Annotated in this window: 47 protein-coding genes (1 of these 47 only partly in view); 23 read left to right on the forward strand and 24 right to left on the reverse strand. The window is 63.7% G+C overall.

The genetic code is table 11. The features are described 5' to 3' along the window. Positions 1–175: 175 nt before the first annotated feature. The gene (locus CN933_RS05905; protein WP_026168525.1) at positions 176–685 is read right to left on the reverse strand and encodes a winged helix-turn-helix transcriptional regulator; all 510 of its coding nucleotides are present in this window, start codon (positions 683–685) and stop codon (positions 176–178) included. Between the two features lie 123 nt (positions 686–808). Between CN933_RS05905 and CN933_RS05910 the strand changes: the two genes are divergently transcribed. Next, positions 809–1,282, forward strand: a complete 474-nt coding sequence (locus CN933_RS05910) for an SRPBCC family protein (RefSeq protein ID WP_018094120.1) — start codon at positions 809–811, stop codon at positions 1,280–1,282. Between the two features lie 85 nt (positions 1,283–1,367). Here CN933_RS05910 and CN933_RS05915 read toward each other — a convergent pair whose 3' ends face one another. From CN933_RS05915 to CN933_RS05925, 3 genes are all read right to left on the reverse strand, one after another. After that, positions 1,368–3,581 carry a 3-hydroxyacyl-CoA dehydrogenase NAD-binding domain-containing protein gene (locus CN933_RS05915; RefSeq protein ID WP_018094121.1) on the reverse strand — a complete coding sequence of 738 codons (2,214 nt, stop codon included), beginning with the start codon at positions 3,579–3,581 and terminating at the stop codon, positions 1,368–1,370. A 21-nt stretch (positions 3,582–3,602) separates the two neighbouring features. Beyond that, complete coding sequence (locus tag CN933_RS05920) at positions 3,603–4,811, reverse strand: acetyl-CoA C-acetyltransferase (RefSeq protein WP_018094122.1); 1,209 nt, start codon at positions 4,809–4,811, stop codon at positions 3,603–3,605. Positions 4,812–4,919: 108 nt separating this feature from the next. Then, positions 4,920–6,716, reverse strand: a complete 1,797-nt coding sequence (locus CN933_RS05925; protein WP_018094123.1) for an acyl-CoA dehydrogenase C-terminal domain-containing protein — start codon at positions 6,714–6,716, stop codon at positions 4,920–4,922. Positions 6,717–7,164: 448 nt separating this feature from the next. On the opposite strand from CN933_RS05925, the gene CN933_RS05930 reads away from it, so the two are divergent. The 4 genes from CN933_RS05930 (at position 7,165) to CN933_RS05945 (ending at position 13,222) form a co-directional block, all read left to right on the forward strand. Next, positions 7,165–10,818 carry a peptidoglycan-binding protein gene (locus tag CN933_RS05930; RefSeq protein WP_018094124.1) on the forward strand — a complete coding sequence of 1,218 codons (3,654 nt, stop codon included), beginning with the start codon at positions 7,165–7,167 and terminating at the stop codon, positions 10,816–10,818. 338 nt (positions 10,819–11,156) lie between these two features. After that, positions 11,157–12,083: a sulfite exporter TauE/SafE family protein gene (locus tag CN933_RS05935; protein WP_018094125.1), complete on the forward strand. Its 927-nt coding sequence runs from the start codon at positions 11,157–11,159 to the stop codon at positions 12,081–12,083. Continuing rightward, a complete protein-coding gene (locus CN933_RS05940) occupies positions 12,083–12,886 on the forward strand; it encodes a TIGR02186 family protein (protein WP_018094126.1) in 804 nt (267 codons plus the stop codon). Before CN933_RS05935 ends, CN933_RS05940 begins: the two co-directional genes overlap by 1 nt. A gap of 99 nt (positions 12,887–12,985) precedes the next feature. Further along, a complete protein-coding gene (locus CN933_RS05945) occupies positions 12,986–13,222 on the forward strand; it encodes an Lrp/AsnC ligand binding domain-containing protein (RefSeq protein ID WP_018094127.1) in 237 nt (78 codons plus the stop codon). Positions 13,223–13,287: 65 nt separating this feature from the next. Here the strand turns inward: CN933_RS05945 and pdeM are convergent, their stop codons facing one another. After that, positions 13,288–14,016, reverse strand: a complete 729-nt coding sequence (gene pdeM, locus CN933_RS05950) for a ligase-associated DNA damage response endonuclease PdeM (RefSeq protein WP_018094128.1) — start codon at positions 14,014–14,016, stop codon at positions 13,288–13,290. A gap of 240 nt (positions 14,017–14,256) precedes the next feature. After that, entirely contained in the window at positions 14,257–16,806 is a 2,550-nt protein-coding gene (locus CN933_RS05960; RefSeq protein ID WP_018094129.1) for a ligase-associated DNA damage response DEXH box helicase, read from the reverse strand. 106 nt (positions 16,807–16,912) lie between these two features. On the opposite strand from CN933_RS05960, the gene CN933_RS05965 reads away from it, so the two are divergent. Both CN933_RS05965 and CN933_RS05970 read left to right on the forward strand, forming a co-directional pair. Next, a complete protein-coding gene (locus CN933_RS05965) occupies positions 16,913–17,419 on the forward strand; it encodes an Rrf2 family transcriptional regulator (RefSeq protein WP_026168526.1) in 507 nt (168 codons plus the stop codon). Between the two features lie 38 nt (positions 17,420–17,457). Next, positions 17,458–17,919 (forward strand): carboxymuconolactone decarboxylase family protein, encoded by a 462-nt coding sequence (locus CN933_RS05970; protein ID WP_018094131.1) that lies wholly within the window; start codon positions 17,458–17,460, stop codon positions 17,917–17,919. An 89-nt stretch (positions 17,920–18,008) separates the two neighbouring features. Here the strand turns inward: CN933_RS05970 and CN933_RS05975 are convergent, their stop codons facing one another. Then, a complete protein-coding gene (locus tag CN933_RS05975; RefSeq protein ID WP_018094132.1) occupies positions 18,009–18,644 on the reverse strand; it encodes a YitT family protein in 636 nt (211 codons plus the stop codon). A 111-nt stretch (positions 18,645–18,755) separates the two neighbouring features. Further along, complete coding sequence (locus CN933_RS05980; protein WP_018094133.1) at positions 18,756–19,694, reverse strand: class I SAM-dependent methyltransferase; 939 nt, start codon at positions 19,692–19,694, stop codon at positions 18,756–18,758. Between the two features lie 147 nt (positions 19,695–19,841). On the opposite strand from CN933_RS05980, the gene CN933_RS05985 reads away from it, so the two are divergent. Genes CN933_RS05985 through CN933_RS05995 form a run of 3 tightly spaced genes read left to right on the forward strand, consistent with a single transcriptional unit; the run spans position 19,842 to position 22,028 of the window. Continuing rightward, on the forward strand, positions 19,842–20,108 hold the full coding sequence (locus tag CN933_RS05985; protein WP_003530117.1) for a DUF6460 domain-containing protein: 267 nt from the start codon (positions 19,842–19,844) through the stop codon (positions 20,106–20,108). Positions 20,109–20,110: 2 nt separating this feature from the next. Then, a complete protein-coding gene (locus tag CN933_RS05990) occupies positions 20,111–20,614 on the forward strand; it encodes a CAP domain-containing protein (RefSeq protein ID WP_018094134.1) in 504 nt (167 codons plus the stop codon). 46 nt (positions 20,615–20,660) lie between these two features. Continuing rightward, positions 20,661–22,028 carry an MATE family efflux transporter gene (locus tag CN933_RS05995; protein ID WP_018094135.1) on the forward strand — a complete coding sequence of 456 codons (1,368 nt, stop codon included), beginning with the start codon at positions 20,661–20,663 and terminating at the stop codon, positions 22,026–22,028. Here the strand turns inward: CN933_RS05995 and CN933_RS06000 are convergent. Together CN933_RS06000 and CN933_RS06005 are read right to left on the reverse strand one after the other, a co-directional pair. Next, complete coding sequence (locus tag CN933_RS06000; protein WP_018094136.1) at positions 22,004–23,092, reverse strand: quinone-dependent dihydroorotate dehydrogenase; 1,089 nt, start codon at positions 23,090–23,092, stop codon at positions 22,004–22,006. The two genes, CN933_RS05995 and CN933_RS06000, sit on opposite strands and share 25 nt — an antisense overlap. After that, positions 23,089–23,436: a DUF952 domain-containing protein gene (locus CN933_RS06005; RefSeq protein ID WP_026168527.1), complete on the reverse strand. Its 348-nt coding sequence runs from the start codon at positions 23,434–23,436 to the stop codon at positions 23,089–23,091. The genes CN933_RS06000 and CN933_RS06005 overlap by 4 nt, the downstream gene beginning before the upstream one ends. A 120-nt stretch (positions 23,437–23,556) precedes the next feature. On the opposite strand from CN933_RS06005, the gene CN933_RS06010 reads away from it, so the two are divergent. Both CN933_RS06010 and CN933_RS06015 read left to right on the forward strand, forming a co-directional pair. Continuing rightward, the gene (locus CN933_RS06010; protein ID WP_018094138.1) at positions 23,557–23,994 is read left to right on the forward strand and encodes a hypothetical protein; all 438 of its coding nucleotides are present in this window, start codon (positions 23,557–23,559) and stop codon (positions 23,992–23,994) included. A 141-nt stretch (positions 23,995–24,135) separates the two neighbouring features. Further along, positions 24,136–24,783: a response regulator gene (locus CN933_RS06015; protein WP_018094139.1), complete on the forward strand. Its 648-nt coding sequence runs from the start codon at positions 24,136–24,138 to the stop codon at positions 24,781–24,783. Positions 24,784–24,951: 168 nt separating this feature from the next. Here CN933_RS06015 and CN933_RS06020 read toward each other — a convergent pair whose 3' ends face one another. Next, positions 24,952–28,458, reverse strand: coding sequence for a hybrid sensor histidine kinase/response regulator (locus CN933_RS06020; RefSeq protein WP_018094140.1), 3,507 nt, complete (start codon positions 28,456–28,458; stop codon positions 24,952–24,954). 218 nt (positions 28,459–28,676) lie between these two features. Here CN933_RS06020 and mscL point away from each other — a divergent pair, with 218 nt between their 5' ends. From mscL to galE, 3 genes are all read left to right on the forward strand, one after another. Further along, positions 28,677–29,105, forward strand: coding sequence for a large conductance mechanosensitive channel protein MscL (gene mscL / locus CN933_RS06025; RefSeq protein ID WP_018094141.1), 429 nt, complete (start codon positions 28,677–28,679; stop codon positions 29,103–29,105). Between the two features lie 133 nt (positions 29,106–29,238). Next, a complete protein-coding gene (locus tag CN933_RS06030; protein WP_018094142.1) occupies positions 29,239–30,405 on the forward strand; it encodes a pyridoxal phosphate-dependent aminotransferase in 1,167 nt (388 codons plus the stop codon). A gap of 181 nt (positions 30,406–30,586) precedes the next feature. Continuing rightward, positions 30,587–31,615 (forward strand): UDP-glucose 4-epimerase GalE, encoded by a 1,029-nt coding sequence (galE, locus tag CN933_RS06035; protein WP_018094143.1) that lies wholly within the window; start codon positions 30,587–30,589, stop codon positions 31,613–31,615. An 18-nt stretch (positions 31,616–31,633) separates the two neighbouring features. Here galE and CN933_RS06040 read toward each other — a convergent pair whose 3' ends face one another. The 8 genes from CN933_RS06040 to CN933_RS06075 form a co-directional block, all read right to left on the reverse strand. Beyond that, positions 31,634–31,939 (reverse strand): chorismate mutase family protein, encoded by a 306-nt coding sequence (locus CN933_RS06040; protein WP_018094144.1) that lies wholly within the window; start codon positions 31,937–31,939, stop codon positions 31,634–31,636. Between the two features lie 232 nt (positions 31,940–32,171). Then, positions 32,172–33,176, reverse strand: a complete 1,005-nt coding sequence (cydB, locus tag CN933_RS06045) for a cytochrome d ubiquinol oxidase subunit II (protein WP_018094145.1) — start codon at positions 33,174–33,176, stop codon at positions 32,172–32,174. Next, positions 33,166–34,647, reverse strand: a complete 1,482-nt coding sequence (locus CN933_RS06050) for a cytochrome ubiquinol oxidase subunit I (protein WP_018094146.1) — start codon at positions 34,645–34,647, stop codon at positions 33,166–33,168. Before CN933_RS06050 ends, cydB begins: the two co-directional genes overlap by 11 nt. A 217-nt stretch (positions 34,648–34,864) precedes the next feature. After that, positions 34,865–36,034, reverse strand: coding sequence for a M20 aminoacylase family protein (locus CN933_RS06055; RefSeq protein ID WP_018094147.1), 1,170 nt, complete (start codon positions 36,032–36,034; stop codon positions 34,865–34,867). Between the two features lies 1 nt (position 36,035). Beyond that, the gene (locus CN933_RS06060) at positions 36,036–36,860 is read right to left on the reverse strand and encodes an ABC transporter permease (RefSeq protein ID WP_018094148.1); all 825 of its coding nucleotides are present in this window, start codon (positions 36,858–36,860) and stop codon (positions 36,036–36,038) included. Next, entirely contained in the window at positions 36,857–37,582 is a 726-nt protein-coding gene (locus CN933_RS06065) for an ABC transporter permease (RefSeq protein WP_018094149.1), read from the reverse strand. The genes CN933_RS06060 and CN933_RS06065 overlap by 4 nt, the downstream gene beginning before the upstream one ends. 107 nt (positions 37,583–37,689) lie before the next feature. Further along, the gene (locus CN933_RS06070) at positions 37,690–38,472 is read right to left on the reverse strand and encodes a transporter substrate-binding domain-containing protein (protein ID WP_026168528.1); all 783 of its coding nucleotides are present in this window, start codon (positions 38,470–38,472) and stop codon (positions 37,690–37,692) included. 35 nt (positions 38,473–38,507) lie between these two features. Beyond that, positions 38,508–39,281 (reverse strand): ABC transporter ATP-binding protein, encoded by a 774-nt coding sequence (locus CN933_RS06075; protein ID WP_018094151.1) that lies wholly within the window; start codon positions 39,279–39,281, stop codon positions 38,508–38,510. 269 nt (positions 39,282–39,550) lie between these two features. Here CN933_RS06075 and CN933_RS06080 point away from each other — a divergent pair, with 269 nt between their 5' ends. The 8 genes from CN933_RS06080 (at position 39,551) to CN933_RS06115 (ending at position 48,911) form a co-directional block, all read left to right on the forward strand. Next, positions 39,551–40,165 carry a TetR family transcriptional regulator C-terminal domain-containing protein gene (locus tag CN933_RS06080; protein WP_018094152.1) on the forward strand — a complete coding sequence of 205 codons (615 nt, stop codon included), beginning with the start codon at positions 39,551–39,553 and terminating at the stop codon, positions 40,163–40,165. A 23-nt stretch (positions 40,166–40,188) separates the two neighbouring features. Continuing rightward, positions 40,189–41,379 (forward strand): pyridoxal phosphate-dependent aminotransferase, encoded by a 1,191-nt coding sequence (locus tag CN933_RS06085; protein WP_018094153.1) that lies wholly within the window; start codon positions 40,189–40,191, stop codon positions 41,377–41,379. After that, positions 41,376–42,989, forward strand: a complete 1,614-nt coding sequence (locus CN933_RS06090) for a 5-guanidino-2-oxopentanoate decarboxylase (protein ID WP_018094154.1) — start codon at positions 41,376–41,378, stop codon at positions 42,987–42,989. Before CN933_RS06085 ends, CN933_RS06090 begins: the two co-directional genes overlap by 4 nt. Before the next feature lie 158 nt (positions 42,990–43,147). Further along, positions 43,148–43,570 carry a hypothetical protein gene (locus tag CN933_RS06095; RefSeq protein ID WP_018094155.1) on the forward strand — a complete coding sequence of 141 codons (423 nt, stop codon included), beginning with the start codon at positions 43,148–43,150 and terminating at the stop codon, positions 43,568–43,570. Positions 43,571–43,663: 93 nt separating this feature from the next. Next, positions 43,664–46,198 (forward strand): protein translocase subunit SecD, encoded by a 2,535-nt coding sequence (gene secD / locus CN933_RS06100; protein WP_018094156.1) that lies wholly within the window; start codon positions 43,664–43,666, stop codon positions 46,196–46,198. A gap of 547 nt (positions 46,199–46,745) precedes the next feature. Then, positions 46,746–46,964, forward strand: a complete 219-nt coding sequence (locus CN933_RS06105; protein WP_018094157.1) for a hypothetical protein — start codon at positions 46,746–46,748, stop codon at positions 46,962–46,964. A 295-nt stretch (positions 46,965–47,259) separates the two neighbouring features. Further along, positions 47,260–47,715 (forward strand): RrF2 family transcriptional regulator, encoded by a 456-nt coding sequence (locus CN933_RS06110; protein ID WP_018094158.1) that lies wholly within the window; start codon positions 47,260–47,262, stop codon positions 47,713–47,715. Positions 47,716–47,897: 182 nt separating this feature from the next. Next, on the forward strand, positions 47,898–48,911 hold the full coding sequence (locus tag CN933_RS06115) for a KpsF/GutQ family sugar-phosphate isomerase (RefSeq protein WP_018094159.1): 1,014 nt from the start codon (positions 47,898–47,900) through the stop codon (positions 48,909–48,911). Here the strand turns inward: CN933_RS06115 and CN933_RS06120 are convergent. From CN933_RS06120 to CN933_RS06140, 5 genes are all read right to left on the reverse strand, one after another. Further along, positions 48,881–50,206 carry a capsule polysaccharide biogenesis protein gene (locus CN933_RS06120; protein ID WP_102761357.1) on the reverse strand — a complete coding sequence of 442 codons (1,326 nt, stop codon included), beginning with the start codon at positions 50,204–50,206 and terminating at the stop codon, positions 48,881–48,883. The genes CN933_RS06115 and CN933_RS06120 overlap by 31 nt on opposite strands. A gap of 24 nt (positions 50,207–50,230) precedes the next feature. Beyond that, positions 50,231–51,847, reverse strand: coding sequence for an LTA synthase family protein (locus tag CN933_RS06125; RefSeq protein WP_018094161.1), 1,617 nt, complete (start codon positions 51,845–51,847; stop codon positions 50,231–50,233). Positions 51,848–52,030: 183 nt separating this feature from the next. After that, positions 52,031–52,834 carry an SDR family oxidoreductase gene (locus CN933_RS06130; protein ID WP_018094162.1) on the reverse strand — a complete coding sequence of 268 codons (804 nt, stop codon included), beginning with the start codon at positions 52,832–52,834 and terminating at the stop codon, positions 52,031–52,033. A 39-nt stretch (positions 52,835–52,873) separates the two neighbouring features. Beyond that, positions 52,874–54,289 (reverse strand): aminotransferase class I/II-fold pyridoxal phosphate-dependent enzyme, encoded by a 1,416-nt coding sequence (locus CN933_RS06135; protein ID WP_102761358.1) that lies wholly within the window; start codon positions 54,287–54,289, stop codon positions 52,874–52,876. Continuing rightward, positions 54,286–57,671: the end of a type I polyketide synthase gene (locus tag CN933_RS06140; protein ID WP_102761359.1), read on the reverse strand. Its footprint extends 4,123 nt past the window's final position; only the last 3,386 of its 7,509 coding nucleotides appear in the window; the start codon falls outside the window, past its right edge — the gene reads right to left on this strand; its stop codon occupies positions 54,286–54,288. The genes CN933_RS06135 and CN933_RS06140 overlap by 4 nt, the downstream gene beginning before the upstream one ends.

Consider the following 57,671-nt stretch of genomic DNA (forward strand, 5'->3'; position numbering starts at 1 on the left):
CTTCCAGGAAAAGTGTGTAACGGTTTTCCGTCCGGAAGTGCGTTGGACCGAAGAGCACTTCCAGGAAAAGTGTGTAGCGGTTTTCCGTCCGGAAGTGCGTTGGATCAAGAGCACTTCCAGGAAAAGTGTGTAGCGGTTTTCCGTCCGGAAGTGCGTTGGACCAAAGGATTAGTGCTCAGGCCGGCTGCTCTTCCATCGCCTTGCGCGCCACAACGCGGTCATAGGCGGCTTGAAGCGTTTGCCGCACGGAGGGTCCCTCCGGTCTGGCATCGCCGAGGTGTTCGGCGCGCAATTCCCGCATGAAACGCTCCCAGAGCTCGGGGCCGCCCTCCTCCATCAGTTGGGCTCGGATGCTGAGTTCCTCGCTGACCGGCAGGTAGCGCCGGCCCCAGGCGCCGAGATGGGCCATGATCGGCACAAGCGCGATCGCCATTTCCGTCAGGCTGTAGATCGCCTTCTGCTTGTGGCTCGGATCGTCCGCTTTCGTCAGCATGCCGATCTCGACAAGCGTTTTCAGCCGGTCGGCGAGGATGTTGGTGGAAATCCCCTCCTGCGAGCGCAGGAGCTCGCGGAAGTGGCGTTTGCCGCCGAAAATCATGTCGCGAATGATCAGGAGGCTCCATTTGTCGCCGAATACTTCGAGCGAGAGATTGATCGGGCAACCCGAGCGATGGTCATCGGTCATTTTGGTCTCTGCAAAACGCGAGCGGAGCATCCGCTCTAAAACTGCTTGCATTATTGCACCAGTGAAGTTAGCCTGCAACTGCTTTCATATCGCAACCAGTTTCCGAGCGAAGAGGAGAAGATCATGACCAAAGCTTCTGTCGAACATGCGGACTTCACCATCGAACGCGTTTTCAATTCACCCCCGGAACAGGTCTTCGAGGCCTTCGCCGATCCTGCTGCGCATGACCGCTGGTTCGTCAAGGCCGACAACTGGCCGGTCGCCGAATATAGCCACGACTTCCGCATCGGCGGCCGGGAAAGCGGCCGGTTCAGCCAGGACGGGAAGGTTTTTTATTTCAATGAAACGATCTATCTCGACATCGTCGAGAACCGGCGGATCGTCTCGGCCTATACCATGGCGAAGGACGAGCAGCGGCTTTCCGCGTCGATCGCCACCGTCGACCTCATACCGGAAGGCACCGGCACACGCGTCGTCTTCACGGAGCAGGGGGCATTCCTGGATGGGCTCGACAAGGTGGAATATCGCCGCGAAGGCTGGGAGCAGCTGATCGGATTTCTGGCGGCCGAGCTCGGTGAGAAGGCTGAAGTGGCCTGAAGCCTTGAACGTTTCTCTCCGGTCATTCGCGGTTACCGAGAATGACCGGAGAGACAATATTGCGCCGTGCGGCTGACCTGGCGGCTTATGCCGCCTTCTGCCCCGCTCCATAAGGATCGAAGCGCCCGTAGAAGGTCTCGCCCTTTGCGGCCATCTCCTTCAGAAGCGGCGTCGGCCGGAAGTGGTCGCCATGGTCGGCGGCGAGCTTTTCGCAGAGCTCGACGAAGGCTTTCGCGCCCATGCCGTCGATGTAGGAGATCGTGCCGCCGGTGTAGGGTGCAAAGCCGAAGCCGAGGATCGAGCCGACATCGGCTTCGCGCGGATCTGTGACGATGCCTTCCTCGATCGTGCGCGCGGCTTCGAGTGCGATCGTCACCAGCAGGCGCTGCTTGAGCACGCCGACCTCGATCTCGCCGGCATCCTTCTGCGGGTAGAGCTCTTTCAGACCCGGCCAGAGATATTTCCTGGCCGGCTTTGCCGGATATTCGTAGAAGCCCTTGCCGTTCTTTCGGCCGCGCCGGTCGAGCTCGTCCACCATCTTGTCGATCAGCGCCATGTGTCTGGGATCGACGGCCTTCTCGCCGAGATCGGCGACGGCCGCCTTCAGGATCTTCTGGCTGAGGTCGATCGCCACCTCGTCGTTGAGAGACAGCGGTCCGACCGGCATGCCGGCCATCTTGGCGGCGTTCTCGATCATCGCCGGCGGTACGCCCTCGATCAGCATGTCATAGGCTTCGTGGATATAGCGGAAGACGCAGCGATTGACATAGAAGCCGCGCGTGTCGTTGACGACGATCGGCGTCTTCCTGATCGCCGCGACATAGTCGAGCGCGGCCGCGAGCGCGCGGTCTCCGGTCTCCTTGCCGAGGATCACCTCCGTCAGCATCATTTTCTCGACCGGCGAGAAGAAATGGATGCCGATGAACCGGTCCGGCCGTTTGGAATTCCTGGCGAGGCCGGTGATCGGCAGCGTCGAGGTGTTGGAGGCGAAGATCGCGTCCTCGGCGATCACCGCTTCGACCTTCTCGATCACGTCCTTCTTGACCTGCCGGTCCTCGAAGACCGCCTCGATGACGAGGCCGGCATCCTTGAGATCGCCGTAGTCCGCCGAAGGTGTGATGCGCGAAAGCAGCGCTTCGCCTTCCTCCTTGGTCAAGCGTCCCTTGCCGATCGCGTCCTTGACGAGGCCTTCCGAATGCGTCCTGCCCTTTTCGGCAGCTTCCATGTCGCGGTCGATGAGGGTGACGGGGATGCCGCCTGCCGCGGTTACATAGGCGATCGAAGCGCCCATGAAACCGGCGCCGACGACGCCGACTTTCCTGAGCTCGGTCTTCGGTACGCCGGCCGGTCGGCGCGCGCCCTTGCCGAGTTCCTGCATCGAGACGAACAGCGACCGGATCATCGAGAAGGCTTCGGTCGTCTGCAGGATTTCGGTGAAATAGCGCTGCTCGATCTTCAAGGCCGTATCGAAGGGAACCTGCAGCCCCTCGTAGACGCATTTCAGGATCGCGATCGCGGCGGGGTAATTGCCGTAGGTCTCGCGGCGCAGGATGCCGGAGGCGGCCGGCCAGAGCTGCGCGGAGGCGGGCGTCCAGATGCCGCCGCCCGGGAGCTTGAAGCCCTTCTCGTCCCAGGGCTGCACCGGTTTCAGGCCGTTCTTGATCATCGCCTTGGCGGCCTCGATCAGTTTGTCCGGGTCGACCACCTCGTGAACGAGCCCCATGGCCTTTGCTCGCGCCGGCGTAAGCGAGGAGCCGGTCGTCATCATCTGCAACGCGTCCTGCGTATTGGTCAGCCGTGGAACGCGCTGGGTGCCGCCGGCACCGGGGAAAATGCCGACCTTGACCTCGGGAAGCGCGATCTTCACCGATTTCGCATTGGAGGCGACACGGCCGTGGCAGGCGAGCGACATCTCGAAGGCGCCGCCCATGCAGGTGCCGTTGATGGCCGAGACCCAAGGCTTGCCCGAGGTTTCGAGCTTGCGGAAGAGACCCGTCATCCGGCCGACGAGGTCGAAGAGTCTCCGGGCCGCGTTGTCCGGGTCCTTCTTCTTCTCCTCCGCCTGGAAGGTGAACATCGACTTGATCATTGAAAGGTCGGCGCCGCCGGAGAAGGAGGATTTGCCGGAGGTGACGACCACGCCCTTGACGCCAGGATCCGCCGTCGTCTGATTGATGATGGCGTCGAGTTCCTTCATCACCTCTTCGGTGAAGACGTTCATCGACTTGTCGGGCATGTCCCAGGTGACCAGCGCAATGCCGTCGGCGTCGGTTTCGATCTTGAAGTTCGTGTAAGACATATTCTCTCTCCCGGGATCGGATCAGACGCGTTCGATGATCGTGGCGGTGCCCATGCCGGCGCCGATGCAGAGCGTCACCAGCGCCGTGTTGAGGTCGCGGCGCTCCAGCTCGTCGAGCACGGTGCCGAGGATCATCGCCCCGGTCGCGCCGAGCGGATGGCCCATGGCGATCGCGCCGCCATTGACGTTGATCTTGTCGTGCGGGATGTCGAAAGCCTGGCAGTAGCGCAGCACGACGGCCGCGAAGGCCTCATTGAGCTCGAAAAGATTGATGTCGGAGAGCTTCATGTCCGCCCGCTTGAGGAGCTTCTCGGTGACGTCGACCGGCCCGGTCAGCATCAGGGCCGGGTCGGAGCCGATATTGGCGAAGGCGCGGATGCGGGCGCGGGGTTTGAGCCCCATGGCTTCGCCGCCGGCCCTGGAGCCGATGAGCACGGCCGCGGCGCCATCGACGATGCCGGAGGAATTGCCGGCGTGGTGGACGTAGTTGATGCGCTCGATCTCCGGATGCGCCTGGATGCCGACGGCCTCGAAGCCGCCCATCTCGCCGGGCATCTGGAAAGAGGGGTTCAGCGAGGCCAGTGCCTGCATGTCGGTGCCGGGGCGCATATGCTCGTCGCGGTCGAGGATGACCAGGCCGTTCTGGTCCTTGACCGGGACGACCGAGTTCTTGAAATAGCCCTTCTCCCATGCATTGGCGGCGCGCTTCTGGCTTTCCACCGCATAGGCGTCGACGTCGTCGCGCGAGAAACCGTATTTCGTGGCGATCAGGTCGGCGGAAACGCCCTGCGGCATGAAGTAGGCGGGCAGGTTGACCGAGGGGTCCATGAACCAGGCGCCCCCCGACATGCCGAGGCCGACGCGGGACATCGACTCCACGCCGCCGGCGATCACGATATCGTCCGCTCCCTGGGCGATCTTCGCGGCGCCGAAATTGACGGCGTCGAGGCCGGAGGCGCAGAAGCGGGAGATCTGCATGCCGGGCGCACGCGTCGAATAACCCGCCTCGAAGGCTGCGGCTTTCGGGATGACCGCACCCGCATCCATGACCGGGTCGACGCAACCCATGATGACGTCGTCGACCGTCGAAGTGTCGAGCCCGTTGCGATCGCGCACGGCCTCGAGCACCTTGGCGGCGAGCCGGACGGAGGGCACCTCGTGCAGCGCGCCGTCCTTCTTGCCACGGCCGCGCGGCGTGCGCACGTGGTCGTAAACGAAGACTTTCGTCATCTCTTGATCTCCCTTTCGGCGGCGTTTCCTCGGGCCGCGCATTATCAATCGGAGCGGGATTCGGGCGGAAGACCGCTTCTCGCTTTCGATCCGGCTCCCAGTCTGAAATCAGAACGCGGCCGCGTCCAGCGCCATCATCGTGTCGGCGCCCGTTTCGATGCGGATCTTGCGCAGCGCCGTTTCAGGCAGGATGCGCTCCATGAAGAACCTCGCCGTGATCAGCTTGTTCTTGAGATAGTCCGCGCGCTGCGTTTCGCCAGCGGCAAGCTTCTCCTCCGCCGTCTTGGCCATCTTCGCCCACATATAACCGAGGACGACGAGGCCGAAGAGATGCATATAGTCGGTGGAGCCGGCTCCGGCATTGTCGGGTTTGGCCATGGCGTTCTGCATGAACCACATGGTCGCGGCCTGCAGGTCGTTCAGCCCTTTCTTAAGGGCCTTGGTGTAGCCGGAGAGCTTTTCGTCGCCGCGGTTCTCCTCGCAGAAGTCGCCGATCTCCTTGAACAGAGCCATGACGGCGCGGCCGCCGTTCATCGCGAGCTTGCGGCCGACCAGGTCGAGCGCCTGGATGCCGTTGGCACCCTCGTAGATCATTGCGATGCGGGCATCGCGCACATACTGGCTCATGCCGTGCTCTTCGATATAGCCGTGGCCGCCGAATACCTGCTGCGCCATCACCGCGTGATCGAAGCCCTTGTCCGTCAGCACGCCCTTGAGGATCGGCGTCATCAGGCTGAGGATGTCGTCCGCCGCCTGGCGCTCCTCTTCGCTGTCCGAACGATGGGCGATGTCCGACTTCAGCGCCGTCCAGAGCGTGAAGGCGCGGCCGCCTTCGTTGAAGGCCTTGATCGTCATCAGCGTGCGGCGGATGTCCGGATGGACGATGATCGGATCGGCCTTCTTGTCCGGCGCCTTGGGGCCGGACAAGGAGCGGCCCTGAATGCGCTCGCGCGCGTAGCTCGCAGCATTCTGATAAGCGACTTCGGCAATCGAAAGCCCCTGCATGCCGACGGCAAGCCTGGCCTCGTTCATCATCACGAACATGGCGCTGAGGCCCTTGTTCTCCGTGCCGATCAGATAGCCGGTCGCCTCGTCATAATTCATGACGCAGGTCGCGTTGCCGTGTATGCCCATCTTGTGTTCGATCGCGCCGCAGGAAACGCCGTTGCGTTCGCCCGGCTCGCCGCCGGCGTCGAGCTTGAATTTCGGCACGATAAAGAGCGAGATGCCCTTTACACCGTCAGGCGCGCCCTCGATGCGCGCCAGCACCAGATGGACGACATTTTCCGCCATGTCGTGCTCGCCGGCGGAGATGAAGATCTTCTGGCCGGAGATCCTGTAGGAGCCGTCGCCGTTCGGCACGGCCTTGGTGCGCAGCAGGCCGAGGTCGGTGCCGCAATGGGGCTCCGTCAGGTTCATCGTGCCGGTCCAGGTGCCGTCGACCATTTTGGGCAGATAGGTCCGCTTCTGGTCTTCGGAACCGTGCACCAGGATCGCCGCGATCGCCCCCTGCGTCAGGCCCGGATACATCATAAGCGACATGTTGGCCGCGGACATGAATTCGCCGACGGCGGTGTGGAGCGTGTAGGGCAGGCCCTGGCCGCCGAATTCTTCCGGGGCGGCAAGACCGAGCCAACCGCCTTCGCGATAAAGGTCATAGGCTTCCTTGAAGCCCTTGGGCACGGTGACGGAGCCGTCCTCGTGACGCTTGCAGCCCTCCTGGTCGCCGGAAAGATTGATCGGGAAGAGGACCTCTTCCGCGAGCTTTGCGGCCTCGCCGAGGACCGCGGCCGTCATGTCCGGCGTCGCATCCGCAAAGCCCGGGAGATTGTGGTAGCGCTCGATGCCGAGCACGTCGTTGAGGATGAACAGGGTATCGTCGACCGGAGCCTTGTAGATGGGCATGCTTTTCCTCGCCTTGATGTCCTTTCGGGCCGCGCCGCACGGCAGACCCGCTTCTCACTGTGTCGAGCGCGCACCGGTGGCGGTGTGCGACTTGGACGGATGCTATCGAATTTTGACGTTTGCGTAAACGTCAAAAATTCCCGAAAGGCGAAAGTTTCGCTCCTGCGGCGCGCCGCTCCAAATGCCATATGGCGGGGGGCGGCGGCGTACCGGGCGACAATAATCGTTAAAAATCGGATCGGTTAACGGCTTATTTACCACGTTTAATGAATTGTGCGCTTTGAGATGGTCAAAGCTGCAACCGGTCCCGTCTTTGCATTGTTGCGGTTTTGCCCACATCGGCGGTGCCGCCGAAATCGGAGCGAAAGCCGGGGAAGCCCGGGCTCCTTCGGCGGCTTCGATGACGGTCGAATTTATAGGGCCAAAGCGACACAGGGGCGAAGAGGCAATGAACGGATCGCGATCCACTTCTCAGCGCATGGGCAGCCCGTCCTATGGCGACCGGCCGTCGCTCGATGCCCTGAACCGCACCATCGAAGGGCTCGAAGCGCGCATCGAGGGGCTCATGAGTAGCGTCAGCCGCGAGACGCGGCAGCCCGAGCGGCCGCGTCCGGCCCCAAGCGAAGCGGTCTCCGAAATCATCGACCGCCAGCGGGCGCTCAATGCGGCGCGCGAGCGGTCGCCGCTGCGCGAACGCGCTGCGTCGGGCGACCTCGATCGCCTCGCTCCCACCCGCCTTGCGGCAGAGCCACGCTACCAGCCCTCTCAGGCAGCAGCCGCGCCATCGGGACGCTCTTCGGCTGCAGCGGATATCGCCGAGGCGCTCGTCGGTCTGCGGCATGAGCTGAAGCGCGATCTCGATGACGGCCTGTCGCGCGAAATGCATGCGCTGCGGTCGGAAATCCGCGGCATCAAGGCCGAAGCCGCCCAGGACCGCCGTTTCGCCGAGGACGTGCGGCACGATATCGAGCGGCTTTCGGCTGGCATCAAGGAACTTGGCCGGCAGGCTTCGCCCGCCGAGGCCGATGCGCTCAGGATCGAATTCGATGACCTGAGGTCCATGCTCGAAGGCCTCGCGCGCGAAGACAGCATGCGCCGCATGGAAAACCGATGGACCGGCGTCGAGGATCGGCTGAACGCCTTCGACCAGAACCGCGACGATGAGCTGGTGGCGCTCGCCTACCGGCTCGACGAGATCAAGGCGCAGATCAATTCCCTGGACAGGGGCACCGGGATCGAGGTGCTGGAAAGCAAGCTCGTCGCGGTCGCCCAGGCGATCGAGATGCTCGGGCGCCAGATCCAGCCGGACGAGAGGCGCCTGGCGCCGCAATTCGCCGACCTCGGCAAGCGGCTCGATGAGATCAGCCGGGCGATCGCCGCAGGCAGCGGTAATGTGGCCGGCACCGACGGTTCGTTCGTTGATCGTCTGGAGAACAGGCTCGGCGATCTGTCCCGGCAGATCGACACCCTCTCCAATCCTGCCGATTCCGGCCTCGGCGCGCGGATCGAGGCGCTGGCAGCTCGCGTGGAGGACCTTGCCGGCGAGAAGGGGGCGGCCAGATTGGAAGAGCGCCTGGACCAGCTTTCCGCGGTGCTGGAGCACAACCGGCAAGGCGCGGAGCCGGATCTTACAGATCGTCTTGCCGACATTTCCCGGAAGATCGAAGCCCTCTCGGGCGACAGCGTCACCGATGCACTGGCTGAACGGCTCGACGATCTCGCCCGCCGTATCGATGGGCTTGCGCGAAATGTCGAGCCCTCGGCGGACCCGCGCTTCGATCGCCTCGAGGATCGCTTGGCAGGTATCGCCCAGCGCCTGGAGGAGACGCATGCCGCGCCGTTCGACGACCGGCAGGCGCTGCGCAACCTCGAAGCTCAGATCGGAAACCTCTCGACGCTGATCAGCCAGTCTCACGGTGAGACGGCAGGCGTGCCGGCGGAATTCGAGAGCCGCATGAACACGCTGGAAGACTATCTCGCCACCAGCGACGAATATATCATCGAAGCTGCCCGGCAGGCCGCGGAAGCCGTGATGGAGGCATATTCCAGGAACACCGCACCGCAGATGGCGGCGAGTACCGACATGGCGGCGATCTCGGCGCTCGCCGAGGATCTGCGTACATTGGAGGAACTCAGCCGTTCGAGCGACGAACGGACGGCACGCACCTTCGAGGCGCTGCATGAAACGCTCGTCCATATCGCCGAGAAACTGGAGCGGCTTGAAGAGCGGGAGCCCCCGGCTTCTCATGTTCCGATGCCCAAGGCTGCGCCCGTCGAAGCCGCGGGCACTTTGACGATGGCGGAACGCGACGAGGACGTGGAACACGCGCCACACGCGTTCGCGGCCGCAAGCGAAACCTCCATCCACGCACCGGTGCCGGCCGCAGCTGAGGCGAATGATGCCGCCGAAGTCGCAATGGTCGAAGACGGCGAGATCAAGGTGGAGGCCCGTGCGGCGAAGACGAGCCTGCTTGCCGGTCTGACTCGGCGCTTCGCGCCGAGGCAGAACGAGGGAATGCCGATCCAGGCGCGGCAGATGGTCGAGCCCACCCCCTCGATCGACCCCTCCGAAATGCTCGCTCCCGAGGACGCCAATCAGCTCCTCGAGCCGGGCTCCGGCGTGCCGGACGTCAAGAAGATACTCGAACGTGTCCGTGCCGGTCAGATGGCCCGTGGCGCGCAGGAGGCGAACGACGGCGAAAAGGCGGACTTCATCGCCGCCGCGCGGCGCGCGGCGCAGCTGGCCGTCGAGGAATCCGATACGCTCAATCGCGTCAAGGAAAGCAAGGCACCATCCGCCGTCGGCGGCGCGCTCGCCCGCCACCGCCGTCCGATCCTGATCGCGGTCGGTGCCGTGCTGCTCGCGATCATGTCCTATCCGCTCGTCAGCACGGTGCTGAAAGGCAAGGAGGCCCCGAGCGCTCCGCCGGTTGCAGCGATCGAGCGCAAGGCAGAGGTTGCGGAGCCGGCGGCCGCCGTCGAGCGCCTCGCCCAAACGGCAGCTACCGCGAAGACTGGAGAAGAGCCCAGGGCTCCGGCTGGCGTGGAGAAGACGGATGCGCCGGCGATAGCGGCAAAGCAGCCGCCAGCCACTGCCGAAGCCGGCAAGGTTGACAAGGCCGTTGATGGCGCTGGCGACGGCCAGGCGGCCTTGATGCGGCCGGCGGAGGCACGAACGCCTGGACCCGTCTCGACCTTGCAGCCGCCTTTAGAAAGTTTAGCCGCTGAGCCGGCCAGGATGAGCGAGATCGTTCTGCCGGAGGGCTTCGGACCGCCCGCGCTCGTAACCGCGGCCAAGGGCGGCGATCCTCTCGCCTTCTACGAAATAGGCGCCCGCTTCACGGAAGGGCGGGGGGTCGAGGAAGATCGGGCGGAAGCCGTCAAGTGGTATCAGCGCGCCGCCGACGCCGGCGTGATTCCGGCCGCGTACCGGCTCGCCAACCTTTATGAGAAGGGCGCGGGCGTTCAGCGCGACGCAGCAAAGGCCAAGGCGCTCTATCTCAAGGCGGCTGCAGCCGGCAACGCCAGTGCGATCCACAATCTCGCCGTCATGCTCGCCGGCGGCCGGGACGGCGGGCCGGATCTCGCCGAAGCGGCCAAATGGTTCGAGAAAGCCGCCAGTCTCGGCGTTCGCGACAGTCAGTTCAACCTCGCCGTCCTCTATGCGCGGGGCGACGGTGTGGCCCGCAATCTGGAAGAATCCTATAAATGGTTCGCAATCGCGGCCCGCGACGGTGACAAGGACGCGGCAGAAAAGCGCGACGAGATCGCCAAGGCGCTGAAGCCGGACGAGCTTTCCAGTGCCAAGGCGAAAGTCGACGCCTGGAAGGCTCAGCCTGTCGACGCCGAAGCAAACACGGTGGAGGTCCCGGATGCCTGGGTCGGTCCGCCGACCAAGACGGCCACCGTCGATATGAGCAGAGCCGTTCGCAACATCCAGGCGATCCTCAACAATAACGGCTTCGATGCCGGCAAGCCGGACGGCCAGGTAGGCCAGAAGACGATTGCCGCCATCAAGGCCTTTCAGACTTCGGTCGGCCAGGAGCCGACGGGTGAGATCACCGATGGGCTGGTCCGGGAGCTTCTGAAGCGGAACAGCTGAACCGTTTCGGCCGTACCGCGCATGACGTGGTGCCACAAGGTCGCAGGCGTGCCTGCGGGGCCGCGCATGTGCCTGAAAAGGTTGACAGCTCTGGTCCGGGAGCGCATGAGAGAAAGTGTCGCCCGTTTCTCCCTCAGGGGCGCGAACGGTCCACCCATATACCCCCCGTCCGTGGTTAATCATGTACCACTTCGAAGGACAGCGCCATGCGCCTCTTCGAGCGCGTGAGGCTTGAGAATAGTGAAACATTGCACAATTCCTCAATTGTTTGCGGTTAGGAATTGTGGAGGAGCAATTTCCGCCCGCAATGCGGGCCGCTGGCATATCGAGGTTCGGCCGTGACGGTCTATCTGCCCATTGCTGAGTTGTCGGTGAACATCTTCGTCATTCTCGGCATGGGCGCGGCCGTCGGTTTTTTGTCCGGCATGTTCGGCGTCGGCGGCGGATTTCTGATCACGCCGCTTCTGATCTTCTACAATATTCCGCCCGTCGTGGCGGTGGCGACCGGCGCCAACCAGGTGGTCGCCTCGTCGATATCAGGGGCGATCGCCCATTTCCGCCGCGGCACCATCGACATCAAGCTCGGCACGGTGCTCTTGTGCGGCGGCCTTGTGGGCGCGACCGTCGGCGTCTGGCTGTTCTCGCTGCTCAGGAGCGTCGGCCAGCTCGATCTGGTGATCTCGCTGCTTTATGTGGTGCTTCTCGGCTCGGTCGGCGCGCTGATGCTGTGGGAGAGCATCGGCGCAATGCGCAAAGCAGCGAAAAACCAGCCAGCGCAGCTCAGACGGCCCGGGCAGCACAATTGGATCCACGGCCTGCCGCTGAAGATGCGCTTCAAGAAGTCGAAGATCTATCTGAGTGTCATCCCTGTGGCGACGCTCGGCTTTTCCATCGGCGTGCTGACCTCGGTGATGGGCGTCGGCGGCGGCTTCATCATGGTGCCGGCCATGATCTATCTGTTGCGCATTCCGACCAGCGTCGTCGTGGGCACATCGCTCTTCCAGATCGTCTTCGTCTCCGCCTATACGGTGATCGTCCAGGCCTCGACCAACTACACCGTCGACATCGTGCTGGCCTTCGTGCTGATGATCGCCGGCGTCATCGGGGCGCAATACGGCGTGCGCGTCGGCCAGCGGCTGCGCGGCGAGCAGCTCAGGGCACTGCTGGCGCTGCTCGTTCTCGCCGTCGGCATCCGCCTGGCGGTCGAGCTCGTCATCCCGCCGAAGGACATTTACTCGGTCGTATCCGCGGGGGCCGGCTTCTGATGCGCTCGCTTCTCCTTCACCCGATCGTCGCCCTGGTCCTCGCCGTCGCCACCCCGGCCGCAGCGCAGGTTCTGGAGCGCCAGGTTACCAATTTCACCGAGAAGCTCGAGATCGGCATCTCGACGGAAGAGATTGCCATCACCTCCGATTTCCGCGGCGCCGACCTGACGATCTTCGGCGCCATCGATGGTTTCGACGCCAGCCTCCTGGCGCAGGGCAAGTACAATATCATCGTCGCGCTGGAAGGGCCGAAGGACAATGCGACGGTGCGAAAGAAGGAGCGGGTGTTCGGTATATGGGTCAATACCCAGTCGATGACCTTCGAGCTCGTGCCGGAGGCCTACTCGCTTTCGAGTACCCGCGCCATCGAGACGATCGCGCCGCGGCGCGACATCGCCAATATGGGCATCGGCGTCGACCATATGCGGCTGGTGCCGCTCGGCTTCGTCGGCGACGGCAGCACGCTCGGCGAGTTCCGCAACGCCTTCCGGACGATTCGCGAGACGAGCGGCGTCTATCAGCGCGATCCGGGCGGGGTGCAGTTCATCAGTTCGAGCTTGTTCAAGGCTTCGGTGCGGCTGCCGGCCAACGTCCCGAACGGCATCCATGTCGTACGCGCCTATCTCTTCCGCGACGGCGTCTTCGTCGCCGCCAAGGCTCTTCCGCTCAGGGTGGTTAAGACCGGCCTCGAACAGGCGATTACCCGCGCCGCGCACGATCAGCCGGTGATCTACGGCCTCCTGGCCGTAACCCTCGCCGTCGTCACCGGCTGGGGTGCCAGCCTGCTCTTCCGCAAGGAGTGAGGGAAGCCGGCAAACCGAGTTGGCGTTCCATTTTGCGTTATGGCGGTTTAAGGAAGCACGGGCATCGGCGGCAAGCGATGCGAAACTTGAGGAAACCCCATGAAACCGATTTTCGTGCAACTGCAATGCGCCCCCGGCAAGACCTATGAGGTGGCCGACGAGATTTATCGCAGGGAGATCGTCTCGGAGATGTATTCGACCAGCGGCGACTATGATCTGCTTCTGAAGGTCTATGTCGAGGAAGGCCAGGATATCGGAAAGTTCATCAACGACAATATCGCCAGCGTTCCGGGCATATCCCGCTCGCTGACGACGCTGACTTTCAACGCGTTCTAGAGCCGTGAAACTACGCACTTCCGGACGGAAAACCGTTACACGCTTTTCCTGGAAGTGCTCTAACCTCACCCGAGAAGGTTGGCGAAGCGCACCGAATAGATCCGGTCGCGGCCAAGCATATGGGCGACGAGCTGCTGCCGGTCGAAAAGGCCGCTCATCTCACGATGCCTGAGGTCGAGACCTCCCGTCGTGACCCCGAAAGCAGGCATGACGAGGCGCTTGCCGTCGGTCGCGAAGCAGGCGCGCCTCACCGATCTTTCCCGTCGCCTCACGGTCGCCGAAGGATGCAGGTGGCCGGCGATCTCGCCGATGCCGTCGCGTCTCGAAGGCTCGTGCCGGAAGACCAGGCCCGCGTGGCGGAGCTCGTCCATGGAGGCGCCGGGCAGCCCCTGTGCGCCGTCCGGATCATGATTGCCGTTGATCCAGATCCATTCGCGGCCGCAGGCCATGGCCGCGATCATCTGGCGGAAGGTTTCCGGCATTGCAGCCGATCCCTTCCGGTCGTGGAAATTATCGCCAAGACTGATGACGGTCGCGGGGTCGTGGCGGGCGATGACCGCCTCCAATATCCTGAGCGTCGCAAGCGTATCGTAGGGAGGCAGCATCATGCCGCGCCGCGCAAAGGCGGAGCCTTTTTCGAGATGCAGGTCGGATACGACGAGCGTGCGGCTTTCGGGAAAATAGAGGCCGCCGAGCGGATCGCAGACCGCGGCGATTCCATTGATGGACGTGCGCGCGTGCAGGGATGGGCTGACGGCAGGTGATGTCGCGTAGATGAGCCGATGCATGGTCATTGCGGTGTTCTTGTGTGTGGGCGAGAAAGGCTCCTTTCCTCCCGCTTGCCCCTCACCCTAACCCTCTCCCCGCACGCGGGGAGAGGGGACGTGCCCCACGATACCGGTGAAAACGGTAGCGGCGGCGCTTGCCGCGGATCCCTTCTCCCCGCCTGCGGCGAGAAGGTGCCGGCAGGCGGATGAGGGGCGCCGCGGAGGGGTGGGGGGCTTGGGGAGGATTTTCGCTCTCTCATAATTCTCTCATCCATCCTTGCCGTGGCCGCTCATCGCCTCGTTGACCAGATCGTCGGCCGCTTCCGTGAGCAGGAAGTCCTGGGCTTCTCCATGCACCGATTCCCGTCCGATCTCCAGCATTACCGGGATGGCAAGCGGCGAGATCTGATCGAGCCTGCGATGGGTGATATGGCCCTTGATCCGCTTGAGCATGGAGCCGAGGCGGCCGATGTCCAAAAGTCCCGTGGCCGCATCGTTGCGCGTCGCCTCGAGGAGAATGTGATCCGGCTCGTGCGCGCGCAATACGTCATAAATGAGATCGGCGGAAACGGTGATCTGCCGCCCGGTCTTCTCCCTGCCGGGGTGGCGCTGCTCGATGAGCCCGGCGATGACCGCGCAATTGCGGAAGGTACGTTTCAGGAGGAAGGATTCGTTCAGCCACGCCTCCAGATCGTCGCCCAGCATATCCTCGTCGAAGAGCTGCCCGAGCGACGGCGCCCGCGCCCGGAACGCCGCGCCCATGTCGTCGAGCGCCCAGATGGCGAGCGAATAGTCGGTCGCCACGAAGCCGAGCGGCTTCAGCCCGGCGCGGTCGAGACGACGGGTAAGGAGCATGCCGAGCGTCTGGTGGGCGAGCCTGCCCTCGAAGGCGTAGATGACCATGTAGTGCCGGCTGCCCCGCGGGAAGGTCTCGATCAGGAGTTCGTCGTCGCGCGGAAGCATCGACACGTCGCCCTGCAGCGCCAGCCAGTCCCTGACCTGGTCGGGCAGACCTGCGCGGCGGGCCGGATCGGCGACCATCTTTCGCACCTGTGCTGCGAGATAGGTGGAGAGCGGAAACTTGCCGCCGGCATAGCTCGGCACCTTGGGATCGAAGGAAAAGGCCTGCGAGGCCAGGCACTCGTTCTCGCGGATGCCTTCGAAGCGCAGCACCTTGCCGGAAAAGACGAAGGTGTCGCCCGGGGAAAGCATTTCGAGGAACGATTCCTCGACTTTGCCGAGCGACATGCCGCCGCGGCCAAGCGAACCGCGCTGGTTGCGCTTGACCATGCGGATGTTCAGCATCGGCGATTCGACGATCGTCCCGACATTGAGGCGGTATTGCTGAGCAACCATCGGGTTGGAGACCCGCCAGAGCCCGTCCTTCGTCTTGCGGATGCGGGCATAGCGCTCATAGGTGCGAAGCGCGTAACCGCCGGTGGCGACAAGATCGACGGCGCGCTCGAAGGTTTCCCAGGGAAGCCGGGCATAAGGCGCAGCGCTGATCACCTCTTCATAGAGTTCAAGCGCATCGAAAGGCTGCGCGCAGGCCATGCCCAGGATATGTTGCGCCAGCACGTCGAGAGCGCCCTTGCCGATCGACGGCGTGTCTTGAGCGCCGACGTAATTGGCGTCGAGCGCCGCCTGGCACTCCATAACCTCGAAACGGTTGGCCGGAACCAGAATCGCGCGGCTCGGTTCGTCCATGCGGTGGTTGGCGCGGCCGATGCGCTGCGCAAGCCGGCTTGCTCCCTTCGGCGCCCCCACATGGACGACCAGATCGACGTCGCCCCAGTCGATGCCGAGATCGAGGGTCGACGTGGCGACGACGGCGCGCAGGCGGTTTTCGGCCATTGCCGCCTCGACCCTGCGGCGCTGGGCGACATCGAGAGAGCCGTGGTGCAGAGCGATCGGCAGATTGTCGTCGTTGATTTTCCAGAGTTCCTGGAACAGCATCTCGGCCTGGCTGCGGGTATTGACGAAGAGCAGTGTCGTCCGGTGTTTCTTGATGGCAGCGTAGACATCCGGGATTGCATAGCGGGCCGAATGCCCGGCCCAAGGCACCTGGTTCTCGGTCCGCAGGATGGAGATCTCGGGCTTTGCGCCCCCGGAAACGGTGATCAGTCCCGCATGGTTCTCCTTGGCGAGAGATTGAGCGACCAGCCAGCGCTGCAGATCCATCGGATCGGCGACCGTAGCCGAAAGACCCGTCGTCTGGAGACGGGGCGCCAGGCGGCGCAGCCGCGCGAGGCCGAGCGAGAGGAGGTGGCCGCGCTTCGACATCACCAGCGAATGCAGCTCGTCCAGCACCACATAGCGCAGGTCCTTGAAGAAGCGCTCCGCCTCGCCATTGGCCAGAAGCAGCGCGAGCTGCTCCGGCGTCGTGAGCAGTATGTCGGGCGGGTTGAGCTTCTGCCTCTGCCGCTTGCCCTGCGGCGTGTCGCCGGTGCGGTTTTCGATGCTCACAGGCAGCCCCATCTCCCCGACCGGTTTCATGAGGTTGCGCTCGATATCGACGGCAAGCGCCTTGAGCGGCGAGATGTAGAGCGTGTGAATGCCGGTGAAGGCCGCGCCGGGCGGGATCCTGCCGCGCCTGGTGATGTCGACGAGGGAGGGCAGAAAGCCGGCAAGCGTTTTGCCGGCTCCGGTCGGCGCGATCAGAAGCGTGCTCTCGCCCGCCTCGGCCCGTGAGAGAAGTTCGAGCTGATGGGCGCGCGGACGCCAACCCTTTTCGGCGAACCACCGGAGAAAGGGTGAAGGCAACGTCAGGGCGTCGCCTTCCGGCGACGGAGAATCGATCCTGTCCACGCAGAACAAAGGTAGATCAAACGCGGCAAAAGAGAAGCCGGCATCTTCGTGCTGCTGCAATGATTGACTCGGAGCGAGAATCATGGATAAATTTTATCTAGGATAGGAGATGCAGATGAAACTCGGCGACGGCGTCGAACAGGCCATTCACAGCGTCACGATGCTGAGCTGTCTTCAGCCGGGCAGTACCCTGTCGGCCGCAGCGCTCGCCGAGTTCCACGGCGTCTCGACCAGTTACCTGCTGAAGCATCTGCAGGCGATGTCGGGGGCCGGACTGCTCGAAGCCGTGCCGGGGCCGAAGGGCGGCTACCGGCTTGCGCGCGCGCCCGAGAAGATCACCCTGCTCGATATCGTCCTCGCGGTGGAGGGGGCGGAGCCCGCTTTTCGCTGCAACGAAATCCGCCTTCGCGGCCCCAATCCCTATTCCTGCAAGCCGGCCGCGCCGTGCACGATCAATGTCGCGATGCTCAGGGCCGAGCAGGCCTATCGCGCCGAACTCCGGCGCGTGACCATCGCCGGTATCATGGCCGACCTGAAAGCTATCGACCGCGACGGGGCGATCGCGGCGCGAACGAACGGTTTTCTCGCCCTTCATGAACGGAAATCGGGCAACGCCGCCTGATGTGAACCACCACCCAAACAGCCAAACAGGAGAAGATCATGCAGTCACGTCTGAATTTTGCGAAAGCCGCTCCGGACGCCTACAAGGCGGTCGCCGCGCTCGACAGCTATGTCAAAGGCTCCGGAATCGAGCCTCGCCTTATCCACCTGATCAAGCTGCGCGCCTCGCAGATCAATGGCTGCGCCTATTGCGTGGACATGCACACCAAGGAGGCGCGCCACAGCGGCCTCAGCCAGCAATGGATCAACCTCGTCTGTGTCTGGCGCGAATCGCCGCATTTCGACGAGCGCGAACGGGCGGTCCTCGGCTGGACCGAGGCGCTGACCAATGTGGCCGAGACACGTGCGCCCGACGACGCCTATGAGGCGCTCAAGGCGCATTTCAACGAGGAGGAAATGACCAGGATCACCGTCGCGATCGGCGCCATCAACGTGTGGAACCGGCTGTGCGTCGGCTTCCGTGCCTTGCCCCCGATCGACGAGCCGGCCGTGGCGGCTTAGAGCGGGATGAGGGAAGTGTATGCGGGTTTCGGTCCGCACTACGCTCTCTAACCACTGAGACTACACAATTCCCGGAAGCGATAGGGCTGTTACAGAGCGATGTAGCGGTCGGCGCGGTGGTTGATCGCCACGAAAACGTTGAGGACGACCGCGCCGAGTACCGACCAGATGACGACCGTCGGCGTCGTCACGAAGAATGCTGCCGCCAGAACGATCATGTCGATCGCGAGTTGCACGAGACCGGCGCGAATGCCGAAGCGCTCCTGCAGGTAGATGCCCAATATGCCCACGCCGCCGAGGCTCGCGCGGTGGCGGTAGAGCGCCAGGAGACCGTATCCGAGGAGTAGGCCGCCGATGAGAGCGGCCCAGCCCGGGTGAATCTGCCCGATCTCGAAAAGACGCGCTTGCATGTCGGTCAGGAACGAGGTGAGCGCGATGGCAATGAAGGTCTTGAGCGTGAAGGCCGGACCGAGCCGCTTCAGCGACAGGTAGAAGAACGGCAGATTGAGCAGGAAGAAGGTGAGACCGAAGTTCACGCCCGTGGCGTAATGCAAAAGAAAGGCGAGGCCGGCGGTGCTGCCGGTCAGAAGTCCGGCGCTCGCCAGGAAATAGAGACCGAGGGCGGCGACGAGGCTGCCGGAAAAGACGCCTTGAACGTCCTCCACGGGCGTGTGCCGTGTGGGACTTGTATTCCAGAGACCGAAAACGCTGCTTGCCTGTGCCATGGCTGACCCTCAGATCGCGACGACATCACCATTGCTGCAGCGCACAAAAAATTCAAGCAAAATATGTAAGTAATGCTGACCTATTTTCGCCCTCCCCTTCGGGGAGCTGCATCAAGACGGCTTGCGCGCGAGGAATAATATCCCGGCGACGGGCTCGCCGGCATCCCTGCGGATGATCGTGCGCTCGGTCGCCATTATGGACAGACCGCTCGCTTCGCAGAGGGAGGCGATATAGGTTTCCGGATGCGCGTAGCGCAGCGACGGACGCAGCACGAAGCCGTCGGCCCCGCCTGCATCCTCGGCGGAAAACGCGAAGAGCCCGCCCGGTGCGAGCAGGCGGTCGGCGATGACGAAGACACCTTCGAGATTGCCGAGATACATCAGAACGTCCGCCGCGCTGACAAGGTCGGCACGCCGCTGCTCCAGCCCGCCGAACACGCCCGAATCCTCGGGAGCCAATGAAAGGTCCGCCTGGGCGAGGCGGTCATAGACACCCTTCGCTTCGGCCTTGGCGAGCATATTGGCGGAAAGATCGAAACCCTCGAGGAAATCGGCGCGATCGCGGATACGCTCGCCGAAGAGCCCGGTGCCGCAGCCGAAATCGGTGACGTGGCGAAAACGCCCGCCGCCGTTCACCCGGTCGATCAGGGCCGCAAGTTTCTCCGGGACGCTGTAGCCGAGCTTTTCGACGAGCGCGTGGTCGAAGCGCTCGGCATAGTCGTCGAAAAGGCGCTCGACGTAAACGCTCGGCGGCTGTTCGGGCGTCTCGGTCGCGCCGAGCAAAGCGAGCTTGAGGCTGGCGCCGAAGATGTCTTCCGGATTGAGCCGAAGCGTATTGCGCAGCGCGTCGACGGCTGCCTCTATTCGGCCCGATTTCTCTTCATAGTCCGCCAGCCGGAACCAACCGGCCGCCCATTCCGGGGCAAGCTCCAGCGCCTGGGCCATGAGTTCCGCCGCACCTGGCGCATCGCCCGCTTCCGCAAGCATCTTCGCGTAGTCGGCGCGGCGGTCGGCGATCAGGTCGCCGGAGGAGAGCTGGTTGAAGGTCATGGAGATGCGGCTTGGTTGCGATGGACGCTTCTGACGCCGCGAAAGGCAAAATACAAGCGGATTCTGAAAGCGGCACCTCGGGCCGTCATGCCTTGCACGCTTGGGAATGGCGGCTTATGTGAAGGGAAACAGGAGAAGTTCTCGCTGATGTCGGACGGAATAAATAAATTCTTGGGGGACTCGCCGCTACGCGTGCTCGTCAAGCTGCTGGTGGTGTCGATCCTGGTCGGCTTCGTGATGACGGTCTTCGACTGGTATCCGGCAGATATCTATTACGGTATCCGAAACTTCCTGCTCGATCTCTGGCGGACCGGGTTCGCGGCTCTCGGACGGGTGGGCGACTACCTGCTCCTCGGCGCGGTCGTCGTCATTCCGCTCTTCATCATTCTGCGTCTCTTCAGCTATCGACGGTAAGCATGCACGATCAGATATTTGTCGCCCGCAGACGGCTGCTTCTGCGTGCCGGTGCCGTGGTCTCCCTCGGTCTTATCACCGGCTGCACCACCTCGAATCTCCTTTCTCCGGACAGCGGTACGGGCAGCGATCAGACCGAAGCGACGCTCGGTTACGTCAACACGCTGCGCAAGGGCAGGGGTCTTCCTGCGCTTTCCGGCGACCCGGTCGCTTCCGTTGCGGCCATGCATCAGGCGGCACGCATGGCGAGCGCGGGCAAGATGCGGCACAATATCGGCTGGCGGGACAGTTTCTACGATCGGATGAAGGGGCAGGGCGTCACGCTGCCGGCTGCCGAAAACATCGCCGTCGGTCAGAAGGACGCCGGGCGCGCCTACGATGCCTGGTTCAATTCTCCGAAGCATCTTGAAAACATGCTCGGCAATTACCGGGGGCTCGGCGTCGCCGTGGCGCAGAATTCCGCTTCCGGAAACCGCCCCTATTGGGCCATGGTGCTCTGCAGCTGAGCTGATTCCCGGGTGACCTACGGAATCGGACCGTAGGGACAGGATCATGACGGCTACGCAAAGCCTCGAACGCGACACGGACAACCCCGAAGCCGGACCTTTCCTGGTCACCAACCGGCTTATCTTCTCGATCGCCCTGCCGATGACGCTCGGCTTTCTGACGACGCCGCTGCTCGGCCTCGTCGACACGGCCGTCGTCGGCCGGCTCGGCAAGGCGGAGCTGCTCGCGGGTCTCGCGGTCGGCGCGGTGATGTTCGACCTCATTTTCACCACTTTCAATTTCCTGCGTGCCGCAACCACGGGTCTCGTCGCGCAAGCCTATGGACGTGGAGACCGGCGCGAGCAGCAGGCGGTGTTCTGGCGTTCGCTCATGATCGCGCTCGTCACCGGCGGCACCATCGTGCTTATATCACCCATCCTGCTTTCCGCCGGCCTCTGGCTTATGGGGCCCGGTCCGGAGGTTGCGGAGGTGACCCGGACCTATTTCCTCTATCGCATCCTTTCCGGCCCGGCCGCCCTCGCCAACTACGCCATCCTCGGATTCGTGCTCGGCCGCGGCGAGGGCACGCTCGGCCTGATGCTGCAGACGCTGATCAACGGCACCAATATCGTACTCTCGATCCTGCTCGGCCTCGTTCTGGGCTGGGGCGTGGCCGGCGTCGCGATCGGCACCGTGGCGGGTGAGGTGATCGGCGCGCTTGCGGGTTTTGCAGTCGTCTACGGTCGCTTCGACAGGAAGGACGCGCCCGGTTGGGCGATGATCTTTGCCGGCGACCGCCTGAAGAAACTGTTCGGCCTCAACCGCGATATCATGATCCGCTCGTTCGCCCTTCTGGCCGCCTTCACGCTCGTGACCCGGATCGGCACGTCCTTCGGGCCGGTGACGCTTGCGGCAAACGCCGTGCTGATGACGATCTTCCTTGTGGCCGGCTATTATCTCGACGGGCTTGCCACCGCGGCCGAACAACTGACGGGCCGCTCGATCGGTGCCGGTTATCGCCCCGCTTTCGACCGGGTCCTGCGGATGACTGCCCTTTGGTCGCTCGGCCTCGCCGCATTGACCACGCTCGTCCTGCTCGCTTTCGGCAACACCGTGGTGAACATGCTGACGACTGCGCCGGACGTGCGCGCGCTCGCCTATGAATATATGCCATGGGCGGCCGTGACGGCGCTGACCGGCGCACTCGCCTTCCTGATGGACGGCGTCTTCATCGGTGCCGGCTGGTCCCGCGACATGCGCAATATGATGCTGGCCGCCTTCATCGGCTACGTGGCGGCGCTTGCCGTGCTCGTCCCTGCATTCGGCAATCACGGCCTCTGGGCCGCGCTCAACCTTTTCCTGTTGCTTCGCGGCGCTTTCCTGCTGCTGATGGTGCCGCGCCGGGCGGCTCAGACGTTCCGGCCGCTCCAGTAGTCGAGCCGGCTGTCGCGTATGTCGCGGATCGAGGCAAGTTTCTCGCGCTCGCAAAGGGCCGAGAGGCCGCGCACGATCCGTCCCGGCAATCCCGGTCCCTCATAGACCATGCAGGAATAAAGCTGCACGAGATCGGCTCCGGCGCGGATCTTTTCCGCTGCGGTTTCCGCCGAGCACACGCCGCCGACCCCGATGATCGGCAAGTGCGGTCCCACCCGCTTGCGCATCCGGGCGAGCACTGCCGTCGATTTCTCGAAGAGCGGCTTTCCGGAAAGGCCGCCGGCTTCGTTGGCCTGGCGTCGGTCCTTCAGACCCTCGCGCGAAAGCGTCGTGTTGGAAACGATCAACCCGTCCAGACGATGCGCCAGCACCTCGGCTGCGATGTCGTCCATGCCTTCTTCTGTCAGGTCCGGAGCGATCTTGAGGAAGACCGGAACCTGCCGGCCGCTTTTTCGCGCCTCATCGTCCCGGGCGGAAAGCACGGCCGAAAGCAGCGCCGAGAGACTCTCGCGCGCCTGCAGATCGCGCAGGCCCGGCGTGTTGGGCGAGGAGATGTTGGCGGTGAAATAGCGTGCCACCGAATGGAAGGTACGGATGCCTGTTACGTAGTCGGCGATCCGGTCCGCGCTGTCCTTGTTGGCGCCGATATTGACGCCGATCAGCGCCTCGCGCGAGCAGGCCTTGAGCCGCGCCAGCGCCGCCCCGTGCCCCTCGTTGTTGAAGCCGAGCCGGTTGATCACCGCCTCGTCCTCGACGAGCCGGAAGAGTCGCGGCTTGTCGTTGCCCGGCTGCGGCCTCGGCGTCACCGTGCCGATCTCGGTAAAGCCGAAGCCGATCTTCAGCAGCGCTTCGGGGACTTCGGCATTCTTGTCATAGCCGGCGGCCATGCCGACTGGGTTGGGAAAAACGAGGCCCGCCACGGTTTGCCCGAGCCGGGGGTCCGCCGGCGCGGCGCAGCTCGGCACCAGGCCGCCTTTCAGCGCCTTGATCGAAAGGCCGTGCGCCGCTTCCGGATCGAAGAGGAAGAGGCCGCGCCGTGCGAGGTGCTCCAACCGGCGGATCATGGGGCGAGTTCCGGGAAGCTGTGCTGACCGTCCGGCCGCAGCGGCAGGGGCTTCTCCCATAATACGGCATCAAGCGGGAGCGGAGCGTAGAGATGCGGAAACAGCGCGCCGCCGCGAGAGGGCTCATAGACGAGTTTGTCGCCCAGCGCCGTCGCGTCGACCGCAACGAGCAGCAGGTCGTCCTGACCTTCGAAATGCCGGGAGGCGGTTTCGACGACCTGGTCGCGGGTCGAAAAATGAATGAACCCGTCGGCGAGATCGACGGGGGCGCCTGCAAACGCGCCGGTCCGCCGCGCTTCCTGCCATAGAAGTGCCGGAACGATCTTGTATATGGTAGCGTTCATCTTTGTTCGCTTATCCGTCGTGAGCATGAGTGATGGCCTTGCCGCAAATATCGGCGCCTGTCCACCGCACAGCATGAGATCGAGGCGGATTTTCCGTAAGCATTCAACGGAGAGAACGTCATGAGACAGGCAGTCGCAATGCTCGCAGTCGGGTTGGGGTTCGGTCTCGTTGGCCCGGCGGCTGCGCAGGAAGCCTCGCCCGGCCGCTACAGCATGCAGAAGTCGGAAACGGGATTAGCCCGGCTCGACACCGAGACCGGCGAGGTCACCTTGTGCCAGGAAAAGGCCGGGGAGCTCATCTGCAGGATGGCGGCCGACGAGCGAGCCGCATTCGAGCGCGAACTCGATCTCCTCACACGTCGCATAGAAGCGCTGGAAAAGGCCGTGGAAAGCGGTGAAACCGCGGCCGAACCGGCGCTACCCGACGATGAAGAGATTGACCGGGCAATGAGCATCATGGAAAGAATGGTGCGCAAGTTCATGGGGATCGTGAAGGAATTCGAGGACAAGGGCAGCGATTCCGCCGACGAGGGCGAGAATCTGCCGCAGAAGACCTGAAAACGAGCGGTGACGTGCTGGAGGGCACGCGCCGCGCATGTTTCCCTGAAAACAGGGATCATTTGGGAATAAGATGATACGGCAGATCCACAGCGCAAAGCTGCAGGATGGCAGCCGAGGCTCTTGGGAGGGAGCGTCATCATGCCGGAAATGACCATCATCATCGCCGACGACCACCCGCTCTTTCGTGGCGCAATGCGCCAGGCGCTGAGCGGCATGGTGGGCGCACCGGCCATCGTCGAGGCCGGAGATTTCGCCGCTGCGCGCAGGTCTGCGGCCGACAACCCGGACGCCGATCTGATGCTGCTCGACCTGACGATGCCGGGCGTCAGCGGGCTTTCAGGGCTGATCGCGCTGCGTGCCGAGTTTCCGAGCCTGCCCGTGATGATAGTCTCGGCCCATGACGATCCGGCGACCATCCATCGTGCGCTCGATCTGGGAGCGGCAGGGTTCCTGTCCAAATCGGCCGGTATCGAGGAAATCCGTGAAGGCATCGCAAAGGTGATGGCCGGCGAGGTGTTCGTCCCGGCCGGTTACGATCAGAACCAGGAATACGAACCGGAAGTTGCCGATCTGCTGCATCGGCTGCAGACACTGACGCCGCAGCAGTCCCGCGTCCTCTCGATGCTCGCCGAGGGGCTGCTCAACAAGCAGATCGCCTATGAACTCGGCGTCTCCGAGGCGACGATCAAGGCGCATGTCTCGGCGATCCTCCTGAAGCTCAACGTCGACAGCCGTACACAGGCGGTGATCCAGCTATCGAAGCTGGGGACGGTCGCGGCGGCCTGAGGGGCCGCTCCCGACGCTGGAGATTTTTGCCCTCATCCCGCTGCCGCGACCCTCTCCCCGTTTGTGACCGGTGAGGTGCGTCGGGAGTTCGCGGCTTGTCCCTTCGCCCCGCCTGCGGGGAGAAGGTGGCCGGCAGGCCGGATGAGGGGCGATCCCGAGCTAAGCCAGTTATTCCGCCGCGGCGCGTCCCGCCGCGGCAAGCTGCGTGAGCCAGGCGCGCAGCGCGGCCGGGCGGACGGGCTTGTGCTGCAGCGAGACGCCGTCCCGTTCGGCGGCGCCGCGCACTTCCGGTGACCGGTCGGCCGTTACCATCAGGGCGGGGATACTCTCCTGCCAGAGGCCGCGGATCGCGGCGATCGCCTCGACGCCGGTGCCGTCGCCGAGGTGATAGTCGGCGACGATCGCGTCGGGACGCACGCTCAATGTACCGGGCGCCATTTCAGTGCAGGCGGCGAGCGATTCGGCGGTCGTCACGCTGCAGCCCCAGCCGCCGAGCAGCAGGGCCATGCCTTCGAGAATCTTCGGCTCGTTGTCGATGCAGATGACGTTTAGCCCGGCCAGTGCTTCGCTCGTTTTCGCCGCTGCGACGGGTTGCGGCCTGACCCTGCCGCCGGCGCTCTTGTCGAGCGGCACGGTGACCTTGAAGCCGGTGCCCTTTCCCGGCCTCGATTGCAGGCCGACCGGGTGATTGAGAACCCGCGAGATGCGGTCGACGATGGAGAGACCGAGGCCGAGCCCCGACGCGGTTCGCGCGCCTTCTTCGAGGCGCGCGAATTCCTTGAAGACGGTGCGGAATTTCGATGTAGGAATTCCGATGCCCGAATCGAGGACTTCGATCGTCGCCGTCTGTCCGTGCCGGCGCACGCCCACCAGCACCTTGCCCCGGAGTGTGTATTTTATGGCGTTCGATACGAGGTTCTGGACGAGGCGCCGGAGCAGGTTCGGATCGCTGCGCGCTGCGAGCGATGTCGGCATGATGACGAGTTCGATATCCTTCGCCCTCGCCATCGGCGCGAAATCCGTCTCGATCCGCCTGAGCAATTCGTCGAGCGGTACGGATTGCAGGCGCGGCTTCATCGCGCCGGTGTCGAGCCGCGAAATGTCGAGCACGGCGCCGAGGATGGCTTCCACCGATTCCAGCGATGAATCGATGTTCTGCACCAGCGCCCGGTTGTCGGAATCTCCGAGTCGCTCGACCAGCGACGAGGAGTAGAGCCGTGCCGCGTTCAAGGGCTGCAGGATGTCGTGACCGGCAGCGGCAAAGAAGCGGGTCTTGCCGATATTCGCCTCCTCGGCGGCCGCCCTTGCCTCGCCCAGTTCGCGGTTGACGCGTGTGAGTTCTCCCGTCCGCTCGGCGACGCGCAATTCCAGCGTTTCATTCGCCTGTTTGAGCGCCATGTCGGCCGCGACGCGCTGGGTTATGTCGGTGTAGGTTGTGACGATGCCCTTGTCGGGCATGGCATTGCTTCTGACTTCGAGGATGCGGGCGCCGCCTTCGAGTTCGAGCAGGAACGGCTTGTCGAGCGTCAGGAAGTTGGCGATCAGCGCCTTCTCCTCATCCTGGCGGACATCCCCGCGGCGGGCAAGAATCGCGACGATGTCGGCCAGCGGAAAGCCCACCTGTCCGGCGGCCTCGGGGAGGTCCAGGAGTTCGCGGAAGCGGCGGTTCCAGATGATGAGATTGTTGGCGTTGTCGAAGACGGCAATGCCCTGGTCCATCTGCGAGAGTGCCGTATGCAGCATGTCCTGGTTGTATTGGAGCGCCTCGCTTGCCTGGTCGAGCAGCCAGGCGGTGTCGGAGGAGGTGTCGTCCATGCGCTGCAGGACAAGTGAAAGGACGAGCCGGGCGGAGGACGAGCCGATTGCGCTGCCGAGCAATTGTTCCGAGAAGTGGACAAGCGCCATGTCGGCGGAGGCGTTTTCGTCGAGCCAGCGGCCGGATTGCTGTTCATAGGTATGGAAGGAGCGCTGCATGCGCTCCTCGCCCATGTAACGGCCGATCGTCGTCTTGAGGTCGCGCACCGTCACCTTGGTTTTGCGCCCGCGGAAGGTCCGCTCGGTGCGTGAGCGGCGGGTGATGAAGACGCCCGCCTGGAAACGCTCCAAGGGTTTGGGCGCGCGCGTCAGCGAACCCACGATATAGGCCGCGACATTGACGAGCATGCTGAGAGCCGTCGCATTTACCAGCGGGTCTGACTGGGCGCCGGAGAAGAGATCGGTGAAGGGCAGCAGGAAGCTGAGCACCGTGGAGGCGATGTGGGAATTGTCCGGCCCGCCGAGGCTCGGCAGGAAAAGGACGTAGGCCCAGACGAGAAAGCCGCTGACCATCCCCGCGATCGCGCCGCGGGCATTGGCCTGCCGCCAGACGAGGCCACCGAGGAGCGCCGGCGCCATCTGCGCGATGGCGGCGAAGGAGAGCAGTCCGAGCGAGGCAAGCCCGGCGCTGATATCGGCGGCGCGATAATAGCCGTAGCCGAGGAAGAGGACGACGAAGATCGCCGTTCGGCGGATATTGAGGAGCGTACCGGCCATGTCCTCCTGGAGAGAGCCGCGGGTGCCGAGCCTGCGGCGCAGGAATACCGGCATGACGATGTCGTTCGAAACCATGATCGAGAGCGCGACCGAAGCGACGATGACCATGGCGGTCGCTGCGGAGAAGCCGCCGATGAAGGTGAAAAGCGTGACGAGCGGCACGTCGCCGGCAAGCGGCAGCGCCAGAAGATAGAGATCCGCATTGCCGGAGCCGGAGAAGGTCAGGATGCCGGCGATCGCGATCGGCAGGACGAAGGCGTTGATTGCGATCAGATAGAGCGGGAAGAGGATGCCCGCCGTGCGCAGTTCGTTATCGGTACGGTTTTCCACGACCGTTACGTGGAATTGCCGGGGAAGCATGATGATGCCGAAGGCGGAAAGCGCGATCATCAGAATCCAGCGCGCGACCGGCGTCTGGTATTCGAGCGCGGCGAGCACCGTGGGACTCTGCTGCGCTTCCGCCCATAGATTTGCAGGCCCGCCGAACAGGAAGAAGACGATATAGATGCCCACCGTGAGCATCGCCACGAGCTTGACGACCGATTCCATCGCGATTGCGAGGATCAAGCCGTCCTGGTGTTCCGTCGCATCCGTGTGGCGCGTACCGAAGACGATCGCGAAACAGGCGAGAAAGAGCGTGACCAGAAGCGGCAGGTCGACGAAGTTCTCGCCCGAGCCTATGCCGTAGTCGCTGGTGTCGATCATCGTGGCGACCGAACTCGACACCGCCTTGAGCTGCAATGCGATATAGGGAATGGCCCCGACGAGCGAGATCAGCGCGACGATTGCCGCAACGGCCGGGTTCTTGCCGTAGCGCGCAGCCACGAAATCGGCGACGGAGGTTAGCTTTTCGGTCTTGGCGAGCCGGACGATGCGGCGGATCAGCGGCATGCCGAACGTGAACATCAGGATCGGGCCGATGTAGATGCCGGTGAATTCGAGTCCGCGCTCCGCCGCAAGGCCGACGCCGCCGAAATAGGTCCAGGAGGTGCAGTAGATCGCCAGGCTCAGCGCATAGACGAGCGGCCTGCCCTTCTCGGCAATCTTGTTTCGTCTGGCTCGCCGGTCGCCATAGCTTGCAACTGCGAAGAGCAGCAGCAGATAGGCGAAGGCCGAGGCAAAAATGACCGAACCCGAAAGCATGCCTCACTCCTCCGCTGCCAGCATAGGGCAAGTCCATTTGGTTGGAAATCGGCGGTGCATCAGTCTTAAGTTCAAGATAACGCGCCGATATCCGCAGCGCTTGACCAAATGCAAGGAGTGCGATTTCCTCACGCGGGGCTTTGGTCTAGATTCCTACCGGCGGTTGCCGCGCAAGACAGGTGCGGGTGGACGTTCGGGGGTATTTCCAGGAGAGAGGCATGCTGAACGAATTCAAGGAGTTTATCGCCCGCGGCAACGTCATGGACCTTGCGGTCGGCGTGATCATCGGTGCGGCCTTTAGCAAGATTGTCGATTCGGTCGTCAACGACCTCGTCATGCCGGTCGTGGGAGCGATCACCGGCGGCGGCTTCGACTTCTCCAACTATTTCCTGCCGCTCTCCGCCAGTGTTACCGCGCCGACGCTCGCAGCCGCACGCGAACAGGGCGCGGTCTTTGCCTATGGCAATTTCATCACGGTGCTCATCAACTTCCTGATCCTCGCCTGGATCATCTTCCTGCTGATCAAGCTCGTGAATCGCGCGCGTGCTTCGGTGGAAAGGGATAAGGCGCCGCCCCCGTCCGCACCTCCGCCGCAGGACATCCTGCTTCTCTCGGAAATTCGCGATCTCCTGAAGCAGCGCGCCTGAGACGCGGATCACGCGGCGGCCCGGTGCTGCCGAGTGATGGAAACATCACAAAATTCGATAAACAGGTCAGAGAAATTCGCGTGATCGCCGACGCCAAAGCGTCTAGAAACGGCGGGCAATCAGGAGCCCGCCGATGACGATCATGACCAGTCTCAGCCCCCGCGCGACGGCAGCGCCCGAAAGCGGCATCGTCGAAGTGGTCAACTATGCGCGCGGGCGCGAAGGACTGATCCCGCTCTGGGTCGGCGAAGGTGATCTGCCGACGCCGGATTTCGTCAGTCGCGCGGCGGCCGACGCGTTGATGGCCGGCGAGACCTTCTACACCTGGCAGCGCGGCATCCCACCGCTGCGCGAGGCACTGGTCCGCTATTACCAGCGCCGGTTCCTGAAGGCGCTTTCGCCTGAGAATTTCTATGTTACCGGTTCGGGAATGCAGGCGATCAAGCTTGCGATCGAAGCGGTAGGCTCTCCCGGCGACGAGGTGGTCCTGCTGACGCCCGCCTGGCCGAATTTCGCGGCCGCTGCGGACCTCTCCGGCGTTCGCCCGGTCGCCGTTCCGTTGCAGTTCGAAGGCGGCAAATGGCAGCTCGATCCCGAACGTCTTCAGGCGGCGATCGGGGAGAGGACGCGGGCGCTGTTCATCAACACGCCGTCCAACCCCACCGGTTGGACCGCCACTTACGAGGATCTCAAGGCCATTCTGGCGCTCGCGCGTAAACATGGACTCTGGATCATCGCCGACGAGATCTACGCGCTCTACTATTATCTCGGCGGCCGGGCGCCGTCCTTCCTCGACGTGATGGAGGAGGATGACCGCATCCTCTTCGTCAATTCCTTTTCCAAGAACTGGTCCATGACCGGCTGGCGTGTCGGGTGGATCGTCGCGCCGCCGGCGATGGGGCAGGTGCTCGAAAATCTCATCCAGTATTCGACCTCCGGTGTCGCGCAGTTCATGCAGCGCGGGGCAGTCGCCGCGCTCGATGAAGGCGACGGCTTCGTCGACGAGAACATTGCCAAGGCGAAGCGCAACCGCGATACGCTCAGCGACGCGCTGATCGCGACCAACCGCGTCGAAACGCTGAAACCCGATGGCGCGCTCTACGCCTTCCTGAAGATCGACGGCGTCACCGACTCGCGGGCCGCGGCGCTCGACCTCGTCGACCGGACCGGCGTCGGTCTGGCCCCGGGGACGGCCTTCGGCGAGGGCGGAGCGCTTTTCATGCGCGCCTGCTTCCTGCGTGATCCGCTCCAGATCGCCGAGGCCGCGGAGCGCTTGCAGCGCTACATACTCAGCCGTTGACGGGGCATTTTCGGCGAGGATACGGCCAATCGGTAAAATCCGAGCGATCGGTGCGGCAGACCCTTAACCACCCCACCGAGAATAGCCGCTGCGTGCCGGCAAACAGCGCCCTGATTTAGAATTTCTGAAACGCGAACGCGTCTTTTCTGATCCCGCATATGCTGAGGACAGGGGACGGGAAATGGCCGTATTGGTAACAGGCGGAGCAGGTTATATCGGCAGCCACATGGTATGGTCGCTGCTCGACGGCGGCGAAGCGGTGGTGGTGCTCGACTGTCTGTCGACTGGATTTCGCTGGGCGGTCGCACCGGAGGCGCGCTTCTACTTCGGCGATGTCGGTGACCGGGCGCTGCTCCAGCGGGTCTTTGCCGAGAACGACATCGACTCGGTCGTCCATTTTGCGGGCTCGGCCGTCGTACCGGAATCGGTCGCCAACCCGCTTGCCTATTATGAAAACAATACGGCCAATACGCGCACGCTCATTGCCGCAACCATCGAGGCCGGCGTTCGCCATTTCGTCTTTTCTTCGACCGCCGCCGTCTATGGAACCCAGGATACGTCCGACCCGGTCGGCGAGACGGCCGCCCTGCGGCCCCAGAGTCCCTACGGCCGCTCCAAGCTGATGTCGGAGATGATGCTGCAGGACGCCGCGGCCGCGCATGATTTCCGTTTTGTCGCGTTGCGCTATTTCAACGTGGCCGGGGCCGACCCGCTCGGCCGCGCCGGGCAGTCCACCTTCGGCGCGACGCATCTGATCAAGGTCGCCTGCGAGGCGGCGCTCGGGAGGCGCCGGAAGGTCGATGTCCTGGGCACGGACTATCCGACGGCGGACGGTACCGGCGTCAGAGACTATATCCATGTGAGTGATCTCGTGGCGGCACACAGGAGCGCGCTCGCCTATCTGCGGGCTGACGGTGAACCGTTGGTTGCCAATTGCGGTTACGGCCACGGCTTCTCGGTGCTGCAGGTGCTCGATACTGTGCGCCAGGTTTCCGGCCGCGATTTTATGGTGGACTACGCGCCCCGGCGGCCGGGCGATCCGGCGCAAATAGTCGCCGACTCTTCCGTAGCCCGGCTGAAGCTCGACTGGGTCCCGACGCATGCGAGCCTCGAGCATATCGTCCGGAGCGCCTTCGACTGGGAAAGCCATCTCGGCCGCAAGAACAGCTTCGACGAGGAACAGGACGAGCGGTTGATCGCGAACGGCTGAGCCCGTCGGGTGAAGCCTTCAGGCGTGGTCCTCTCCGAGCAGTTTCCGCTCGTGCGCAATGGCACGTTCGACGAGTTGTCCCCAGAATCGTTCGTAGAAGTCCGGATCGAGGCCGAGTTCGAGCGCGTTCCGGCGCGCGTTTTCCTTCACCTCCGCCACCCGTGCCGGGATGTCCGCCTTGAGGTTGAGCGGGCGTTTGATCTCCGCGGCGCGCTCGATATAGCCCCAGCGTTCGGCGAAGAGCGTCATCAAAGCGCGGTCGAGGCGGTCGATCTCCGCACGTATATCGTCCATCGTCGTGCATTCTGCCGGTGTTTTCTGCATGTCGGATCCTCGCGGAGCGGAGGCCGCCCCATTTGATAGCGCCGAACTGCTAGCAAAGGGGACGCCGGCTGAGAAGGGGTTAAACCGACGCAGCGTGACGGCTCCGCTGCAGCGGGGGGTCACGCACCGAGAGCAAGCTTGATCGCAAGACCGACAATGCTGACTGCCGCGACGCCGGCGGCCCATAGGCCCACGAACCAGAGAAGCTTGCGGGCAGTGCCGCTCGAGCGCGTCAATGATAGCCCTCCTCCGGATCGACCTTGCCGCGGAAGACCCAGTAGGCATAGGCGGTATAGGCGAGAATCATCGGCACCAGCACAAGCGCGCCGACGAGCAGGAAGGCGAGGCTCTCGTCCGGCGCGGCGGCATCCCAGATCGTCAGCGAAGGCGGCACCATGAAGGGATAGAAGCTGATGCCGATGCCGATATAGCCGAGCACGAACAGGCCGAGCGCGGCGATGAAGGGCTGGACATCGTGCCGGTCGCGGATGCCCTTGAGAAGAAGGTAAAGGCAGCCGAGGACGAGCAGCGGCACGATGACGCTGAAGATCGCCGTCGGCCATCCGAACCAGCGCTCCAGATAGACCGGCTCGAGAAACGGCGTCCAGAGGCTGACGACGCCCATTGCGGCAACCGTGGCGAGAGCGGTTCGAAGCGCGACGCCGCGCGCCCGTTCGGCGAGCTCGCCACGGGTCTTCATGACCAGCCAGGTCGCTCCGAGAAGCGCATAGCCGATCACGATCGCCACCCCGGTGGCGATTGAAAACGGCGTCAGCCAGTCCCACCAGCCGCCGACATAGGCCCGGTTCTCGACCGGGATGCCCTGCACGAGGGCGCCGAGCGCCAGGCCTTGCGCGAAGGCAGCGAGCATCGAGCCGCCCGCAAAGGCCCAGTTCCACAGGAATTCGCCGCGCTGCGTGCGCCAGCGATACTCGAACGCCACGCCGCGGAAGATGAGGCCGATCAGCATGGCGATGATGGGCGCGTAAAGTGCGGGCAGGATCGTCGCATAGGCGAGCGGAAACACGGCGAGCAACCCTCCGCCGCCGAGCACGAGCCAGGTTTCATTGCCGTCCCATACCGGGGCCACCGAGTTCATCATGACGTCGCGGTCATGCTTTTCGGGGAAAAACGGAAACAATATCCCGACGCCGAGGTCGAAACCGTCGAGAACGACATAGGCAAGCACCGCAAAAGCGATGATCGCGGCCCAGATCAGTGGCAGATCAATGGCCATGATGGCCTCCCTGGTTGGCTGTTGCCGGCCCGGGCGTCACTCCGGCCGTGCGCAAGGGTCCTTCGTCGAGATCCGGCCTCGCATCGCGCGGCAGGCGTGCCATCAGCCGCAGGATGTAGAAGGTGCCGGCGCCGAAAACGAGAAAATAGACGATGATGAAGGCGACGAGCGAGGCGCCCACAGCCGGCGCTGCGATCGGGGAAATCGAGTCCGCCGTCAAAAGGTGCCCATAGATCGTGTAGGGCTGCCGCCCGACCTCCGTGGTGATCCAGCCGGCAAGCACTGCCACGAAGCCCGCCGGGCCCATGAGCACCGCCGCGCGGTGGAGCGCGGCACTCGTGTCGAGCGTGCCGCGCAGCCGACACCAGAGGCTCCAGAGGCCGAGACCGAGCATGGCGAAGCCGATCGCCACCATCACGCGAAACGACCAGAAGACGATGGCGACCGGCGGGTGCCGGTCCTCTGGTATGGTGTCGAGACCGGCAAGCGGCGCATCGAGCGAGTGCTTCAGGATCAGGCTCGAAAGCTTCGGGATCTCGAGCGCGTAGTCGACGCGCTTCTCGGCGGAGTTCGGAATGCCGAAGAGGATCAGCGGCGCGCCTTCCGGATGGCTTTGATAATGCCCTTCCATCGCCATTACCTTTGCCGGCTGATGTTCGAGCGTGTTAAGTCCGTGCTGGTCGCCGGCGAAGATCTGGATCGGCGCGACGATCGCCGCCATCCACATCGCCATTGAGAACATCGTGCGGGCGCGCCGCGGCGCGGTCTTGCGCAGGAGGTGCCACGCCCCGCAGGCGCCGACGACGAAGGCCGTCGTCAGATAGGCGGCGAGCACCATGTGCGTCAGCCGATACGGGAAAGACGGATTGAAGATGACCGCCCACCAGTCGTCAGGAATGAACTGCCCGGCCTCGTTGACGGAGAAGCCGGCGGGCGTCTGCATCCAGGAGTTCACCGCGAGGATCCAGGTGGCCGAGATCAGCGTGCCGAGCGCGACCATGGCGGTTGCGAAAAAATGCAGCTTCGGGCCGACCCGGTTGAGGCCGAACAGCATGACGCCGAGAAAGCCCGCTTCCAGGAAGAAGGCGGTCAGCACCTCGTAGCCCATTAACGGCCCGATTACCGGCCCGGCCTTGTCGGAAAACACGCTCCAGTTGGTGCCGAACTGGTAGGACATGACGATGCCGGAGACGACGCCCATGCCGAAAGCGACGGCGAAGATCGTCTTCCAGAAGTTGAAGAGCTCCAGATAGACCTCGTCCTTCTTCCAGAGCCAGAGCGCTTCGAGAACGGCCAGATAGCTGGCAAGCCCGATGGAGAAGGCCGGGAAGATGATGTGGAAGGAGACGGTGAAGGCGAACTGTATGCGTGCAAGGACAGTTGCGTCAAAGGCTTCGAACACGGCGCTGATCCTTTCGGGCGGAAACCGCAAGCTCAGACGCGAACGGCGTCCGGCATTTGCGATCTGCATCGTGTGATTGAATCTGACGCAATATTGCCAAAGGTCAATGACGGGCGGATCGTCACGTTGTCACACTGCGGCAATCGTTCGCCCGCGGCACTTTGAAGCGCGTGCCCATCAGGGCAGCCGCGCGTGCGACAGCGTCCTCTACGCAGCCTGCCGTGCCTCGCTTTCGAGCCTCATCCCTGTGACGTGCACAGGGATGGGAGGAAAGCACTCCGAGAAATCACCGGCGCGCGAGGTAGGCCTCGGCGAGCTCGGTCCAGAAGGCAGCGCCGATGGGCAGCAGATCGTCGTTGAAATCATAGCCGGGGTGGTGGAGCGATTTTTCCTCGCCCGTCACCCGCGAGCCCAGGAAGAAATAGCTGCCCGGCCTTTCCTTGAGCATATAGGCGAAGTCCTCGCTTCCCATGAACGGCCGCGCGAGATCGACGACCTTGTCGGCGCCTGCGAAGCGGATGGCGGCCTCGCGGAGGAAATCGGTCTCCGCCTTGTGGTTGATCGTGGCATCGTAGCTTCGCTCGTAATCGACGGTTGCGCGCATGCCGAAGCTTGCCGCTTGAGCCTCGGCGATCATCCGGATGCGGCGTTCGAGCTCATCGCGGACACCCGGATCGAAGGAGCGTATGCCGACGACGATCTCTGCGCGCTCCGGAATGATGTTGCTGGCGGAGCCGGCGTGAAACGCGCCGACGGTCACGACGGAGGGGTCCATCGGATGGATGTTGCGTGCGACGATGGTTTGCAGCGCCATGACGATGCTGGCGCCGCAAACGATAGGATCGGCGGTCTCCTGCGGTTCGGCGCCGTGGCCGCCGCAGCCGTGAACGGTGATCCGCGCCTCGTCGACCGCCGCCATGATCGGGCCCTCGCGCAGAGCGAACTGGCCGAAGGGCAGGTTCGGTTCGTTGTGGAGCGCGAACACGGCATCGCAGGGAAATCTGTCGAAGAGACCCTCGTCGACCAAGATCTTCGCACCGCCCGCATTCTCCTCCGCCGGCTGGAAGATGAGGTGGATCGTGCCGTCGAAATTCTTTCGCTCGGCAAGCGCACGGGCCGCGCCGAGCAGCATCGTCGTATGGCCGTCATGACCGCAGGCATGCATCAAGCCCGGCTTCGTGCTTGCATAGGCGGCCCCGGTTTCCTCCTGGATCGGCAGCGCATCGATATCGGCGCGGATGCCGATCGAGCGCGACCCGGTGCCGGATCTCAGCGTGCCGACCACGCCTGTCTTCGCCAGGCCCGTCGTCACCTCATAGCCGAGTGCTTCAAGATGGCGGGCGATGAAGGCGGATGTCCGCGTTTCTTCAAGCCCAAGTTCGGGATGGGCGTGCAGATCGCGCCGGATGGCCACGAGTTCCGGCATGGCATTGTCTATGGAGGCGGAAAGCTTCATGTCAGGCACCACGGGTGGGTATTCGGTTTTCGAAGTAGCGGAAGGCCACGACCAGTATGGCCGTCAAGCACATGTAGATCGCCGCGAGCAGCAGGAGCGGCTCATAGGTCAGGAAAGTTTCCTGCCGCACCTTCGAGATCACCGCATAGACGTCGACGACTGTGATTGTCGCGACGAGCGGCGTGGATTTCAACTGCAGCACGGTCTCGCCGTTAAGGGTGGGCAGCGCGCGGTGGATCGCCCGCGGCAGCCAGATGCGCCGGAACATCGTCCAGCGGCCCATGCCGTAGGCACGGGCGGCCTCCAACTCCCCGGACGGCACGCCGGCGAACGCGCCGCGCATGACCTCGCCCTCATAGGCGGCGAAGGATACCGTAAGCGCCGCCACCCCATAGGGCCAGGCCTCGCGCAGATACGGCCAGAGAAAGGATTGCCGGATCGCGGGGAACTGCGGAAAGAGCGAGCCGAGCCCGTAATAGAGAAGCCATAGCTGCAGCAGCAGCGGCGTACCGCGGATGACGGTACAGAAGATGCGGGCTGGAGCCTTGAAGAACCAGGGGCCGGTCACCTGGGCGAGGCCGAGCGGCACGGCCAGGAGGAAGCCGAGGATCGCGGTGCTGAAGAGCATCGCCAAGCTTACGAGAATGCCGGAGCCGAGCCTCGGCAGGTAGCGCGGCAGCCAGTCCCAGCGCATGAAGACCGCGACCGCCACCACGAGCGCCGCGAAGAGAAGCATCAGCACGATGCGATGGGGCTTGAGGAAACTCTCCTTTCTCGGGAGGTCTTCCGGCGTGTATGCGAGCGCGTGGGTGGTTTCGTCGGTCATCGTTGCTCCGCGAAGCCGCGTCGCGCACGGCGTTCGACCATGCCGATGAAGACATTGGAAACGAGCGTCAGCGTCAGATAGAGCGCACCGGCGGCGCAGAAGAAGAGGAGATAGGCCTTGGTGGCGCCTGCCGCCTGCCGGGTGACCAGCGTCAACTCGCTGAAACCGACGACAGCGAGCAAAGCCGTGTCCTTGGTGGCGATCAGCCACAGATTGGCAAGCCCGGGGATGGCATAGGGCAGCATCGCCGGAAGCGTGATGCGCCGCAGCACCAGGAGCGGCGACATGCCGTAAGCGCGCGCCGCCTCGATCTGGCCGGCGGGAACCGCCTTGATCGCTCCGCGAAGCACCTCCGTCGAATAGGCCCCCTGCACGACCCCGATCACGAAGATGCCTGCCACGAGCCCGCTGATATCGACGGCTCCGACCCCGATGGCGCCCAGGAACTGGTTCAGAAGATCGGTGCCGGCATAGTAGAGAAGCAGGATGAGTACCAGTTCGGGCACCGCGCGAACCACCGTCGTGTAACACTCCAGAAGATCGCGAAGCACCGGTCCGCCATAGAGCTTGCCGAAGGCCCCGCCGATACCGAGTGCGAGCCCGAGCGCATAGCCGCCGACTGCGATCTCGATCGAGCTGAGGAAACCCTGCAGCAGGACACCGCCCCAGCCGGGCGCCGAGAGCGAAAGCAGGCTCCAGTTGATAAAGGAATCACCGAGCACGGCAGCCTCTTAAACAGAGCGGGGATCATGGAGGATGTCCGCAATCCGCATCCCGCTCGAACAGGAATTCAAGGCCGGCGATCGCCCCGACCGCCGGCCGCTTGCGGTTATCCGCCGTAGATGTCGAAGTCGAAGTATTTCTTCGAGAAGGCGTCGTAGGTGCCGTTCTCGCGGATCGCCTTGATCGCCGCGTTGATCTTTTCCTTCAGTTCCGTCTCTCCCTTGCGCAACCCTACGCCGACGCCGGGTCCGATGACGTCGACGTCCTCGGCGACCTCGCCCTTGTAATCGCAACACTGCTTGCCCTGGTCGCTTTTCAGGAAGGCATCGAGGGCGATCGCGTCAGCCTGGACGGCATCGACGCGGCCGGCGGCGAGATCCTGGTTCGCCTCGTCCTGCGTCTGATATTCCTTCACTTCGACGCCGGCCGGCGCAAAGTGTTTCACGGCATAGGCCTGGTGCACGGTCGACACCTGCACCCCGATCGTCTTGCCGGCGAGACCCTCCGGCGTCGGCTTGATGTCGTCGCCCTTGGCGCCGATAATGCCGGTCGGCGTATTGTAGTACTTGTCGGAGAAGTCGATGGTCTTCAGCCGCTCCGCGGTGATCGACATCGAGCCGATGATCATGTCGATCTTCTTGGAGGTCAGCGCCGGAATGATGCCGTCCCAGGCAACCGGGGTGACGACGCAATCGAGCTTGGCCTCGGCGCACATGGCCTTCATGAACTCGATCTCCCAGCCTTGCCAGTTGCCGCTGGCGTCAGGCGAAGTGAAGGGCGGATAAGGCTCCGCCGCGATTCCCACCTTGACCTGTTGGGCCGAGGCGGCGGCCGCACCCGTGATGGCCAGGGCGGCGGCGAGCGCCATGAGTTTCAATGTCTTCTTCATGCCGTTCCCTTTTTGGTTGTTGAGCATTGCGGAATTCAGTGAATGGAGCTGATGAACTTCTTGAGCCTTTCGGACTTCGGAGCGCCGAAGATCGCCTCTGGCGGACCCTGTTCCTCGATCACGCCGTTGTGCAGGAAAACGATGTGCGTGGCGACGTCACGCGCGAATTTCATCTCATGGGTCACGAGCACCATCGTCCGCTTTTCCCGCGCCAGATCGCCGATGACCGAAAGCACTTCGCCGACGAGTTCCGGATCGAGCGCAGAGGTCGGCTCGTCGAAGAGCATGACCAGCGGCTGGATCGCAAGCGCCCGGGCAATGGCGGCGCGTTGCTGCTGACCGCCGGACAGGAAGGCCGGATAGGCATCCCGCTTCTCGTAAAGGCCGACCCGGCGGAGCAGCGCCTCGGCCGTCTCAACCGCTTCGGCCTTCGTTTTCCCGAGTACGTGCACCGGCGCCTCGATGACATTCTGGAGAATTGTCATGTGCTGCCAGAGATTGAAGCTTTGGAAAACCATGCCGAGCTGGGTGCGGATCCGCTGGACCTGCTTGCGGTCGGCCGGCATCAATCCGCCGTGTCCGTCCGGCTTCATGCGGATCTCTTCTCCGTGCACGCTGATCTGACCGGCCGAGGGCAGTTCCAACATGTTGATGCAACGGAGAAGCGTGGATTTGCCGGAACCGCTGCCGCCGATGATCGCGATGACGTCGCCCTGCTGCGCGCTCAGCGATACGCCCTTCAGCACTTCCAATGGCCCGAAACGCTTGTGGAGGTCGGTAACCGCGATTGCCTGGGCCGCATCCGTCATCGGCGCGCGGCTCCTCTCGTTCGCGGAACGTTCGTTGAAGCCATAAAAACAGTTCCCCTGGTCGTTCTCTCGTGCAGCATCTTCGGCTTGTCACGCTGTTTCTGGAGGGCATCGTTGCACTTGTGTCGCTATTATTCAAGCGTATAATAACACCCGCGTCGATTTTCTGACGCTCCTCGCAACAACGGTCATTCCCGGGAGCAACGCATGAGCCCAACCGGTTCGCAGGCAATGACGATCTGGCTGAACGGCACGGTGCGGGGCACGCGGTGAACCGGCGCAGCTTCTATCGCGCCCCCGAGGGCGAGCGGCGCCAGGAACTGATCGAGGCGACGCTGGACTGCATCTCGGAATTCGGCCTCAAGGGTGCGACCGTGCGCCAGATCGCCGTTCGCGCCGGCGTTACCGCCGGGCTCGTCCGTCATTATTTCGAATCCAAAGACCAGATGGTTGCGGAGGCATACCGCGCCGTCATCGCCTCTCTCACGGAGAAGGCGAAGAACGTCGAGGGCGATCCGGCGACGCGTCTCAAGGATTTCATCGCCATCAATCTGACCGAACCGGTCGCCGACAGCCGCAGCATCTCTCTCTGGGCCGCTTTCATCAGCCAGGTGCGGGTCGATCCGGTGCTCTCAGAAATCCATCGCGACGGCTACCTCGCCTTCCGCAACGCGTTGCAGGAGTTGCTCAGCGATTTTCTTGCGGCGAAGGGCCGGCCCGCCGGTCCCGAGGAGTGCCGCCGCTACGCAATCGCGATCAACGGCCTCGTGGACGGGCTCTGGGTCGAAGGCTGCCTCGCCGGCGATCTTTTTCGCGAGGGCGAACTGGTCGGCATCGCCATGGCCTCGGTTGAGGCCCTGCTCGGTCTTCGGATCGAAAAATAGAAAACGAATGAGGGAGTGAATACTTGCGCTACGCGTCGATCACATCACGTCTTGCCGAGCTCGGTTCCGGCAAATGGACGCTGCACACCCGCGCACGTCAGCTGAAGGCGAGTGGCGCCGAGCTCATCGAGCTGACAATCGGCGAACCGGATCTGCCGCCGGACCGCGCGCTTCTGGAAGCGTGCCAGCGGGCGATGAACGCGGGACGCTACCGCTATTCAAATGGTCGCGGAGAGCCGGCGGTCGTGGCGGCGCTTACCGAAAAATACCGTCGCCGCCGTGCCGCCGTGACCGCGGAGAACATTCTTTGCTTCCCGGGAACGCAGACGGCGCTCTTTGCGGTGATGTTCGCGCTTGCCGAGACGGGCGACGGCGTGCTCGTCGGAGACCCCCTGTACGCGACCTATGAAGGCGTCATCCGATCCACGGGGGCCCATCCGGTATTCGTACCGCTGGACCCGGAAAACGGCTTCCACATGCGGGCGGAGGATCTGGAAAAGGCGGTCACGCCCGAATGCCGCGTGCTGCTCCTCAATACGCCGCACAACCCCACCGGCGCCGTTTTGACGGCGGAGGAGATTGCGGCGATCGGTGAGGTCGCGCGCCGTCACGATCTCTGGATCGTCTGCGACGAGGTCTATGAGGAGCTCGTCTTCGATGCGCTCTTCGCTTCGCCGTTCGACAATCCCGATCTTGCCGAACGCACGGTGGTCGTCTCGTCCATCTCGAAGTCGCATGCAGCACCCGGCTTTCGCAGCGGCTGGGCCGTCGGCCCGGCCGAGTTCACCGAGCGCCTCTTGCCGATCTCCGAGACCATGCTTTTCGGGCAGCAGCCGTTCATCGCCGATATGACCGCTTACGCGCTGACGCATGACATCGATACGGCGAGGCAGATGCGGAAATCCTACAGCCGGCGTGCCCGGCGGATCATCGACGGTCTTGCGGGGGTGTCCGGGGTTTCGGTGGTGCCGCCGGAGGCGGGTATGTTTGCGCTGATCGACGTCTCCGGCACGGGCCTCTCCGGCGAAGCCTTCGCCTGGGCGCTCCTGGAAGAGGAGGGAGTTGCGGTCATGCCGGGGTCGTCCTTCGGCGACAAGGCACGCAACTTTCTGCGCGTGAGCCTCACCGTTCCGGATGCCGCTATCGAGGAGGCCTGCCGCCGCATCGCCGCACTCGCCGAACGCTGCACCACCCGCAAGGAGCGCCGCGCATGACCGTCGAATCGAAAACCGTCGGCGAGACCCTTGTCGATCTCCTGGAGGCAAACGGAGTGGAGGTCGTATTCGGCATTCCGGGCGTGCATACGGTCGAACTTTACCGGGGCCTTGCCGCATCGAATATTCGCCACGTCACGCCGCGCCACGAACAGGGTGCCGGCTTCATGGCCGACGGTTATGCACGCGTCAGCGGCAAGCCTGGCGTGGCCCTCGTGATCACCGGTCCGGGCGTTACCAATACGATCACCGCCATGGCGCAAGCCCGGCAGGACTCGATCCCGATGCTGGTGATCTCCGGCGTCAACCGCCGGGATTCTCTCGGACATGGCCGGGGGCTGCTGCACGAGCTGCCCGATCAGAATGGAATGATGAAGACGCTGGCGCTCTATTCGCACACGCTTCTCAACCCCGCCGATCTGCCGCTCGTCGTCGACCGCGCCTTTGCCGTGCTGCTTTCCGGCCGGCCGGGCCCGGTCCATATCGAAATTCCGACCGACGTGATGGCCCTGAAGATCGAGGGTCGTCCGGCAAAGCCGGCGGCGGCGACCCGCCCGCGCTCCGACAGCGAAACGCTGCAAAGGGCGGCGATCCTCTGCGCCGAAGCCGTCCGGCCCGTCATTCTGTGCGGCGGCGGCGCCCTGACGGCGGAAGCGGAAGTGCGGGAACTCGCCGAGCGGATCGGTGCGCCGGTGGTCACGACGGTCAACGCCCGCGGCATGCTTGCCGGCCATCCGCTCCGGGTACCGGCAAGCCCGAGCCTCAAGGCGATACGCGAGCTGTTGCGGGAGGCGGACCTCGTGCTGGCGCTCGGCACCGAAATGGGCCAGACCGATTACGATCTCTACGCGGATGGCGGCTTTCCGCTGCTGAAGAACCTCATTCGCACCGACATCGATGCGGCGCAGCTCGCGCGCGGACCTCAAGCAGCACTTTCGATCCTCTCCGGCGCGAAGGCTGCGACTGCGGGCATTCTGGGCTTCCTGCCGGACCATGCGTCAGCCAAGAATGGAGCCTTGCGGGCGGAGGCCGCGCGCAAGCAGGCGCTGAAGGAGCTGACACCGAAAATGCTTGCGGAAATCGGCGTCGTCGAGGCGATCTACCGGACGCTCCCCGACTGCACCATCGTCGGGGACTCGACCCAGGCCGTCTATGCCGGCAACCTCTATTGCGACGCACCGCGGCAAAGGGCGTGGTTCAATTCGGCGACGGGCTACGGCTCGCTCGGTTATGCGCCTCCCGCCGCGGTAGGCGCTGCGGTCGCCGATCGGGGGCGGCCGGTCATATGCCTCGTCGGCGATGGCGGGTTCCAGTTTTCTCTGGCCGAGATCGGTTCGGCGGTGGATGCCCATGCCAGGGTCGTCTTCCTCGTCTGGAACAATGACGGATACCGGGAAATCGAGTCCTACATGGTCGAATCGGGGATCACGCCGGAGGGTGTAAAACCTTCCGCGCCCGATTTCCTGCTGACCGCCAAAGCCTACGGCCTGCCTGCAGAGCGGCTGGCGACCGTGGAGGATTTGCCGCGCGCTCTCGCCGATGCGGCGTCGCGCCCGGGGCCTTCGCTCATCGAAATCCACCAGGAGAGAACCGCCGGCGCTACAGCGTGACGGCCCGGATTTGACTTTTCCGGCCCGGAGTGATGTTAAGAGCGCACATGCTCGAATCCGGCCACGTTCTTCGTGTAGCTTGGTGCTCGGGCTGAATTGTCTCGCTTGCGTTCGATCGCGGATAGACCGGACGCAAAGAGAAAGGGACCGCGTCCTAGATGGACCTCATGGGTGGTGGCAGCAGGAGCATGCACGCCAGCCGGCTTCTCGCCGTGCTGTGGCTGTTCTGCGCCTCTCTTTCCATGCAGGTCATTGCGGTCGGCCATAGTGCGGCAAGCCGTGCGGCCGGAGCGCCGGCCGGCAATGTCGCTCAACCCGATACAGGTTCCTCCGATCGGCCGATCGCCCGCCAGATATGCAGGGCGGTTGCACTGCCCGACCTCCGTTTCAACGGCGAGCGCGCGGACGGCAAGTCGATGGTCGGCGGCGATCCGGCGCCGTTCATCCAGCTCCAACGCGTCGCGCTCGCTGCGCCCGAGGCTTCTCCTTCTCCAACTCTGCCGCGAGCCGTAATCGCAGGCGGTGCACTGTGTCAGAACGAGTGCATCCGCGCGCCGCCACCGCCGGCCGCCCTCGTTTGAGTTCGGCAGGGCTTTCGATCCCGCCTCAGCCATTGATGAAAACCCAGCCCGGACGCTGATCGAAGCGCGTTCAGGCGTTTATGGAATTCCCACATGCGTACATCCAGATGGGCGGTCCTCGCCTATGTCGCGATCATCATTTTCGGATGCCTTGCGGCGCTGCCGAGCGTTTTGACGCCGGCTATGAGGGAGCAGGTCACTTCCGTTCTCCCGTTCAAACCTGTCACGCTCGGCCTCGATCTGAGGGGCGGTTCGCACCTCGTTCTCGAGGTGGACGGGGCGGGGCTGCAGAAGGCTCGCATCAACTCGCTTCTCGACGATACCCGTCGCGTCCTGCGCGGTGAGCGCGTCTCCGCCTCCTCGGCGCGCATCAGCGGCAACAGCGTGACCGTAAGCATCCCCGATGCTCAGGACCGGGAAAAGGTTCTGCCGAAGCTGCAGGAACTGGCGACGCCCGTGAGCACTGTGGGTTTTGCCGCCCCCGCTCCCGAGGTCGAGGTAACGACGGCGGGCGATGTCATCACCCTGGCCATGACCGAGGCGGGTCTTGCCGACCGCATGACCAAGGCGGTCGAGCAGAGCCTGGAAATCATCCGCAACCGCGTCGACCAGGTCGGCGTCGCCGAGCCGCTGATCCAGCGCATCGGTTCCAACCGCATTCTCGTCCAGCTGCCCGGTCTCCAGGATCCGACTCACCTGCGCGAGCTTCTGGGTTCGACGGCACAGATGAGCTTCCACATGCTCGACCAGGCCGTCGACGTCACGCAGCCGGCGCCACGCGGGGTCGACATTCTGCCGGGCGCCAATGATGGCAACCGCTATCCGGTCGAAAGCCGCGTCGCCATTTCCGGCGAGCGCCTCGACGACGCCAAGGTCGGCTTCGATCAGCGAACCAACCAGCCGGTCGTCGATTTCAGCTTCGACTCACTCGGCGCCCGCCAGTTCGCCGACATCACCCGCGAAAACGTCGGCCGGCCGTTTGCGATCGTGCTCGACGGCAAGGTTCTGACGGCACCGGTCATCAACGAGCCCATTCTCGGTGGCCGCGGCCAGATCAGCGGCAGCTTCACGGTCGAGGAGGCGACGGTTCTTTCCGCGCTCCTGCGCTCCGGTGCGCTGCCGGCACCGCTGACGATCATCGAAGAGCGCTCGGTCGGTCCGAATCTCGGCAGCGACTCGATTCGTATGGGCCTCTATACCGGTCTCGCCGGTTTCGGCCTCGTCGTGGTCCTCATGGTCGTCCTCTACGGCGCCTGGGGTATGATTGCCAATGTCGGTCTGGTGCTGCACACGATCATGACGATCGGCGTACTCGGCCTGATCGGGTCGACGCTGACCTTGCCCGGTATCGCCGGTATCATTCTCGGCATCGGCATGGCCGTGGACGCTAACATCCTGATCAATGCGCGCATCCGCGAAGAGTCCGAGGCGGGCGCCGGAGCGATGAAGGCGCTGGATATAGGCTTCAACAAGGCTTATGCGACGATCATCGACTCCAACGTCACCACGCTTGCGGGCACGGTGCTTCTCTTCTGGTTCGGCAGCGGGCCCGTGAAAGGCTTTGCCGTCACCATGATGCTGGGCATCGGCATTTCGATGTTCACATCCGTTACGGTCGTGCGCCTGCTGATGCGCGAGGTCGTCGTGCGCCGCAAGATGAAGAAGCTGGAAATCCCGTCGCTTTTTGGCAAGGTGCCGCAGCTGCCCAACTTCTCCTTCATGAAGGGCCGCTTCCTCGCGATCGGCTTCTCGGCATTCCTGTCGATCAGCTCCGTCATCCTGTTCTTCACGCCGGGCCTCAACTACGGCATCGACTTCATCGGCGGCATTCAGGTCGAGGCGGTTTCGAAGGAGAAGATCAGTCTGCCGACGCTGCGTCAAAGCCTCGCGGAGCTCAATCTCGGCGAGGTGGCGCTCCAGGACTTCGGCGGCGGCCAATCGGTGCTGATCCGCGTGCAGCGGCAGCCGGGCGGCGAGCAGGCGCAGACGGTGGCACTGAACAAGGTCAAGGATGCGGTGACGACCGCCATCCCCGGTGCCAGCATGGAGCGGACCGAGGTCGTCGGTCCGACGGTCAGCGGCGAATTGGCGCGCTCCGGCTTCCTCGCCGTGGCCCTGGCCATGGTGGCGATCCTGCTCTACATCTGGTTCCGCTTCGAATGGCACTTTGCCGTCGGCGCCATCGCCGTGCTCTTGCTCGACATCACCAAGACCGTCGGGTTCTTCGCGCTTACGGGCATCGACTTCAACCTGACCGCGATCGCAGCACTGCTCACGATGATCGGCTATTCGGTGAACGACAAGGTCGTGGTCTACGACCGCATGCGCGAAAACCTGCGCAAGTACAAATCGATGCCGTTCTCCGATCTCATCGACATGAGCATCAACCAGGTGATCGCGCGATGCATCTTCACCTCGGCTGCAACGGCGCTTTCCCTGGTGCCGATGGCGATCTGGGGCGGCGAGGCGGTGCAGAGCTTCGCATGGCCGATGATCTTCGGCGTCATCGTCGCCACGACTTCGTCCATCTATATCGGCGGCCCGATCCTGCTGTTCCTGAGCCGCTGGTGGAAGGAGCGGGAAGCCGCTCGCTCCACCGGGCAGCAGGCGGAAACGCCGACGGCCTGACGGCCTCGCGCCGTTGACGGATGCGGGCGGAACACCGTCCGCGCTTTTGCTGATGCCGCCGTGTCGATCGCGGCAAAGGGGCAGCCTCTCCGGGGGCTGCCCCTTTTTCGTCGGAAATGACTGCCTATATTCGACCCGTCCCTTGCACGGCGATTCGGCGCTACCTAGATAGCGAGATAGCCCGGACAGGCGAACGGATTTGCCGAGACGGCAGCTACGGAAACGAGATGGGGAATTATTTTTCGCGTTCTCGTTTCTTCAGTTGACGAAATTGGTAGATTATTTTAGTTTGCCATCGTGGGAGGCGGAAGGATTCCGCTTCGATTTGTTCATGAGCGCCTGGCGTCTTGTGCCGGGCCAGCCAAAGGAGAGTGACATGTTCGAATTCTCGACCGCCGCTTTCTGCGGCTCACGTTCCCATTGTCGTGCAACGGTTAAAGGTCTCATTCGCCAACTTCGCCGAATGTGACCGTTCAAACTTACCGAGTTCATCCTTTGCCGAGAATTGAATTATCCGCGCCCGTGGGTGCGGAGGAGCGTTATTTACATGAGCAAGCAAGTTATCGAATATGGTGGCGAAGCCGTCGGAGTCGTCGTTCCTGACCAAGACCGTCTGAAGTTCCTGGCAGTCAAGTATCACGTCTGGGACCTGGACGCTCAGCGCTTCCGTTCGGTCGATGAAGCACGCGCGGCCATTGGCCGGCTCCTTTCCGCCCAGGGCGGGCGGAATCTTACCAGCCGGCCACCCGGCATTGCCGCCGCGTGAGGGCAGAAGTCGAACTGCTTCAGAACCGAATACTCTCAAGAGTACGCACTTCCCGACGGAACGCCGCTGCACAGTTTCGCTGGAAGTGCTTTAGTCCCCATTATCGTTTCAGGACCGCGGGCGGGATGCGAGCGTAATATACGCGCGCTCCCGCTCCTTGCGTCTTGATTGCCCGTCATCTCCCGGTTGTCGACTATAGCTGTGTGTTGGCAGCGCATTCTTGTGCTATGCCAGGACAAGATTGTATCCGAGGGCGGATCCGGCGATTCTGCGGGATCGGGGAGAATTGGCTCGAATGCTGACGAAGAAGGGAAAATACGGACTGAAAGCATTGGTCGACCTGGCACGGCTTCCACCCGGGCAGACTGCCTTCATCACCGAAATCGCGCAGCGCAACAACATTCCGAAGAAGTTTTTAGACACCATACTTCTGGAACTGCGCAACGCCGGCGTGCTGCGCTCGAAGAAAGGGCCCGGCGGTGGTTATTCCCTGTCGCGACCGGCCTCCGAGATTCGCATCGGCCATGTCATAAGGACGCTCGACGGCCCGCTGGCGCCGATACGCTGCGCCAGTCGCACGGCCTATGAAATGTGCGATGACTGCAATGATCCGGAGACCTGCCGGGTGCGCATCTCGATGACCTCGGTGCGTGACGCGATGTCGTCCATCCTCGATTCGATGACGCTCGCCGAGTTTGCCGCCAGCGGAGTCCTCCCCCCCGAGACCTCGGCCGAAAAGCGCATCGGCTGACCTGACGGTCCCGAAAAGTCGCCGGTTTGGTACAAATGGCCGCCGAATGACTTGGTTTGTCCGTGAAAAGAGCCTATCTGGCCTCTATCTTGCTGCGGCCCGCTGACGAGGCCGTTTTTTTGCTACGCACTTCCGGCGGAAAACCGTGACACACTTTTCCCGGAGGTGCCCTACAGGGGGCGATGATGGGTGTGAGACACGCGACGGCGGATGCGCATGCCGGTGGCACCGTGCTGGAGTCGATCGGGAGGACGCTGACGACTGCCTCGAACGGCATCAAGGCCCTTGCAGACCATCTGACCGGCGACCAAGCCTTCGCGGCCGCCCTCGTCGATGCGGTCGAACTGATGGGCGACGGCGATGGCCGGGTCGTCGTTTCCGGCGTCGGCAAGAGCGGGCATATCGGCCGCAAGATTGCAGCCACGCTCGCATCCACCGGCACCTCGGCCTATTTCGTCCATCCGACCGAGGCAAGCCACGGCGACCTCGGCATGATCACCGCCCGGGATGCGCTGGTGCTGCTCTCCTGGTCGGGCGAAACGGCGGAACTCGCCAACATGCTGACCTACGCCAAGCGCTTCAAAGTGCCGATCATCTCGATCTCCTCGAACCGCGAGAGCACGCTTGCACGCAATTCCGAGATCGCCCTCGTGCTGCCGAAGGTGCCGGAGGCCTGTCCGCACGGCCTGGCGCCGACGACCTCGGCCATGCTGCAGCTTGCCGTCGGCGATGCTCTGGCGATCGCGCTCCTGGAGCGGCGCGGCTTCTCGGCCGAGGATTTCAAGACCTTCCATCCGGGCGGCAAGCTGGGCGCGCAGTTGCGCCTGGTTCAGGAGCTGGCGCATGGCACCGGGCAGATGCCGTTGCTCTCCGTAGGTCGCCCGATGAGCGAGGCGGTCATCGAAATGTCGGCCAAGGGCTTCGGCGTCGTCGGCATAAAAGATGAAAGCGGCAAGCTGGTCGGCGTCATCACCGACGGCGACCTGCGCCGTCACATGACGGGCGACCTCCTGGCGCAACCCGTCGAAGAGGTGATGTCGCGCAATCCGCGGGTGATCAAGGGTGATGTCCTTGCCAGCGCCGCCATGGAATTCATGCAGGACCACAAGGTCACCGTGCTGTTCCTCGTCGACGAAGCGGGCGCGCCGGCCGGCATCCTGCACATTCACGATCTGCTGCGTGCCGGCGTCGCCTGATCTTCGCTGATTTTCGCCGGCTTTTGCCGGGGCGGCGGGTCGACGAAGGCGCCCGGTTCATTGACGTCGTTGCGGTGCAGCCGCTCCGCGATCGCCTTGGCGCCGGCATCCGTACCCGCACGGGAATAGAAGTTCCCGCGCACCTGGATCGAAGCGGCCATCAGCCTGAACATTGCCCCGCTCAGCACCGGATCCGGGGCTTCGGGCGCCGTCCAGAACGCGTCGAGCGGCTGCTGGTCGGTGAGACCGGCAATGTCGAAGACGGCCGTCCCCAGGACCTTAACGGGCTTGCCCTGCTTCAGAGCATGCAATCCGGCGGTGGAGTTGACCGTTACCATTCCGCAGCTGTGCTGCGTAAGCGAATCGAGATTGCCGCCGTCGAGATAGAGGACCCTGTCGCCGACACCGAGCGAGGCGGCCTTGTCCGAGGCGATCCTGCGCCAGGGGATCAGGCTGTTGTCGAGCGGGTGCACCTTGATGGCGAGACTGGTTCCTGCCGGCGCATGTCGCGCGAAAGAGGCAAGAATGCCGTCGATCGCTTCCCGCTGGCTGCGGAAGGGTGAATGCGCACGCAATTGAAAGTCTGTTTCAAGTTGAAGCGGATAGACGAAATACGGCGCATTTTTCGCCGAAAACGAGCGGATCAACGCATCCGCGCGCCGCTGCTCGCCTTTGCCGGCCGCCAGCCGCCGGATCCACCCGGCATATTCGGCGAGCGGATGAAAGATTCCGTGCCGGCGGTAGCCGGGAAAGAGGAAAGAGAAAAACACGTTCGGCAGGTTGTACAGGAGGTCGTATGCAGCCTCTGCAAGAAAGCTCTGCCCGTAGCGCCGCTGCCAGTCGGGCTCGGGCAAACCCGATGCCGCGCGCAGGATTTGCGCGGGATCGACCGGAAAGTGCGAGTTGGACGACATGCCGCCGCGCTCGAGAGTCAGCCAGTCCGGCCTGAGATAGCCCATCTCGACCACGAAGACGCGGATGCCGGCTTTTCGCGCCGCAGCTGTGGCGGTCCGGTGATAGGGGCGCTCTTCGCCGAGCAGGACGAGGTCGGTTACGGTGTGGCGGCGGATGAAGGCCTCGACATAGGCCGGCCACCGCGCCGACGAGCCGCGGTAGTTATGGGCGCCCCGGCGTCGCCAGAATATCTGGTCGCCGGGATTGAGGTTGATGCGCAGACAGCAATGGCCCAGGGCTTCGAGATGCCCGGCGACCTTGGCGAAGACCGGCGACGCCGGGCCCTGCAGGAACAGGAAGGTTCTTGGCGGCGCGGGATCGAAGGTCGTATCTGCTGTCATCGGGCGGATTTCCGGAAGACGCTGCTATTGCAGCGCGTCCTTGTGCAGATTGGCGTGCTTCAGCATGGAGCCGAGCAGGTTCCAGGGATCCTCGTCCTTCGCTCGCTTCGGGCTGTGGGCCGCAGTGCGCGCCTTGGCGAGCGGCACGATGAAATAATCCGTGCGGGGATCGGGGAAGGGATCCGCGAAGGATTTCAGAAGGGGCGCGTGGTCGCCGTAAAAGACGAACCAGACCGGCCGGTCGAGCTTGTTGAGGCCGTCGATCAGCTGCTTCAACGCAGCGTCAGACTGCTCGAGGATCGCCAGGTAGATATCGACGGGATTGGTGAGCGTGCCGACACGCCCCGGTTCCCAGGGCCCGTGATTGGCCATCGAGGCGACGAAGAAAAAGCCGCTCTCCTCTTCCGGCAGCTTCTCGACTTCGGCGAGCACGCGGGCTGCCAGCGTGGCGTCCGAGACATAAAGCCCGTCGCGCTCCGGTTTATGGTCGAAGGCATCGAGCATGGTAAGCTTCTCAAATCCGAGGAGGGGCATCGCCTTGTGCCGCAGGAAGAACGTCCGGTCATAGGGATGAATGAAATGCGTGCGCCAGCCGGCGCGCTTGAGCTTTCCGGGCCAGACGACATCGGCATAGTGCGCGGCACGGAGATAGGGATAGCTGGCATCGACGTGGATGTCGTCGGGCACGAGGCCGCTCAGGACGGCAAATTCGGTGCGCAGCGTGTAGCCGCCCTCGAAGACATTGCTCAAACGCCCCCATTGCACCGCCTGCTTGCGCAACCGGTCGACCGTCGGAAGTTTGATCGAATCGACACCGAAATGCCGCATGTCGATGAAGGACTCCGACTGCCATACGACGATCAGCGGGGCCTCCTCGTGGCCGATGAGGTCGTGTACCGCGGCGCGCAGTATTTCCGACAATTCAGCGACGATCTTGTCGCGCTTGACGCCGAGCCAGATGATGAAATGGAAGACGACGGAAGCGAAGGTACCGAAACGCACCGTGTTCATCTTGACGTTGATCGCCTTCACCAGTCTTTGCACGAGAGCGGCCGTCGGGCGGTTCACCGGCCCGTAAAACAACAGGCCCCAGGGTCCGGCGGCGATCCCCACCATCATCAGAACCCAGAAGAGCCTGCTTCTTTCGGGCAGGATCGTCGGCTCGAAATACATGTAAAGCGCCGATACGCCGAACACGTAAAGGAAGGCGACGATCCAGAAGACGACGTTCAGCGAGCTCGCATAGAAGATCGTCTTGTACTTGAAGACATCCGCGACCAGGGCAATATCGGAAAAGACCAGCGGCTCGCGGATGAACTTGAACTTCGCGCGGGAAATGCCGGTGAAAATGATGAAGAAGCTCATCGTGCCGGCGGCGGCATAGAGGGGCCGCCACGAGATCGCGAAGAAGCCGGCAAAGACGAGCGCGATGACCGGCAGCCGGGCGAGACGGTCGATCCTGTCCTGATAGCGCCCGTATTTCGGTGCATTCTTCCTGCGTTCGCGCGCCGGAAGGGCGAACCGGTCGGTATAGAAGATCACCGCGCAGGACAGCAGGTAGCACCCGAGGGTCAAGGCTATCGGGTAGTCGTGCAGGTGGAAGGGAATGAGCGCCAAGCCGATACCTTTGAGCCATTTCACCGTCGCCGCCTCGGCAGAAGGCTTCTCCCGACACTTAGAGCATTTCAATGTTTCATGGAAACACTGAAATGCTCTAACCATTTGATCCAACGCTCTTCCGGACGGAAAACCGTTACACACTTTTCCTGGAAGTGCTCTAAAGCCTAATATTGGCTGGCACAAGCATGGCCGGGGGCGCCGCCGTCACAGTCCACTGTTGCGCGCGATCGCCCGATCGAACCACCAATTGAGGAAAGGCCTGACCGCCGGCCCGAAGCGGCCGAGAAGATATAAGATCGCGCCGAAATAAATCTCGAATCGCCGCCGGTCGATCCCGTCGACGATCTTTCGCGCAACCGCCTCGGCCGTCCATGGGCGGACGGTTCCCATGATCAGGCTGGCCTCCTGCGGCCGGGCGGCAAGCTCCCTCGTGAATTGCGGCGTCACGGTATCGGGTGGAAAGCAGATCGATATGCCGACGTTGTGGACGCGTGCTTCGCTGCGCAATGCCTGGGCGAAGCCGCCGAGGGCGAACTTCGAGGCGCAGTAGGCCGTATAGCCGTAGATTCCGATCAGGCCGGCGCCCGAAGAGACCATCAGAATATGGCCGCTGCGCCGCTCCTTCATGTCCGGATAAACGGCGCGCACGGCATGCACCGTGCCCGAAAAGTTCGTTTCCATCTGTCGCTGGAAGGCCGCGCCCTGCATCGCCTCGAAGGACGCCGGTTCGACGACGCCTGCCGAGGTCACGAGAACGTCGCAGGGTCCGAACGTCTCCACACAGCGCAAGATCGCGGCCTCGATCTCCTCTCCTTTGGAGACGTCGGCGGCCTCGATGCGGACCGCTTCGGCTTCGAGGCCGTGTTCGGCCACCAGCTTCTGTGCTGCCTGTTCCAGAAGGTCGCGCGAGCGTGCGACAAGAGAGAGCCTCGCTCCCCGGGCCGCGTAGATCGAGGCGACCGCGAGGCCTATTCCGCTCGAGCCGCCGGTGATGATCACATGTGTCATGGACGCACCCGTTGGCCGCCCGCTTGCGGCGGCTCGTGGTCAGCGCGCCGAGAGCGCACTCAGCATCTTCTCGATATCGACGCCGCCGAGCCCGAAATTGCGGTCGGTAAGATCCTTCAGGCGTTCGGCCGTCAATGTGACGGTGCGGCGGATCTGTTCCTCCGTGTGGTCGCAGGTGATGAAGAAGCGCAAGCGCGCCTGTCCTTCCGGCACCGCCGGGTGGATGATCGGCAGCACGTTGACGCCTGCGGCGAGCAGGTCGTTCGAAAGCTGGACGGCGCGCAGCGAATCGCCGACGATCACGGGCACGACCGAAAAGCCGCCGCTCAGCCCCGTGTCGAGGCCGGCCTCCTTGGCCAGCTTCAGGAAAAGGCTGCCGTTGCGTCTCACCGCCGCCGTGCGTTCCGGTTCGCTTGCCAGCACGTCGAAGCTGGCGACCGCGGATGCGGCAAGCACGGGCGCGAGGCCCACGCTATAGACGAAGCCGCCGGCAGATGCCTTCAGGACGGCCGCCAAAGCGGCGCTTCCTGCTATGTAGCCGCCGCAGCTCGACGTGGTCTTCGACAATGTTCCCATCCAGATGTCGACTTCGTGCGGATCGGCCCCGAAATGTTCGGCGAGGCCCCTGCCGTGCCGGCCGAGGACTCCCAGCGAATGCGCCTCGTCGACCATCAGCCAGAAGCCGTATTCGGCCCTGAGCTTCAGAAGCGCCGGCAGATTGGCGACGTCGCCGTCCATCGAGTAGATGCCCTCGACGATGACCAGGATGCGCCGGTAGTCACCGGCGACGGTGCGCAGCACATGTTCGAGATCCGCGGTGTCGTTGTGCTTGAAGAAGCGGCGTGCCGCGCCTGAAAGCTTGATCCCGGCGAGCGCGCTGTTGTGGATGAACTCGTCGTGGATGACGAGGTCCTTCGGCCCCATCAGGCAGCTGATTGCGGCGACATTGGTCAGGTAGCCGCTTACGAAACAGACGGCGGCATCGACGCCGTAGAATTGCGCGATCTTTTCTTCGAGCTCCACATGCTGCGGCCGTTCGCCGGCGACGAGGCGGCTTGCCGACGCGGAAATCCCGAAGCCGGCGATCGTCTCGCGCGCACGCTCGAGGACGTGAGCATGCCGGTTGAGCCCGAGATAGTCGTAGGAGGCGAAGTTGATCAGCTTGCGGCCATCGATCATCGTCGTCGCACCGGCCGCCGTCTGATGCGGCCGGTAGAACGGGTTGGCGATGCCGAGTTGCTCGCTGGCGATCTTCTGGGTAAGGACCTGCTTATATTCGGGCAGATCCTCGAAACGCGCCTGCTGGCGACGCGGAGCCGGCGGCAGCTCCCGCTCCGAGCGCGCCATCCGGTTGCGCTCGGACGATTGATGCGTGTTCCGCATCCTGTCCAGCAGACTCTCCTTGAGCGTGCTGTTCATCTTCGGGAAAGTCTGGTCGTTTCCGTCGCTGCTCATTGGCTCAGTGCTTTTTCCTTGTCCGCTCCGACATGGCGTTGCGCAAGTTCGGTCACGAGCTTGTCGTCCCCGGCCTCGTTCTCGTTGCCCTGATCGCGCTTGCTTACCTTTTCATGAAGCTTGCGTGCAATGTCACCGACAGTGGTATTATCCGCGACGCCGCTCAAAGGCATGTCGAAGCCGGTGTTCTGCTGGAAACTCATGCCGAGTTCAACGGCCATGAGGCTGTCGAGACCGATCTCCTTCAATATTTTTCCGCGAGTGACCGTATCCTTCGACACGCGGAGGATGGCGGCGATCTCGCTCGCAACCAGATCGAAGAGGATGTCCTCGGCCTCCTGAGGCGATTTGCCCTCGATCATCGCGACGAGGTCCATCTTCGTGCCTTCGGCGCCTGTGGCATGCTGATCGGCGCTGCGCAGGATCACCTCGAAGAGCGCGTTGCGAGCGACCGGCAGATTCCGCGCAGCTGTCCAGTCGATCTCGGAGATCATCACGACGGCCGCGTCGACCGTGCCCGGATCCGCGGCGATGTGGTTCTCCACCATGTCGAGCGCCACCTGGGCCTTCAACGCCGTTTTGCCGATACGCTTGGCGAGCAGGTCGTTGACGTCGGCGTTCTGCGTCAGGTAACCGGCATCGGCAATCGCGCCGAAGCCGACCGCGAGCCCTGCCAGGCCCTCCTGGCGCCGTGCGCGGGCGAGGCCTTCGAGATAGCCGTTGGCGGCGACATAGTTCGCCTGGCCGGGATTGCCGACCAGCGTCGTCGCCGAGGAGAACAGGATGAAGTTGTCGAGCCTGTCACCACGGGTTAGGCGATCGAGGATCGCCGCGCCCTTGGCTTTCGTGTCGATGACAGGCCGGTTGCGTTCGCGGCTCAGATTGCTGATCAGCGCATCGTCGAGCACCATCGCCGCGTGAACGACGGAGCGAAGTGGTGCTTCCGAACGAAGCGTCGCCAGAAGCGTCTCCACGGCCGCGGCATCCGTGATGTCGCAAGCATGGACCGAAGCCGCAACGCCGCCATTTTGCCAGCGCTCGATCATCGCGTGCGTTTCCGCGTCCGCCTGTCCCCGGCGGGAGCAAAGCGCAATCCGGCGGGCGCCTTTCTCGACGAGCCAATTGGCGGCGACGAGGCCGAAGCCGCCGATGCCGCCGACGACGAGATGGACGCCGTCCGGGTCGACCTTCATACCCCTTAGAGCCTTCGCGGTCACCTCGTGCCGGCCGGCAACAGGCGGTAGCACCACGATCTTGCCGATATGCCCGGCATTCTGCATCAGCCGGAAGGCATTGCCGATTTCATCGTAGTCGAAGGCGCGATAGGGAAGCGGCGTGAGCTTGCCTTCCTCGAAGAGCGCTCCGATCTCCATGAAGATGCGCCTGGTCAGATCCGGCGCATTCACCAGCAGCTGATCGGCGTCGATGCCGAAATAGCTGACATTGCGGCGAAACGGCCTGAGCCCGATCTTGCTGTCGGCGTAATAGTCGCGTTTGCCGAGCTCCAGGAACCGGCCGAAGGGTTTCACCAGCGAGAGGCTCTGCTCCATCGCCTCGGCGAAAAGCGAGTTGAGCACGAGGTCGACGCCTTCCCCGCGGGTGACCGAACGGACATCGTCGACGAAGCCGAGCGAACGCGAATCGAAGACATGATCGGCGCCGAGCATCGTCAGGAAGCGCCGCTTTTCGCGCGTTCCCGCCGTGGCGATGACCTTGGCGCCCTTGAGCTTTGCGACCTGGAGCGCGGCGAGGCCGACGCCGCCGGCAGCACCGTGGATCAAAATCGTCTCTCCAGCCTGAATGCGGCCGAGTTCGACAATGGCGTAATAGGCGGTAAGGAAGGCGACCGGCAAGGTGGCCGCGGCCACCGGGCTCATCGCTCGGGGCAGCTTGGCAATGCCTGCGCGCGCGACGACCGCATGGGTCGAGAAGGCGGCGGAGGCGATCGCCATCACCGCATCGCCGACTGCGAGATCGTCAATCCCTTCGCCGACGGCGACCACGTGGCCGGATAGTTCCATGCCGATCGTCGCCCCGGCAAAGCCGTCTTCCAACGCCTCTTCCGGCAACAGGCCCATGGCCCACATCACGTCGCGGAAATTCAAGCCGGTTGCCGCGACGGCGACGACCACCTCGCCGGGTCCCGGCTCCGGTACGCTCGCCTCTTCCCAGGCGATGCTTGCAACCTGCGAACTGACGCGCTGGCGAATGGTCGCGGCCGCAAATGCGCTGGTTTTCCCGTCGGCCTTGTTCGTTGCGCCGGGTACGGCCCGAAGCTCCGAAAGCAGGCCCGTCTTCTGGTCCAGCAGCCATTCCCGGTTCTGTCCCGAAACCGTCAGCAGGGAAAGCGCTGCGGCAAGCATATCCTTGCGGGCGACGTCGGCAGCGCCGGCAACATCGAGCGCATGAATGTCGATGAACTCATATTCGTTCTGAAGGACGCGGGCGAAGGCCCACAATCCGGAATTCAGCCCGGAGCTTGCCGAGGCTGACAGGGGAGCGCCGCCCGGGGCCACGAGCACGAGGCGCGGCCGGTCGTCGCCTTCCGGCTCGACGCCGGCGAGATGCTGTTTCAATGCCTCGGCAAAGGCGCTGAGCGCCAATACGCGCGTCTGCAACAGGTCCGAACCGTCGCCGCCGGCGCGCTCCGCCTCAGACGTGAAAACCGCGCGCAACGGTCTGTCGCCCATGGCTTCTAGGGCTGCGCGGAGCGTCGCCATGTCTGCGGCAAGGTCGCCTGTCACCCGGACGGGAATGGCACTTCTTCCACCGGGCGCGACCGGTTTCGGGGCAGTGGCAGTCTCGATCAGCAGATAGGGTGTCGCGGCTTCGCCCGGCTCGGCGCCTGAGCCTGCCGCCGCCGTGCCCCGTGCCTCGATCAGGATGGTGTTCCCATGCGGGCATTCGCGATCCGTCACGACCACGTCGCCGAGGTCGAGATCTGCGAGACACTTCTGCCAATGGGGTACGGCAGCGATCCTGCCGATCGGGAATTCTGCCGTCTGGCTGCGCTCGAACCATCCGCCCGAGAGACCCAAGGCGAAATCGGCGAAGATCGACGGCGCGCTTACGGCCGCGACGAGCCCGCTTCCGGTGAGCATCGAGCGAAGGGCCGTGCGCACCCCGCTCTCCTCTTCGATCAGCTGGTAGAGATTGTCCGAAGCGCTGACTGCGAGGTCGAACGGACCGATATCTGCGAATTCGCTCTTCTTCAGAACGCGCACATGCGCATCCTCCTCGAAGGCGATTTCCAGACCCCGTTGTGCATTGTCGCGCGGCTCGAAAATGGAAAGTACCGCACCGTTGCGCGCCGCGAGATCGGCCAGCCGGCGGCTGAAGCCGGCAGAGACGCTGCCGAGTTCGACGAGCCGCAGCCGGGCGC

The organism is Sinorhizobium sp. M4_45 (genome assembly GCF_002885915.1).
GTDB lineage: Bacteria > Pseudomonadota > Alphaproteobacteria > Rhizobiales > Rhizobiaceae > Sinorhizobium > Sinorhizobium meliloti_A.

Excerpts from the sequence above, each read along its gene's own strand:
- CN933_RS05905 (WP_026168525.1), bottom strand. The coding sequence starts at position 685 with ATGACCGATGACCATCGCTCGGGTTGCCCGATCAATCTCTCGCTCGAA.
- CN933_RS05910 (WP_018094120.1), top strand. The coding sequence starts at position 809 with ATGACCAAAGCTTCTGTCGAACATGCGGACTTCACCATCGAACGCGTT.
- CN933_RS05915 (WP_018094121.1), bottom strand. The coding sequence starts at position 3,581 with ATGTCTTACACGAACTTCAAGATCGAAACCGACGCCGACGGCATTGCG.
- CN933_RS05920 (WP_018094122.1), bottom strand. The coding sequence starts at position 4,811 with ATGACGAAAGTCTTCGTTTACGACCACGTGCGCACGCCGCGCGGCCGT.
- CN933_RS05925 (WP_018094123.1), bottom strand. The coding sequence starts at position 6,716 with ATGCCCATCTACAAGGCTCCGGTCGACGATACCCTGTTCATCCTCAAC.
- CN933_RS05930 (WP_018094124.1), top strand. The coding sequence starts at position 7,165 with ATGAACGGATCGCGATCCACTTCTCAGCGCATGGGCAGCCCGTCCTAT.
- CN933_RS05940 (WP_018094126.1), top strand. The coding sequence starts at position 12,083 with ATGCGCTCGCTTCTCCTTCACCCGATCGTCGCCCTGGTCCTCGCCGTC.
- CN933_RS05945 (WP_018094127.1), top strand. The coding sequence starts at position 12,986 with ATGAAACCGATTTTCGTGCAACTGCAATGCGCCCCCGGCAAGACCTAT.
- pdeM (WP_018094128.1), bottom strand. The coding sequence starts at position 14,016 with ATGACCATGCATCGGCTCATCTACGCGACATCACCTGCCGTCAGCCCA.
- CN933_RS05965 (WP_026168526.1), top strand. The coding sequence starts at position 16,913 with ATGAAACTCGGCGACGGCGTCGAACAGGCCATTCACAGCGTCACGATG.
- CN933_RS05970 (WP_018094131.1), top strand. The coding sequence starts at position 17,458 with ATGCAGTCACGTCTGAATTTTGCGAAAGCCGCTCCGGACGCCTACAAG.
- CN933_RS05975 (WP_018094132.1), bottom strand. The coding sequence starts at position 18,644 with ATGGCACAGGCAAGCAGCGTTTTCGGTCTCTGGAATACAAGTCCCACA.
- CN933_RS05980 (WP_018094133.1), bottom strand. The coding sequence starts at position 19,694 with ATGACCTTCAACCAGCTCTCCTCCGGCGACCTGATCGCCGACCGCCGC.
- CN933_RS05985 (WP_003530117.1), top strand. The coding sequence starts at position 19,842 with ATGTCGGACGGAATAAATAAATTCTTGGGGGACTCGCCGCTACGCGTG.
- CN933_RS05990 (WP_018094134.1), top strand. The coding sequence starts at position 20,111 with ATGCACGATCAGATATTTGTCGCCCGCAGACGGCTGCTTCTGCGTGCC.
- CN933_RS05995 (WP_018094135.1), top strand. The coding sequence starts at position 20,661 with ATGACGGCTACGCAAAGCCTCGAACGCGACACGGACAACCCCGAAGCC.
- CN933_RS06000 (WP_018094136.1), bottom strand. The coding sequence starts at position 23,092 with ATGATCCGCCGGTTGGAGCACCTCGCACGGCGCGGCCTCTTCCTCTTC.
- CN933_RS06005 (WP_026168527.1), bottom strand. The coding sequence starts at position 23,436 with ATGAACGCTACCATATACAAGATCGTTCCGGCACTTCTATGGCAGGAA.
- CN933_RS06010 (WP_018094138.1), top strand. The coding sequence starts at position 23,557 with ATGAGACAGGCAGTCGCAATGCTCGCAGTCGGGTTGGGGTTCGGTCTC.
- CN933_RS06015 (WP_018094139.1), top strand. The coding sequence starts at position 24,136 with ATGCCGGAAATGACCATCATCATCGCCGACGACCACCCGCTCTTTCGT.
- CN933_RS06020 (WP_018094140.1), bottom strand. The coding sequence starts at position 28,458 with ATGCTTTCGGGTTCGGTCATTTTTGCCTCGGCCTTCGCCTATCTGCTG.
- mscL (WP_018094141.1), top strand. The coding sequence starts at position 28,677 with ATGCTGAACGAATTCAAGGAGTTTATCGCCCGCGGCAACGTCATGGAC.
- CN933_RS06030 (WP_018094142.1), top strand. The coding sequence starts at position 29,239 with ATGACGATCATGACCAGTCTCAGCCCCCGCGCGACGGCAGCGCCCGAA.
- galE (WP_018094143.1), top strand. The coding sequence starts at position 30,587 with ATGGCCGTATTGGTAACAGGCGGAGCAGGTTATATCGGCAGCCACATG.
- CN933_RS06040 (WP_018094144.1), bottom strand. The coding sequence starts at position 31,939 with ATGCAGAAAACACCGGCAGAATGCACGACGATGGACGATATACGTGCG.
- cydB (WP_018094145.1), bottom strand. The coding sequence starts at position 33,176 with ATGGCCATTGATCTGCCACTGATCTGGGCCGCGATCATCGCTTTTGCG.
- CN933_RS06050 (WP_018094146.1), bottom strand. The coding sequence starts at position 34,647 with ATGCAGATCGCAAATGCCGGACGCCGTTCGCGTCTGAGCTTGCGGTTT.
- CN933_RS06055 (WP_018094147.1), bottom strand. The coding sequence starts at position 36,034 with ATGAAGCTTTCCGCCTCCATAGACAATGCCATGCCGGAACTCGTGGCC.
- CN933_RS06060 (WP_018094148.1), bottom strand. The coding sequence starts at position 36,860 with ATGACCGACGAAACCACCCACGCGCTCGCATACACGCCGGAAGACCTC.
- CN933_RS06070 (WP_026168528.1), bottom strand. The coding sequence starts at position 38,472 with ATGAAGAAGACATTGAAACTCATGGCGCTCGCCGCCGCCCTGGCCATC.
- CN933_RS06075 (WP_018094151.1), bottom strand. The coding sequence starts at position 39,281 with ATGACGGATGCGGCCCAGGCAATCGCGGTTACCGACCTCCACAAGCGT.
- CN933_RS06090 (WP_018094154.1), top strand. The coding sequence starts at position 41,376 with ATGACCGTCGAATCGAAAACCGTCGGCGAGACCCTTGTCGATCTCCTG.
- CN933_RS06095 (WP_018094155.1), top strand. The coding sequence starts at position 43,148 with ATGGACCTCATGGGTGGTGGCAGCAGGAGCATGCACGCCAGCCGGCTT.
- secD (WP_018094156.1), top strand. The coding sequence starts at position 43,664 with ATGCGTACATCCAGATGGGCGGTCCTCGCCTATGTCGCGATCATCATT.
- CN933_RS06105 (WP_018094157.1), top strand. The coding sequence starts at position 46,746 with ATGAGCAAGCAAGTTATCGAATATGGTGGCGAAGCCGTCGGAGTCGTC.
- CN933_RS06110 (WP_018094158.1), top strand. The coding sequence starts at position 47,260 with ATGCTGACGAAGAAGGGAAAATACGGACTGAAAGCATTGGTCGACCTG.
- CN933_RS06115 (WP_018094159.1), top strand. The coding sequence starts at position 47,898 with ATGATGGGTGTGAGACACGCGACGGCGGATGCGCATGCCGGTGGCACC.
- CN933_RS06120 (WP_102761357.1), bottom strand. The coding sequence starts at position 50,206 with ATGACAGCAGATACGACCTTCGATCCCGCGCCGCCAAGAACCTTCCTG.
- CN933_RS06130 (WP_018094162.1), bottom strand. The coding sequence starts at position 52,834 with ATGACACATGTGATCATCACCGGCGGCTCGAGCGGAATAGGCCTCGCG.
- CN933_RS06135 (WP_102761358.1), bottom strand. The coding sequence starts at position 54,289 with ATGAGCAGCGACGGAAACGACCAGACTTTCCCGAAGATGAACAGCACG.